Below are 47,467 nucleotides of genomic sequence, written 5' to 3'. Positions count from 1 at the left end.
TACGGCCCCGAAGACCTCGAACACGTCGCCCAGGAACTCAACGCCCGCCCCCGCAAAACCCTCGCCTGGGACACCCCGGCCGAGCGACTTCGTGATTTACTAATAGCCAGCTGACCACGGGTGTTGCGTCGACCCCCAGAATTCGCCTGATGGCGTCCCTCTGACGCTAGGGGTGCGGGCTGTGGCCTGACCGCCGCAGGGGCCTATGAAAGTGTGTGGGTGGCGGGTTCAGGGTCCTGGCTGGTGGGCCCTCTGCCTGCTCTGGGGTGGGGTTATGCGGTTCCTCGTTCCGGTTGGCTTTGGTTGGTCGTGGATGGCCAACACCAGTTCATGGTTCGGGGTACCGGGTACAACATGATGAAACCGACTTTGGGGCGGAAGTTTCTTGGGGAGCTACTTCGAGGCGTAAGGGGGGCTGTGCCTGTCGGTTTGTCCTGCCAAAGGGGGTGTGGACAGTGTCCACACTTAAGTCTGATTTATGGAGGTGCCGATGGCGGTCCGCCCCTGAGCCTTCGGCGTAAGTGCCTCCAACGCGGGTGCGGGCTCGGAGCTACGGAGCGACATAAGAGACTGCCTGGGGTTTTGTTGACTTCTTTGACTAGCGAGCGGAGGCTCCGGGGAGGATTCTGAGAGGCCCATGGCTTGCTCGAGCATTAACTCCGACGACGACGACAGGCTGCGCGGCGGCGCGTCCGACGGGCTGCCGGGCGTTGGCGGGATCGGCGAAAAGACGGCGTCGTTGTTGATGTGGTGGCTTGGCGGAGGTGCTTTTGGATGGGCAGTGGGCTTGTGTCGAGGAGTTGATACCCGTTGCCTCGCGGGTGGATTGTGTGGCAGCCTCGAAGTGATCCTGTCGGCGGGGCGACGACGGGCGGCAGTGAAGGAGCATGGCATGGGACTCATCCATATCGATCTGTTCACCACGCTTGATGGCGTCGCGCAGGCGCCCGGCGGCCCGGACGAGGACGCCGGTGATGGTTTCGCGTTTGGTGGCTGGCAGGCGCCTCTCTGGGACGAGGTCGTCGACGAACAGGTCAACTCCGGGATGGCAGGGATGGATGCGATGCTGCTGGGGCGCCGGACCTACGACATTTTCGCCGCATACTGGCCGCACGCGGACGGGGACATCGCCCGGCTGTTCACACCGCCTCCCGAAATACGTGGTCTCGCGCCAGACGCCGACGCTCGAGTGGGCCGACTCCACACTGCTCGGTCCTGATATCGTCGCCGCCGTGCGCGAACTACGTGACCGTCACGCGAACATCCACGTCATCGGCAGCCTCGACTTCGTGCAGACCCTGTTCGCCGAGCGGCTCTTCGACCGGCTCGCGCTCTGGGTGTATCCGATCCTCCTCGGCGGTGGAAAGAAGGTCTTCGCCGACGGGGTGGTTCCGACGAACCTCAGACTTATCGAGCCGGTTGTGGCCTCACCGAAGGGAGCGGTGCTCCAACGCTATGCTCTCGCCGATGGCACGCCTGGCGTCGGCGATATGTCGGCCAACGACCAAGAGGGCTAACGGCGTACGAGGTGACCGGTGGCCGCCGATGCATGAGGGTGTTGAAGCTGCGATCAACGACGTTGCGCCGATTGCAGGATTCCGTGTCGTGGCTGACGGGCCGCACGCCGGCGGAGCAGCCTGTCCCGGTGCGCGGAACCGCTCCACGGAAACGAAAGGTCCCGCCTGATGGGGGACCACACGGGACACTTCGTATCCTGACCCGTGCAGATTCGGTGAGCATGTTGGCCCCGCCCTGACTCCAGCGTCTGCGCGTTTATCGCACTTCGTGTTCCGATCTGCGCCGCGTTCAGTTACCAGGCCGGGCAGACCGTGCCATTCATACCGCGCCGGCGGCAATGTGCCGACAGGCCTAGCGCGCTTGGGGCCCGGAAAGGGATTGCCGCCCGACCTGCCGAACCGGTTTGTTCGGTGGGCCGACCGCTTTAGGCTCGGGTGTGCCGACCGGCCCGTGATGGACTTGTCAACTGCCGGCGGCAGGTTCCGGCCTTTGTTGGCCGCGGCACCTGCGTGGTGTTCGGCTGGTTAGAGAAGTCCGGGGCCGGGTTCGGGGGTTGCCGGCCAGATCGGGTTGGCCGCGTCTACATGGGTTGTAGCGGTGTTTTGTATTGTTTGGGCGAAGTCCAGGAGGGTGGTGCTGAGGGTGGGGAGTTCGCGGGGTTCCAGGCCGTATTTGGTGAATTCGGTGGTGGGGAGTGTCCGGTGTCTGGCGATGGCGGCGGCGAAGGTTGGCAGGTCCAGGGTCGGGTCCCGGCGTTGGCAGAGGGTGATCAGTTGCTGGTGGGTGAAGCGGCGGCTGGTGATGATGGAGTAGGCGTCGAGGTAGTCGCGGGCGTATCCGCGTGAGTAGACGGCGAGCAGTTTGGATGCGACGGAGTCTTTCAGAGACAGGATCGGTCCGATGTCGATGATGGCGGGGGAGTTCTCCCACCAGTCCAGTCCGAGATCGATGACGACGGCTTCTTGGTCGTGTCCTACGGTGACGCTGGCGAACTCCTCGTATTGTCGGGTGATCTCGACGGCGTATCCGGCGGCTTCGAGGGCGGCCGTCATTTTCTGCACCGATGCGGCGAAGGTTGCCGGGGTGTGACTGCGGTGGAGAGCGAAGAGGTCGATGTCGTCCGAGAGGCGTTCGGTGATGCCGTGCTCAATCAGGGCCTGGCCGCCCGCGAGGAGGAAGCCGTCGGCGGCCAGGACGCCGAGGCCGATCTTGGCTGCTACGCGCTGAGCGTCGTCCATGACGGGTGTTCCTTCGCTTCGCGGGTGGCGGGGAGCTGGGGGAAGGTGTTTTCCCAGAGCTGCCTGCACCGTGCGGGAAGGATCATGGTAGGCCACAGGGCCGTCAGCCGTGCCGGGTGGACGATGCGGCAGATTTCCTCGATGGATCCCGAATTCTGCAGGGTGAGTTGGTACAGCACCGAACAGCTGCCGTCGTCGTCCACGGTGTAGCTTCTCTCCGGTCCCCAGTCCAGATGCAGGGGGAGTTCCACGGTTCCGGCGGCAGGGCCGTGCAGGTCGTTGAACGCGTTCGGGACCAGGTACACGAGGGAGTCGGCGATGGTGTGCCGGTGCTCGACCGGGGCCGCGACGTACTCGCGGAGCCGGATGCGGATGAGTTCAGACACGGAGGTGCCTTCCCGCAGGGCTTTGCGGTGGGCTTCGTTCCACAGGTCATCACTCACGCGGATCGTGTGCCGTGGCGTGCCTGCCGACATAGTGCGCTCCTGGCTTTGAGAGGGTGTTCGCTCCACCAACAAGTCTACGCGGTGTCATGACACCCTGAAAAGAGGGCGTCATGACCAGGCAAGAGACGCGTGTTGGGCGTTGCCAGGAGGGCTCTGTACCCGTCCCGGCGACGCTCCTCGAGTCTCCGCCGTGGCACTTGATCGCCGCTGGCTAACACTGCCTGACTGGCTCGTACTGGCTACGTTTTCGGGAGTCCCGGGACTGAGCCTCAATCAATGAAAACACCCCGGCTACCCACACATGCGGCAGCCGGGGTGTTTTTGCTGTGGAGGACGGGCGCTAGGACGCGAGCTGGTCCGCAAGGCGCGCCTTGATCCGCTCGCTGGCATCAAGGAGGGAGGCTTCGTTCACGGCCGCTGCCGCCGGGGGATTGTTGTTGCGGGCCGCTGTGATCAGGTCCTGCTGGTAACGCCACAACGAATCGTCGTCGCTCGCATCCAGCGAACCTTGTGCGCCGACAATCTTGTACGCCCGGCACTTTTGCCAGAGCGCCCGGATCATCTGCGCCAGCACGGGGTTGCCGGCAGCGTTGTACAGGATGGAGAGCAGGGCCTCGTCATGGTCCAGCAGGGCGATGACCCTGCGTTCGGCGATGGCTTCGCGCATCAGGTCGTACTCGGTCTGCATCTTGTCGCAGTCTTCGGCACTTACCCGCTCGCTGCCCAGGCGTGCGGCCTCGGTCTCCAACAGCCGGCGCACGTCATAGACGTGGATCAGTTCCTCCAGCGTCAGGTTTTTGACCACGGCACCTTTGTGGGGTTCGCGCTCGGCCAGGCCCGCTTCCTCCAGCCGCCGGATGGCTTCCCGGACCGGCATGACACTGGTGCCCACCTGCTCGGCAAGGTCCCTGACCCTGAGCCGCGAGCCCGCGGGCAGGTCTCCGCTGAGGATAGCCGCATGGATCATGTCAAAGACCTGATCGGTCAGCAGGGTGGGTTCGACGCGCTTGGATATGACCACAGATCAAATATAGCCCCGGGTCTCGAAAGTGCACGTTCCTTCGCCTCTTCGAGGCGCGGAAAAATCTTTACTCGACCACTTGTGTGATTTGTGATCACATCATAAGGTGGTTTATGTCACACCGGCTCCATGGCCCGCGAACCTGAAGCGGGAGGGGCCCTAGAAGCTCAACAGGAACCGGCTACGCTGCCAACGCCGACTGCCTCTCAGGCCGGACCAATAGAACAGATTCTCCATCGGGCGCCGTTATCCGCGGACGCTGCTGTGAAAGGAAAACCATGTCCCACGTTGTAGATGACGCGCCGCTGTCGTCCTTCCACAAAAGGCTGGCACTGTTTTCGTCCGGCGGCCCGTTCCTTGACGGGTACATCCTGAGCATCATCGGCGTCGCGATGGTTCAAATCACCCCGCAGTTCAACCTGTCCGCCTCCACGCAGGGCATGGTGGGCGCCGCAGCGCTGGCCGGCATCTTCTTCGGCGCGTTCCTGGGCGGGTGGCTGACGGACAAGTTCGGGCGACACCTCCTTTTCACCGTCGACCTTATCGCCCTGGTGGTCTGCTCCGTGCTTCAGGCCTTTGTGAACGACGCCGTGTGGCTGATCATCCTGCGCTTGATGATCGGTTTCGCCGTCGGGGCCGACTACCCGATCGCGACCTCACTTCTGGCAGAGTTCACCCCGAGCCGCTGGCGGGGGCCCCTCTTGGGCGCCTTCGTCACGATGTGGTTCGTCGGCGCGGCGGTGGCCTATGTCGTGGGCCAGTTCCTGCTGGGGCTCGACGGCGGATGGCGTTGGATGCTTGCCAGCGCGGCTATTCCGGGGCTGATCATCGTCCTTTTGCGGATTGGCACGCCCGAATCGCCCCGCTGGCTTGTGAAGAAGGGCCGCTACGAAGAAGCCAACGAGGTGCTCGCCAAGGTCTATGGCCCCCACGTAACCCTGGCTGACCTGCCTGAGGAAAGCGGCTCAAACGTCAGTGTGGGTGAGCTGATCAGATCCGGCTACGGCAAGCGGATGGCCTTCATCACCATCTTCTGGACTTGCTCGATCGTCCCGCTGTTCGCGGTCTATGCTTTCGGCCCCGCCATCCTTGGAGCCCTCAACCTCGGCGGGGAACTGGCCAACATCGGCTCCGCTGCCATCACCATCATGTTCCTGGTCGGCTGCCTCATCGCCGTGGCCCTGGTCAACAGGATGGGACGGCGTCCGCTGATCATCCACAGCTTCCTCTGGGGCGGGCTGGCCCTCCTGGCCCTGGGAATCTTCCCCACCGCGGACAGTTGGGTCATCCTGGCCCTGTTCGCTGCCTACGCGGTCCTCATCGGTGGCACCCAGATCATGCAATGGGTTTACCCCAACGAGCTGTTCCCCACGGAAGTCCGCGGCTCCGCGGTAGGCCTGGCTTCATCACTGAGCCGTATCGGTGCCGCAGTTGGCACTTACCTCGTGCCTCTCGCGCTCAGCACCCTGGGTATCGGAACCACCATGATCATAGCCGGCGTCATAACCCTCCTGGGCCTGGTGGTGTCCGTCGCCTGGGCGCCGGAAACCCGCGGCAAGACCCTTGGCGAAGCAGCAAGGCTCGACGGCGGCCCTGCCAAGGCAGCGCGCCCATCCAGGAATCACGCGCTCAGCTAAGCCAACGAACTTCCGGGGAGGCGCTGCCGCTGGCGGCTTTTCCGGCACTAATACAAGGAACAACAGCAAGGAATGGGAAAGATGAAAGACGTAGTAATCGTCGGAGGCGGACTTGCTGGGCTCTCTGCAGCCTGGCGGCTGAGGCACTGGGACACGGTGGTTCTGGAGTCCGCGAACCGGGTTGGCGGGCGTATCCGGTCCGAACGCCGGGGGGACTACTGGTTGAACTGGGGCGGGCATGTCTTTGCCGGCGCCGGGTCCTCCACGGATGCCCTGCTCACTGAGGTGGGCGTGATGGCGGTCCAGATCCCTGGTTCTCTCCAGGCGCTGTCCATGAACGGCAAGTTCATCAAGAAGGGACACATCGCCACCTATCCGTTCCGTATTCCGATGTCCCTGGCTTCCAGGGTCGATACTCTGCGGGCCGGCTTGAAGGTGGTCAGCGGGGTGGCCAAGTACACCGGTGTTGTCCGGAAGCGTGCCGGTGAGTCGGGCGCGATGCGGCAGCAGCGGATCTATGATTTCGAGAATGACGTTTCGTTCCTGGATTTCATCGGGAACTTGTCCGAAGACGCAGCCGCACTATTCAAGACCACTGTTACGCGCTCGGCGGGTGACATGGGCCAGATTTCCGCGGGTGCCGGCATCGGCTATTTCAGCCTGGTGCTGGGGATCGGCCAGGGGCTCAGTCAGGGAATCGTGGGCGGCCCGTCCACGCTGACTGAGTCCATTGCGGCTGCGCTGGGCGACCGCATCGAGCTCGGCGCTGTAGTCAGCGAGGTGGTCCACAAAAAGGACTCGGTCGTCGTCCGATACCGCCAGGGCGGCATCGACCAGGAAGTGGAGGCCCGCACTGTGGTCCTGGCCACGACCGCAGATGTTTCGCACAAGATCGGCGTGGACCTGCCGGAGGACCTGCGCGGCGCACTGGACCAGATCAAATACGGGCCGCACGTCAGCACTGCTTTCCTGACGAATGAGACCTCAGCCCGCCCGTGGGATGACATCTATGCCATTGCCGCACCGAAGCGTTCGTTTGCCATTGCCCTGAACCAGGCGAGCATCGTCCGCGGGACCGAGTCCGTGCGCAAGCCCGGCGGCAGTTTCATGACCTTCTCGCCGGCCAGCCTTGGCCGCGCCCTGCTGGAGAAGAGCGATGAGGAAGTCATCAACACCCACCTGAGCGACCTTGACCAGGTGCTGGGCCACGGTTTCGCGGGCAGCGTGGTTGAAGCCAAGACCGACCGCTGGAAGGTTGCTTCCCCCTACTGCTTCCCTGGCCGGGCCAAGATCCAGTCCACGCTCATGCGTGGAACGAACCGGGTCTTCCTGGCCGGCGATTACCTGGGCACGCTCTACACCGAAAGTTCCATTACCACTGGGTTCTCCGCAGCGCAGGAGGCCGCGAGTGTGCTGGCCACCCACCGTCAGGCACCGCCGCACACTGGCCTGTCTGTCGTCGCGTGACCTCTACTGCGGGAACATCAGCCCCCTGACCAGCAGCACTACCCACGAACTCAAGAAGGAATCACTCATGTCCCACAACCTCCGCGGTGTCCTCACCGCCCTGTCCACTCCGTTCAACCAGGATGAGACCATCGACGTCGACACCCTGCGGCGCATTGTCGACCGCTCCATCGACGCCGGTGTTGACGGCGTCGTGGCAGCGGGCTCAACCGGCGAGGTGGGTGCACTGTCCTCGGAAGAACGGCTGTTTCTCATCGAGACCGTCATCAAGCAGGCAATCGGCCGCGTGCCGGTCATCGCGAACACCGGCGCCACCTCCACCGCCGAGGCTATTCGCCTTTCCCAGGCAGCCGAGAAGCTCGGTGCGGACGTGCTCATGCTGATCACTCCGTACTATGAGCCGCTGTCCCTGGAAGAGACTGTCACCTACATCAAGGACGTCGCCAACTCCGTCAAGATTCCGGTCATGCTTTACAACATCCCGGCAGTCACCGGAGTGAACCTGGACCCTACCACCGTCCGGGCCCTGGCCGAGGAAGTGGACAACATCCGCTACATCAAGGACTCCAGCGCCAACTGGGAACAGGCGCTGCAGCTGATCCACCACCACTCGGATGTCATCGGCACCTTCATCGGCTGGGACGTCTACCTCTACAGCGCCTTGGTAGAAGGCGCCGCCGGGGTCATGGCCGGCACGGCCAACGTGGTCCCGAATGAGATCGTGGCCGTCAGCCGCGCCATAGCAGAAGGCGACCTCGCCGGCGCCCTGGAACAGTGGAAGCGCGTCTACCCGGTGATTGACGCGCTCCTGTCGGTGCCGTTCATTCCCGCAATCAAGACCGGTCTGACCCTGCAGGGCCTTCGGGCAGGATCGCCGCGGCGCCCCACCGCAAACCTCAGCGCCGAGGACCAGGCCCGGGTCCAGCAGGCCCTGTCCGCCCTCTACCAGACGGTGGCATAGCGATGACCACGACAAAAGCAGCACCATTTACCGTTCGCCGGGCGGACAGCACGCCCGCCCCGTCCCTCCCGCCCTTCGGACAGTTCATCGGCGGCGATTTCATTCCTTCCACCTCGGACGCCACGGTCGACGTCGTCAACCCGGCCACGGAAGAGGTCCTCACCCAAGTGGCTGCCGGGACCGTTGAGGATGTCGACGCCGCGGTGGCAGCGGCCGTCGCGGCCAAAGCGGAATGGGCAGCGAAGACGCCAAAGGACCGTGCCGCTGTCCTGCTGCGGGTCGCGGACATCATCGAGTCGAACCGGGAACTGCTCGAAACTCTGGAAGCTGCCAACACCGGCAAGCCGGATGCAGTCGCCGAAGACGACATTTCCAGTGCGATCGACACCTTCCGGTTCTCGGCCGGTGCAGCCCGGGCCTTCAGCACCGTCGGTGCTGACGACTACGCGGAAAACCACACGTCCGTGATTTTCCGCGAGCCGGTGGGCGTTGTCGGCGTCATCACGCCCTGGAACTACCCGCTGCTGATGGCCGCATGGAAGATCGCCCCGGTCCTGGGCGCAGGCAATACCCTGGTACTCAAGCCGTCCGAGCAGACACCGCTGACCACACTCAAGCTCGCGGAACTCATCGCCGACGAGGTTCCCACCGGCGTCGTGAACATCGTCACCGGCCCCGGACGGGTGGTGGGAAACAGGTTGTCCGAACACCCGGACGTGGACCTCGTGGCAATCACCGGGAGCGTGGGAAGTGGCCAGAAGGTGGCCGCGAGCGCGGCGTCCTCGGTTAAGCGCGTGCACCTGGAACTCGGCGGTAAGGCACCCGTAGTGGTCTTCGCCGACGCCGACCTGGAAGCGGCTGCCAAAGGTGTCCGTTCCGCGGGGTTCTGGAACGGTGGCCAGGAATGCGGCGCGGCGTGCCGCGTCCTAGTGCACGAATCGGTGGCCGAAAAGTTCATCGAACTCCTGGTCCGGGAAGTCAGTGACATCTCCGTCGGCACCCCAGGTGCCGGGGCCGACGTCGAAATCGGGTCGATGATCTCGGGTGCCCACTATGAGAGGGTCCTGGCCGCACTCGAGGACGTCCGCAAGGACGGCCTGACCATAGCGGTTGGCGGCAACGCGATTGAGGGGCCCGGGTACTTCATCGAGCCAACCGTGGTCACCAACGTGCCCGCAGGTGCAGTGATCGCCAGCACGGAGATCTTCGGTCCGGTGGTGTCCGTGGAGACCTTCAGCACGGACGAGGAAGCCGTCGCCCGCGCCAACGAAACCATCTACGGGTTGGCGGCGTCGGTGTGGACCAAGGACAGCGCACGCTCGCTCACGGTGCCCCGGCAGCTCGACTTCGGCACCGTCTGGGTCAATTCGCACTTGGTGATTGCTACTGAGATGCCCTGGGGCGGCTTCAAGGGATCCGGCTATGGCCGCGATCTTTCCAGCTACGCCCTGGAGGACTTCTCCCGCACCAAGCACGTCATGTTCAACCGCAGCCAGGGTTAGTCACATCCCTGGACGGGTCCGCTCAACACACCGGACCTGACCGTCCGCACCGGTGGTTCCGGGACGCCCTTGCACCTGGGGTGTCCCGGAACCACTTCCTTAACACTTCGCGTTACACCGGTAGTCCTGGGCAGGATCGGCCGGTGAGCAGGCGCCGGCCATCGTCGTGCTGATCCGGTTCCTGGTCTTCTCGTTTTTCAAAGCCGGATACAACACCCTGACGAACGTCTATCGGGGCGAAGTCCTTCCCCGGGCAAAACCCTCACCCAGGCGGCAGCGGGTTACTCGCACTGATGAATTGACCGCAGGTGAAGGGCTTACCCTGCTGTGCACAAAAGTTGGCCCGGGACAGTCGTCCGACGCTGACTGCGCAAGTTCAGAGTTTTATCCAGCAACGAAATAGTTCCGCCGATTACAGCGACAACACGTGAAAGGGCCTGATGGGACCGCTTTGGGAATTTACCGGGTGGGTAGGTGCCGCTGCCATACTTAGTGCATACCTTGCTGTCTCCATGAACTGGTTAAAAACGGGCAGCGTCTTCCAGATCGCAAATCTTGTTGGTGCGTGTGCCTTTATCGTCAATGGGGCATTCCACCAAGCCTGGCCATCGGTTGCCACCAATGTTGCCTGGTTCCTCATTTCCGCCATAGCGCTTCTTCGCATGCGTTTCGCCGGACCATCATCACTCCCAATAGTTGATCCTCCCCACATTCAGTTCCCCGGCGTCCCTGACTCAGCCGGTGAGCTCCGGGTTATTGAGGTCTCTAACGTTCCCGAAGAACGGGACTAAGACGGTATTCAGCCATCGCCTTCACCAGATAACATCGAACACCTCCGAAGGGAACCCGTGATGCCGTCTACGTACTCCGCGAGCTTCGAACCAGCAAAAGAGGTACCTTCCGTCATTGAACTTCCCGGTGTTGCTGTTTTAGGTGCGGGAGCGATCGGCAAATCATTGTTGAAAGGATTGACGAAGCCGGGAGTTGCTGTCAACGGATCCATCTATGCCACCTGTTCTTCAGCCAGCCGTGCAGCTGAACTAGCATCCCTTTCGCAAGTCACTGTGACGGCGGTCGAAGATGATCCTTCCGCTAACAAGAATGCTGTTTTCGAGTCGGATCTGGTGGTCCTCGCCGTTAATCCGGAGGGAGTTCCGGCGCTTATCGCCGATGTATCCACGTCCTTCAGGCCGGGGGCGCTGGTGGTAAGCGTCGCTGCCGGCGTCACGCTGGCACGGTTGAAGAAGATGCTGCCGGACTCCGTCACCGTGGTTCGAGCGCTTCCCAATATGGGCGGGGAAGTTGGCTGCGGCGTCACGGGAGTGGCGACAAACGATTCATGCACGCAGGATCACCTTGAGATTGCTTCAGATCTCTTCGGTACTGTTGGCACAGTCGTGGTTGTAGGGGATGACCAGCTTGATGAGGTGAGCAGTATCTCGGGATCCGGCCCGGGGTATTTCTATTTCTTCGTTGAACAGCTCACGGCCACAGGCATCGAACTTGGCTTCTCACCAGGACAGGCGCGGGTCCTCGCCGAACAGACGTTCCTGGGCTCGGCGGCGCTCATGCAATCATCCGGACAGAAACCAGAGGAACTGCTCCGATACTTCACCAGCCCGCAGGGGACCAGTATCAAGGCCATCGAGCAGCTGTCCGCCGCGGACTTCAAAAAGGTCCTCCTCAAAGCAACGGCTGCATCCATTGCACGGGCACGGGAAATTGCCGCGGAAACGGGGGAGTAGATTTTGCTCCCCACGCCGTCGTCGCATCCCATGGCGTCGACAGTGGTTTCCGAGTTTTACGTGTACCGGTAACGGCTAGTCGGAGTCGTAAGTGTTGGCGATGTAGACGTCGCAGGGCGCGTTGTGGGCCACGTTGTTGGCTACGCTGCCCAGGACACGCCCAATGCCCTGCATCCTGCGGTTGCCCACCACGATAATGCGAGCTTCCTTGCGGTTTGCTTCCCGGATAAGGGCATCCGCCGGCCTGCCGGATACTGCGGAGTAGGTGATCTTGATGTCCCCGCCCACGGTGTCTGCAACGGTCCTGGCAACGTGTTCGGCCTTGTCGGCGTCCGACACAAGCCATTTGTTACTGCCGATGCCGAACACCTCTGAACGGTCACTGTCGAAGGCTGATACCACGTGGAGGGTCGCGCCAATTGCTGTGGCAAGGTCCCTCGCAGCCTCTGCTGCTTTTCTGGCTGTCGCGCTGCCGTCAACTCCTACAACGATGATTCCACTCATGCATAAGCTCCCTTGCTTGCTTGCTTGGCTTGCGACGCAGGCCGTGACCTGCATCCTCGGTCCCGATTGGCCCCGGCGGGTGGAGAAGTTGCCTCCGGCGCGAATTAAAGTGTCATTTTGATCTTCATCGCTGGAGTTTCATGCGTACACGCTAGAAACTGGTGATCTTCTGATACGAATTAGGGTGCCTGCCGCCCCGTCGACCGCCATCAGGGTGACGCTGGATAGGACATCCGGCGCCACCCTGATGCAGAACTGGGCTTCGGTCAGAGCTCGCTGGGTGCGCCCGGCTCGCCGACGCTGGGGTCGATCCCGTACTTCTGGAGGATCGTCTTGATGGTGCCGTTTTGGCGGAGCTTGGTGATGTCCTCGTCCAGTGCCTTGCCGAGCGTTGCGTTGTCGAGGCTGGAAGGCAGCATGACCTGGCCTACCCCAGCGAACTGGGGGACATGGGGATTCGGCGTGACGTTGATCACCTTGACGCCCTCGATGGGGGCGCTTTTGAATCGGTAGTTGGCGGACGCGGAGGATGCCACGAGGGCATCGATGCGGCCCGCTTTGAGGTCTGCGTAGATGGACTCGTCGTCCTGGTAGATCTTGAACTTGTCTCCAAGCCACTTCTGCAAACTGTCGTTCCAGAGGTTGCCCGCGACCGAGCCGACCACTTTGCCTTCAAGGTCGTTGCTGGTAAGGCCCTTTGTCGAGACGATCGCCTGCGGATCGCTCCACAGGGGCGTGCTCAGATAGACGATTTTCGTCCGTTCCTTGGTGCGCAGCCAGTTTCCAGAGCCAATGTCGACGCGTTTTGACTGCACGGACGGGATGACCGCTCCGGCGCCGCCTGAAGTACTCACTGTGACTTTAAGGCATTCTAGCTTGGCGATTTCGGTGATCAGGTCCCCCTCCATTCCTGTGACGTTGTCGCCGTTCAGGATCGTGGCGGGCGCGTAGTCGTAGCTTGCGACCGTGAGCTCCCCGGGGGTTATAGTCGTGAGCTTATGCGCGGCGGTGCAGCCGGATGCGCTGCTTGCGGTGTCGCTGCCGCCGCAGGCGGTGAGGGAGATAGCGAGCAAGCCGACGGCGGTGCCGGCGGAAAGGGCGCGCGCGAGTGTACGGGGAGTCCGTGACATGGGTTTTCTCTCTTTGCTGGGGTTGGTGGGCGGATTGCCCGGATGATGGAGCGGTTTTAGTTGCGTTGCAGGTGGCGGCCGAGGCGCCGTTCCAGCAACTGGACGAGGCCGAGGAAGACGAGGGTGATGGATCCGTAGACCACTGCCGTGAGCAGGTAGACGCTGAGGTATTGGAAGGTGATGGATGCGATCTCGAAGCCTTTGGACATCAGTTCCGGCACGGCGATCACGAATGCGAGTGCACTGCCCTGGAATACAAGGACGGCGAGTCCGGCCAGTGGCGGGGTGGAGATCCGAAGGGCCTGCGGCAGGATGATGATCCGGAATCCTGTCCAGCCGCGGAGCCCGGAAGTGAGTGCCGCTTCTTTCTGTCCCAGTGGCACGGAGGCGATTCCGGCGCGGAAGTACTCCGACGCGTAGGCACCGGTGTTCCAACTCAACGCGATGATCGCTGTGGTCAGCGACGTCAGGGTGATCCCCGCATCAGGGAGGCTGAAGTACAGCAGGTACAACAGCACCAGAGCCGGAAGTCCCCGCCCAATCTCCACGAACAGGAACGAGATCCACTGCAGAGGTGCGAGTTTCGCCGCTGCCATCACGGCGAACAGCAGGCCGAGCGGGAAGCCAAAGAGCAACGCGAGTCCGGTCAGCTGGAGGCTGACGAGCAGTCCTGGAGCGAGGTTCGGCAGCCATTCAAGCCACTGGGTAAGCATGTCCATCACGCCACTCCGATCTTCTTGCGCAGCCTGAGGTCGACCCGCCGGGAGACGAGGGCCACGACGAGGCTGATCACGATGTAGAGCGCCCCGGCAATGATGAACGAAAGCAGACCCTGATGCGTCTGCTTAGCGCTCTGTTGGGCGTAGTAAGTGATCTCACGCACGCCGATCGTGGACGCGAGGGCGGAGTCCTTCAAAAGCCCGATGCCGTATGTGGCGATCGCGGGCAGCGCGACACGGAACGCCTGCGGGGTAATGATGTGTCCGACGGTGGTGACGGTGCTCAGCCCGAGTGCGTGGGCGGCTTCGCGTTGGCCCTCGGGGATGCTCAGCAGACCAGAGCGGTAGATTTCGGCCATGAACGCCGAGGCGATGATGGAAAACCCTATGATCGCAGCTTGGATCGTAGACAGCCGGAGCGCGTATTGGGGTAGGCCGAAGTAGATCAGGAACAGCCAGGTGATCGGCGGGATGACCCGGACCACGTTGATGTAAAACGTGGCGACACCCCGGACGATCGCGAACGGTGAGCGCGCAGCGGCGACGAGAAGCAAGCCGATGATGCCACCGAACAGGAGCGACGCGCCCGTTACGTAGAGTGTGAGGCCGACGCCCTGGGCAATCGCGGGCAAGAGTTGCGTAATCATCGCAGTCTCACCTGTCCAGCACGGCTTTGAGGAACTGCCGGGTGCGTTCGTTTTGCGGCTCCGACATCACCTGCTCGCTCGGGCCGATCTCCAGCACGCCGCCGTTGCCCATCACCATGATGCGATTCGAGACGTCTCGCGCGAAGTGCATCTCGTGGGTGACCACGAGCATGGTCATGCCCTCGTCAGCGAGGTCACGCATGACGGCGAGAACCTCGAGGCCGATCTCGGGATCGAGGGCCGATGTGGGCTCGTCGAAGAGCATGACTTTCGGCGACAGGGCCAGGGCCCGGGCAATGGCGATCCGCTGCTGCTGCCCTCCCGAGAGGCGGGCGGGGTACGCCTTGGCCTTTTCGGGGAGGCCGACCCGCTTGAGCAGCATTTCCGCGACCTCCTGCGCCTGCTCCTTGCTCGCACCCAACACCTTTCGCTGTGGCAGGGTGATGTTCTCCATGACGGTGAGGTGAGGGAACAGGTTGAAGCTTTGGAAGACCATTCCGGTGACGCGGCGAAGGTGGTCCAGGCTGGCCTTGTCCGGCAGCTTCCCACCGGCAACAACCTGGGCTCCACCGATCGCGATTGTGCCCTCGGTTGGCGTCTCCAAATAGTTCAAGCATCGCAGGAACGTGCTCTTGCCCGCCCCCGATGGCCCGATGATCGAGACCACTTCGCCTTCGTTCATCACCAGGTTCACATCCGACAACACACGGCTTGCGCCATAACTCTTGCCGAGCCCGGAGACCACGACCTCCCCGGAGAGCGCAACCGGGGGAGCTTTCGTACCAAAACTTAAGCCCATTTTTCGTTTCCTTCGGGTAGTGGGCGCCTGTAACCCTGAGATGGGTCCCGCGCGGTGCCGTGCTCTGCACGCCCGGACGGTTTGCTCAGTGCGTGGACAAGTTGTCGTATTCCCCACAACAACTTGTGCTCTACATCACTTTATCCAGCAGACCCCGGCTTGTCTAGATCTGTGATCACATCTTGGGTAGTGGTCTATGTCACACACGTAAGAGACCTCGTTTGGCTGACTTGAAGAGGCCTGAGGGGCATTGGTATGTGGTCAGGCCTATCTGGCCGGCCCCCGTGGTGTTCCGGTGGACTAATTCGCGGCGGCTACGGAGGTTCGGATGAGTGATGCAACTCGCGCTGCTTCCGTGTAGGCCCCGTGCGTGCCGGCCGTCTCGGAGGTGTAGTCGCCAGCAAAATGGAGCAAGCCCACAGATTCCTGCAGCTCGGGAAGCGCCGCAGCACGGTCCGGATCCAGCAGTGCGAAGCAGTGTTCCCAGGTTTGGGCATGTAGGCCGATAATCCTGCCCCTGAGTTCCGGGGCAACAGTAAGTACGGCCTCAACCCATTCGGCAATCCGCGCTTCATCCTGTTCAAAGCCGGGTTGGAAACCGGCCGAGTTCCCGTAACAGGTCAGTTGGAGGATCTTGGCCTTTGAAGTGAATTCGGTGCCGCCCGGGACCGGATTGATGATTGCATCAAACGGCATTCCAACCGTGGTGATGAACGACCAGTTTTGATATTGGGGAAGACCTTCGATATCGGCCGCGATGTTGAGCGTGGTGCTGCCGGGCGTCGCCACCTTGTCCAGTGCTTCCGTTTTCCATGCGGGCAAGCTCTTGGCCAGCCTGGGCACTGCTGGGGCCGGAACGGCAAGAACGACCTGCCGCGCCCAGAGTGTTTCCTCACCTGCAGGACCCAGGACGGACACTCTGTATGCGTCTTCTATGGGGATGAACGCTACGTCCGTGACATACGTGTTCAAGCGGACAATGTCCTGTGGAAGACGGTCCAGGATGGCTCGGGGGATGGCCTGCATCCCCTCCAAAGCAAACAGCCGGTTGTTCTTTTCCCGGGCAAGGTAACTCGCAAAGTAGCGTAAGGCATATTTGGCTGATAGCCGCATCGGGTCACCTACCGCGCCGCCGCGAATCGCGGTGGCCACGATGTCGCGGACGGCCGGCTGCAGACCGCGGACTCGGTCCGCCACCGTTTCATCGGCAAGGTGCTTCAGGTCGTTCCGGAGAGCGCCGTTGCTGGTACTTTTCGCGTACTCCTTGAGCGAGCCGTCAATGAACTCCTTGAGTTCGGCTTTCTCGGATTCGCTCAGGTTCAGCCTGGCAATCAGGTCCTCGTTGGTATCTGCGACGACAGTGCGTCCGTTGACGTGGATGCCGTACGTATCAGGGTGGAACGGCACCGTCTCCAGCCCTAATTCGGCGGCGATTTCTTCTGTTTTCGTATCCCTGTAGATGAACATGGCACCAGAGTTGGCGGAGGTTCCCGCCAGTGAAACGGTGCGCGACCGACCACCAACATCCGGGCCCGCTTCGAGCACGTGGACATCCAGCTTGAGGTCGCGGAGGTAGTAGGCCGTTCCCAGTCCTGCCGCGCCCGCGCCGACTATTAGTACATCGAGCATTGCTTAACCTTCCCTATTACTACTAAAACCGTTGGTTCGACGTACCGGAGCCGTTTCATCTTGGCCAAGTCCGCCCTGAGGTCCGCTTCCTTGAGCGCTTTCTGCGGCGTGGTCGTCCGGATGCGATTCACGTCACAAGATACCCATATGTGATCATGTCAACAGCGTGTCGTCAATAGATATATTAGATTCGTCCTAAACCCGCGCTTACGTATGCGCTCAGGCCGCAGCTCACACCGACAGGATCACCAAGGGCGAAAGGGGTATTGCTTGCGCGTCGCGACGGAGAGATCCAAGCGCACCGCGGTCGGTGCTTTGGCCTCGGTTTCGATTCGCCTGGGACGCTTCGGCCCAACCTGCCAACGCTTCACGCGGGAGCTCCTATAGACTGACGTCTCCGAACTGAATAGGCCCCTGACCCTATATCTTCTGAAGAAGGCTGCAAATGACTGGTGACCGCATGGGGACCATGACGCTCCAGAACGCGGGCACCTTGGGACAAATCGCCTACAGGGAACTCCGCGAAAAGTTAATCACTCTCGAGATCCCGCCTGGCCACCCGTTGAACGAGGTCCAGCTTGCCGCTTCGCTCGGCGTCGGCCGGACAGCCATTCGTGAAGCGCTGACCCGGCTTGAGTGCGATCATCTCGTCGCTTCCTATCCCCGCAAGGGGACCTTCGCCACCATGGTGGACCTCGCCGAACTGGCCGAAGTTTCAGAAGTCCGGATGCTCCTTGAGCCCCTCGTCGCCGGACGGGCGGCAAGAACGGCCACCCCGGACCTCCGGAACGAACTTTCGCAGCGTGCCGCATTCTTGGAACAGCTGGATCCGGCATTGGATCAACGTTCTCTGATGCAGCACGATATGGCCGTGCATCGTTTGATTTACCGAGCAGCGGGTAGTTCCGGACTAGAAGAAATACTCGTCCGCTACGACAATCTGGCTACGCGCATTTGGTGTTTCCTTCTCGACAAGCTCCCCCCTGTATATGAGGAAATCAAAGAAAACGCTATCCTGCTCCGGGCAATAGCGAGTGGCGATGATGAACGGGCTTCCTCGCTCGCCCTTGAAAGCATTGCTGCGTTTGATGCAACAGTCCGCAAGGTTATCTGAGCGGTTGGGGGCGTGGCACCTTTGACCTTCGAACAGGCGGGGAAGCTTCGTCGTTCGGCTATAGGTTCCTCGTTTAGCGGGCTTTGGCGGCACGTCCCTGGCTTACTGCGTTTCGCTCAAGTTGGAGAGCTCGCAAATCGCATCGCAGGACCAGAAGCTGGGTAGGGCACTCTCGGAGTCTTCGGTTGTAGAAGGCGACCGGTCGAGACCGAATTCGGCATAGCTATTTCGTTCACGGCGGGCGTATGAATATCCTCAGGGCCTGGGCTGTCTGGGATTGGATCAGGGTCGAAGGTACCGGGCTCACACGAAGAAACTCCCTCCATGGATGTTGCTGTCTCCGCGCAAAAAGAGGGTGTGTACAACATACGCACTTTGTCCATCGGACTGGGCCGTACCGGTGCTGGATCGGACCGTACTCGGTACGTTTTCGGGAGTTCCCTGTGTTTCCGCGGGCGGGAAGGCGGTTCGAGTCCCACCTCGGGCACAGTGTTTTCGCAGGTCAGAGCGGTTTTTGGGCCTCTGAGTGCGGAAATTTGGTGTTTTTGTCTACCCGCCGGGGTTGATTTCCTTGTCTTCGGTTTTCTGCTTACGCTGTGGTGGATCTGGCTTGATCGGCGCTTGCTTGTCTATGGCGCGTTGCAGACCGGGCATCATGACGTGTGTCTAGCGGGGTGCCGGCTTCTTTTCTACGGGTAGTGTCTTGCGCAGTGCGTGCTGGTTGCTCTGTTTGTGGGAATCTGCCAAAAAATAGGCTTCGAGGCTGGCGTGTTACTTGTGTGAATCTCTTCAGTCGCCTATAACGTATCCGTTGTCACCTATATTCAGGTGACCGTCGGGGGACACCTTTAGCTACGGATAGCAGTATCGCGTGATCAACTGCGGCACCCCGCTGTACTTGAGCGTTGTACGAATTGAGGGGTGCTAGTGACTGCAGAGGCCGTCGAACAAAAAACTTCTTATCCGTACATGTCGCCGTCAGTGTGGACGTCATTGCGAAGAGTCTTCTTCAAGCAAGTGCCCAGCAAGGTCACTCTGACCTATTTGTCTTCCATCCTCTCCATTACCGAGAAGACTGCAAAGAATATCCTTCCGCAGATGCGGAACGTCGGCCTCATTGACCAGAACGGCGTGCCCACCGACCTTGCCCAAGACTTCCGATTTGAAGAGACCTACCCCAAAGTGTGCGACACGATTCTTGAGTCGCTATATCCCTTGGAAGTCCGGGAGATCTTCTCCTCCGGGGATGCCGACCCTGCAGCCGTTGCCAACTGGTTCATGCGTCACTCAAAGTCAGGCCAGGCCAGTGCGAACGTGGTTGCAAAGTTCTACCTGCACCTAGTCGCCAAGGAGCCACTCCCTGAAGACGTGAAACCTCGGACTCCTCGCGCAACAGCCAAGCAGACAACCAAGCCAGCTGCACCCGCGAAGAGCGACCCAGAGAATCTTACAGAGAAAGCTGATATACCAACGGAGCCATTTGCGCCGGTGCGGCCCCAAGCTAACGGCCAATCCCACCCTGCCCCGCAACAGCAGTCGGGACCGAGCCTTCACGTGGACCTCCAAGTCCATATCGACTCCTCTGCTTCCGCAGATCAGATTGACGCAATCTTCGCGAGCATGGCTAAGCATCTCTATGGACGGTAAGGAAACTTTCAAGGCATTACTGGCCGCCACCCAGCAGATAGCCGACGCGAATCCCAAGAAGATAACGGGACCATCAACACCCTTGGTGACTCAGGATGTGAGCAAGAGTGATATCCCTTCAAAAGAGGCAGAGCTACCGGATGTACCGTTGAAGGTTCTCGTTAGCTGGGCTCACCGTGGCGAGGACTGGTCCTCTCAGCAGGAGAAGGACTGGGAGCAGTTGGTGATGGAGTTTACAACTGCTCTCAGAAGCATGGGGATAGATGCAGACATAGACCTGTTCCACAGCCACGAAGACGGAGCCGACTGGACTCGATTCGGACAAAATGCCGTTCGAGAAGCTGACTATGTCCTGGTGGCGATTACGGAGGAATGGGCGCAGCGTTGGTCTGGAACTAACTCGCCTCATGTTGGAGCAGGAGCGGCTGTAGAGGCCGACACGCTCAGGGGTCTGTTCATCAAGAATCAGTCCGAGCTCCAGAAGAAGCTGAAACTGGTAGTGCTTGGCGACCAGAGTCCTCGTTGCATTCCTGAGGACATGGCGCGGTTCACCTACTTCAAAATAGACGTGGATAACCTTGACAGTTTCGAAGACCTGCTACGAACACTGACAAGTCAGCCCTATTACGAGAAACCCGACCTTGGAGAGGTTCCCATACTCCCACCGGCGATTCGGCAGGGTTTCACGAAGAAGGCCGCCAGAATAGCCACACATGACGATCTTGCGGATTATGACGCCGTGCGTGAAGAGATAGCGACCCTAGAAACAATGCAACAACGCAGGAAAATACCCAGCGTCGAAGTTCAACAGCGTTTGGAAGTCCTGCGAGCAGTGTTGAACGCCATGAGTAATTGATTAATCTCACCGCATGCTCCTCTAGGAATTCACATGACAGGCTCATCAGAAGACACCCCGACTGAACAACGGTCGTATTGTGGCATCTTCGGCGGGTTCGAAGCATATCGGACTGCCACCCGAGACGGGGCGCGGTCCTGCGAAGGCCGGTCATGCAGCGCGGCGGCGGATGTGCAATGAACGGCGACAAAGGTCAGCGGCGAACGGGGAGATCGGTATGGTTGCCTGGTGGGTCGTACGAAGCCCAGATGCCGGCGAAGTTCGCACCGGCATTTCCTACCGCGATCGGCGCCGGCCGGGCTCGTGGTCCTCGGCCACCTTCCGGCGCCGCTGCACGGCACAAAAGAGGCAAGGTGTGCACAATGTGCACACCTTGCCCGTCGGACTGGGCCGTGTGATGTCTCGGGACATGGGTGACAGTTCTGTGTCAGGACATCGGTGACATTTCTTGTATCAGGACATTGGTGACGGTTGCGGGTTGTTTCACGGTGCGTCCGGGGGGCTTGCCGTTTCCGACTGTTTTGGTCCCGGCCGGCGGGTAGGGGTAGGAGGTGATGCCCTGGTCATCGAAGAACTGGATTGTCTCGGGGGTCCCAGAGCGCGTGGATGGCCTGCCGGGCGTAGGGTCTGCCGATCATGTAGACCACGCTGTTGATCGTGACTCTGCCGTTGGGGTAGGCGGTGCGGGTGGCCTGTCCGATGCCGCGGGTGCCGTCCCGGGTGGGGGCCGTAGCGGGTTTGGGGTGTGGTGGCTCGGCGGCCGGTGTGGCGTCCCATGCTTGCCGCGGGGTGATCCGCCCGGGCAGGCCCTGGTGCGGGCGTTCGGTGTTGTAGAGCTTATCGAACGCGTCGACCTGCTCTTGGAGCTGTTCAAGGGTCGCGGCGAGGGGTTGTTTGTCCAGGAACCGGAACAGGGTCTGATGGAAGCGTTCGTTCTATCCCTGCGTGGTCGGTTTGTACGGTTTCCCGGTGATCGCTTCGATCCCCAGGGAGGTGACTTAGGTGAGGAGCTGGCCCTGATGGCCTCGCCGTGAAGGGTTCAACGCGGCCCCGTTGTCCGTGAGCAGTTTCCGCGGCACACCGTGCGCGGTGATGCCCTTCTTCACCACCGCGATCGCAGCCTCGGATGTTTCCCCGGCGGCGACGTGGGAGGCGACCGCGAAACGGGAATGGTCATCGATGAGCTGGAAGATCACGCATTTACGGCCACCGGTGAGGACGTACTCGGTCCCGTCCAGCTGCCACAGACAGTTCGGGGCGGGGTAAACGAACCGGCGATACGCGGCCCGGGGCTTCTTCCGCGGCTCCAGCCTCGCGACACCGCTCTGACGGAAGATCCTGGCCAGCGACGCGACCGAGGGCACCGGCTCCAGGCCCATGGACTTCATCCTCTCGAACACGCTGATCGGTCCGTGGTCCAGTCCCGAGCGCTCCAACGCCGCCCGCACCCGCGGTGCCTGCTCCTTGGCCTCCTCACCGATCCTGGACGGGCTCGTGCGCGGCCGGCGGGACCGCGGTTCCAACGCCGCGGCAGGGCCCTCGGCCCGGGCCCGGCCCAACAACACGTAAAACGCCTTACGGGAGATGCCATGCTCGGCACAGAACGATGTCACGGCACCACGCCGCGGATCATCCGGCCACTGCGAGATCGCTAAACGGACACGAGGATCAACAGGCTCAACTCCACTCATCCACCCATCAGAACGGCAGAAGTGTCACCACCACGAACCCCGGAAGCGTCACCGATGTCCTGATGCGGAACTGTCACCAATGTCCAGAGACATAACACGTCGGACTGGGCCGTCTTCGGTTTCGGGTTTGGTATACCGGCGTCGGATGGGGCCCGATCGGGGAGTTTTTCGGGGGAGCTATGAAGCAGACTTTGCCAGGCACCGCAACCGCATCGGAGACCTGCTGCTCCTTCCGAAACAGTTCAACGCGAGCTACAACGACGACCCCTTCGAGAAGAAGCTGCCGCACTACTTTGGTCAAAACCTTCTGGCGGCCAGCTTCAGGCCGTTGAGCTACGAGAAAACCCCGGCTTTGTATCCTTCGTCAAGTCCAGTGGGCTCTCGTTCAAGGCTCATCCGCAGTTCAAAGCCGTTGATGTGATCGAGCGAGGCAACCTGTATCGCGACATCGCCAAGCAGGTCTGGAACCCCGACCACCTCTATGCTGTCGCAAAGGACGAAGGCTGACGGGCGCGGTTCTGGCGTAATCCGCTTGGACTCAGCACGTGGTGCCCGAGTTGAAGTCGCTGAAGGAGCACTACTACAGAGACGATCCCGCAGAATAGTTGCTTTTGCTGATATGCAACCTGGCTCGGTGAAGTAGGAGCGCGCGGATCAAGCGTCCCTCCACGGACAGTCCGACCGGTGCTGATCACCGCTCGGCGTGGCGAGGATTCCCGATGGGGTCCGTCGGCTGGACGGCTGAGGAGCGCTGACGTGATCCCAACATGAGACATGAAAACTCGCAACTTCGCCCGTTTAGATTTGTGGAGCTTGCTGTGTCGATCCGTAGACTTCTCATCAATACGGTCGCTTCTTTGGGGGTAAGTTTGGGAGTCATTGACGACTTCGTAAGTGAATACGAACGGCAGTTCGACTTTTGGGAGGCATCGGCCCGCACGGCTCGTGGCCTGCTGGAGACGGAACTTGCCAGCTCGGGCCTGCGCGCCATAGTGACGAGTCGGGCCAAGTCCGTTGATCGACTTATTGAAAAGTTGCATGCGCGTGACCGCGAGAGGCCGTATAAGTCCGTTGCGGAGATCGGCCCAGATATCGTTGACCGCGCTGGCGTGCGCGTGGCGCTCTACTTCCCTGGGCAAATGGATGAAGTGGAGCAGGTCATTCGAACGACGCTTGATGTGCAGAAGGACAAGCATTTCCCCTCTAAGAGAGACTCAGATGATAGGACGGCTCGCGCACCTGAGCCTGACATGGCTAGCGGTGGCGGCGCGCAGACAGTGCCGGCCGCTTCGGCCCACCGGCAGCGATTTTCCGGTTACGGTGCTCGACACTTCCGGGTCAACATCCCGGAGTCGCGTTTAAGCGCAGGCCAAGAGCGCTACGCGTCGGCCCTCGTTGAAGTCCAAGTGGCGTCTGTACTTATGCACGCGTGGTCTGAGGTCGAGCATGACTTGGTGTACAAGCCGCTGGAAGGCGAGCTTTCGTCTTCGGAGTACGCGCTTCTTGACCAGCTCAACGGTCTGGTGCTAGCTGGCGAGATTGCCCTCGAGCAACTTCAGCAGGCTGGAGATGCGAGACTAGCTGTCGCTGAGACACCGTTTCGAAACCACTACGAACTAGCTGAGTTTCTCCGGACGCGCCTATCGGCGCTGGGTACTGACCTTACCGATGCGACTTTGGGTCGGATAGACGTGCTCTTCGACTACCTAGCTGAGCAAAGTTCGGCGACCGCCTCCTCAGTGACAAAGTACCTCGATCTACTGGAGAGAGATTTCGAGGGACGGCCCGTCGCTGCTCAACTCGCGGATCTCATGCTCTCCGGTGATGAATCGCGCTACAAGGCGTACTTGAGCGCAATGGCGGCTTCCCGCCATCCGTCAAATCGGCGCCGTACTACTGCTGAAAATTTGAAAGCCGGCTCACCGGAGAAGCTGGCCCTCGGGGAGTTCGTCACTGCGTGGGTGCTCTTCGAAACTCTACTGAAGGATATTGCCGAGGTCGAAGATGAAAGGTTGGCAGCTTTGCCGACACTATTTCGGCGGCTTCGAGAGCGAGGACTGATTTCGCCGGAGGAATATAGGGAATTGGACTCGATGCGTCAACTGCGTAATCGAGTGTTCCACGGGAGGGTGGGGGCGTTCTCGCCGGAGCTCTTGCGGGATGCGGCGGAACTGTTGCACGGATTGACGAAATCAATTCAGCAAAAGGCACGCGAGAGCTGAGTCCCTCGCCCACGTGGATAAATGCGGTGATTGCTGCGTCATTGCGGGCGTTCTCCGGCTAAACCAAAGGACTCTGCTTCCCTTAGCCTCGGTTAACCGGTCTGTCGTTGCCAGTGACGCGATTCTTGATCTCGCGGCCGAGAGGAGTCACTGCTTCCCACTCGGGGGACTCGCCCCAAGGTACCTTTTTCCGTGAACCAATCGATATGCAAGTTAAGCCCGAACCTGCGGCCGTCCTTAAATCCCCCGCCCAGGCTGGCCTGGTCTGCCGCTGCCTCGACCCCGTCTCCTTCTGAACCTACGCGGCCTTGCCTGCGATTAGCTTGATCCAATTCGCGCATCTGTAGCACGGCGTAAAGTTGGCGAGTATGCGAGCAAACCCTGGTTGAAGGGTTCACTGGTCGCACGCTGGCCGACAGGCGTCGCCCAAGCCAGAACCCAGATGCTTCCCCGACATCATTAAAGAACGTTGCCTCTGCGGCGACGACGCGGAACTGGGCTGGTTTGCACTTTCGAGGCCGGAGGCCTTCCTGTCGGTAGTCTTTGCTCTATGGGGGAACTTGAAAACGAAGACGCGAAAATGTGGCGGTGTGGCGACCTGTGGTCGCGGCCGATCGGGGTCGACGCGAACGTCACCCGTCAGCTCATGGTCCCGGCTGGTGGGTTTTCGACTGTGTCAGGCATCGACGGTGGGATGCAAGTGTCCAACCGATACGGGATCTGGCCGGCGTCGCCCGCAGACCAATCGATCTCCATCGACGGTCCTTGGCTCAAACTGCCCGTAGGAACGAAGATCGGCGACCGCGTGCGAGGCGCCGTGTGGAGCAATTCCGGCTCGCTACAAAGTCGGGCTCCAAGCGAAGTCCTGGATAGTTACCGCGGAGCACTTCGACTCGAAGAGCCTGCTGAAAACGAGGTTGGGCTTCGGTCGCCTCAGCTGGGTGCAATTCACGCTGTACTGGGATACTGGACGACCAAGCGCGCTGAACCTGCGACCGTCGTCATGCCAACGGGGACTGGAAAGACCGAAACCATGCTTGGTCTGTTGGTCGCAGCAAGGCCCGGGCGTTTGCTTGTAATTGTGCCGTCCGATGCACTGAGAGAACAGATTGCGGGAAAGTTCGACCGCCTCGGGATCCTACAGGAGTTCGGCATCGTGGCTGCTACCGCGCTCCGTCCGGTTGTTGGCCGGGTCGGTCATGGATTCTCCTCCGAAGAGGGCGCGACGGCGTTTGCGCAGGCTTGCAACGTCGTTATCGGCACTCCGGCCGCTATCCAAGCGTCCACATCTGAAGCGAGGGCGGCATTCTTGTCCCAGTTCAGTCATCTGTTTGTCGATGAAGCCCACCACGTGGCGGCCTCAACCTGGGCTGATATTCGTGCAGCTTTCGCGAACAAGCCAGTGGTGCAATTTACGGCGACGCCGTTTCGTGAAGATGGCCTGCATCTGCAAGGCCGCGTCATCTACTCGTTTCCGCTCCGCGAAGCACAGACTCAGGGATACTTCTCACAGATTGACTTTAAGTCGGTCGTCGACTTCGAGATTCCTGATGCGGCTCTCGCACGGGAGGCCGTCGCGCGCTTGCGCGCTGATCTTGAAGCAGGAAAAGACCATGTACTCATGGCAAGAGTCAGAAGCATTCCTCGGGCCAAAGCGATCCTGATGATCTACAAAGAAGCAGCTCCTGAATTCAGTCCGGTGGTCATCCACAGCAAGCTGAGCGCAACGGCGCGGAAGGCCGCCGTTGGGGCGTTGATGGATCGATCCTCCCAAGTGGTGGTCTGCGTCGACATGCTCGGCGAGGGTTTTGACCTGCCAGCCTTGAAGATCGCAGCAGTCCATGATCCGCATAAGAGCCTGGGCGTGACGCTCCAGTTCATCGGACGGTTCGCCCGGACGTCGTCCGGGGACGAATTCGGTGACGCTGCGATGTTCGTAGCCCGAACAGAGCTCGAGCCAGATCCACGCCTCAGGAGCCTGTATGCCGAGGACGCAGACTGGAACTTCATCCTCCGGGACATCTCCGAGGCAGCCGTCGACGAGCAACAGCAAATCAGTGACTTTGAAGCCGGCTTCGGCAGCGTCCCAGAAGAGGTCGCGCTCCGATCTTTGCTGCCAAAAATGAGCGCCGTCGTCTACCGAGCGCCGTCACCTCAGTGGCACACAGATGCAATCTCGAAATACTTTGGCGAGCACTCACTGCTCACGAAACCAATCGGGCTTAACGCGCAGGCCGGCGTCGCTTGGTGCGTAGTCGAACGCCGAACCCCGGTTCGATGGGGCGACCTTAAGACACTCGACGAGGTCGGCTACGAGCTGTATGTGCTGTACTTTGACAGCGCGCGGAAGCTTCTCTACATCAACAACTCTGCTAACGACGGACTCTTTGAGGAATTGGCAGAGGCTGTGCTCGGTTCCGGCGCGGTGCGCTTCAACGGCACCCAAGTTTACCGTGTCATGGGAGATATTCAGCGCCTTGTACCAACGAACGTCGGCGTCCTGGATGCCCGCAGCCAATTCCGGCGATTCTCAATGCACGTCGGTTCCGATGTCACCGAGAGTTTTACCGCGGCTGAGGCCGGGACGAAGACCCAGACGAACATCTCCGGTTCGGGCTTCCGAGAAGGCGAGCGCGTCAACATCAGCGCCTCTCAAAAGGGCCGGATTTGGTCCCACTCCACTGCCACAAGTCTGAAACAGTGGTGCGATTGGTGCGATGCCATTGGCACGAAGCTCTTGGACGAGATGGTCACCATAGAGCACATCATTGGCAACTTCATCCTTCCTGAACAATTGAAAGGCCGTCCGGAAGGCGTGCTGCTAGGGGTCGAATGGCCATGGGAGCTACACGCTCAAAACGCCGAAACGATGCGACTCAGATATGCCGATAAGACCGTCGAGGCCGTCTACTGCGACCTTATCCCCGACACATCGAGCTCCGCAGGTCTTTTCAAGTTCACCATTTCAAACCGTGCTTGGAACGTTGCATACGTGGCCACCGTCAGCCCCGAGGGGGCCATATCGTACTCGTGCGCCGGAACCGAAGAGATCCAGGTGACTCGACAGCGTTCGGAGCTACCGCTCAGCACTTGGCTAAACCAGAATGGCTTGGTTTTTCTTCTGAATGACGACCGCATGATCGAAGGCGGGCTTCTATACCGGCCGAAGTGGAACCGCGCTCCGTACGACCCCGGAAACCTCACTGTTGTTGATTGGGCAGGAACGGACATCAGGGTTGAATCGCAAACTGACAAGAAGCTCGACAACTCAATTCAACACCGCGTAATTCGTGACCTCCTCGACGAGGCCGCAAGCTGGGATGTAGTCATTGATGACGATGGCCCGGGGGAGATGGCAGACGTTGTGGCGATGAGGCTGGACGACGAAGGACTTCTCGTGCGTCTGATTCATTGCAAGTATTCAAGCGGCCCTACGCCTGGTGCACGAGTAGCCGACCTCTACGAGGTCTGCGGCCAGGCTGAGAAGTCGGTAGCCTGGCGGCGCAGCGACCTTGGGCCATTTTTCAAGCAACTCGCACGGCGCGCCCAACTAAAGCATCAGCGGACCGGCACAAGCCCATTTGAAGTCGGTGACGCCGCCGGGCTGCTCCGCCTTCAGGCAAAAGCGCACGTCCACCGCCGTCGGATGGAAATCGTCATCGTCCAACCTGGACTGAGCGCTTCGCAGCTGAGCCAACAACAAGCCGACCTGCTCGCCTCGGTCGAAACTTACATCAAGACCACGATCAACGCTCCACTTACCATTTGGTGCTCAGCCTAACGATCAGAAGCCTGGTCTGCACGAAGGATCGCCCACGCTGCGGTACCGCTTTGGTACCATTGGTCCATGGCTATGAATCTGCGTGTTCCGGAAGACCTCGATCGCCGGCTGGAGAAGCTTGCCGCCGAGGAGCACACGTCCAAGTCCGCGCTTTTGCTGCAAGGGGCGGAACTGGTTCTGCAGCGCCATGCCCGCCGCCGCGAAATCAGCGAGGGGCTGGACTTTGTGATGAGCCACGATGCCGAATTGCTTACCCGCCTTGAGGACGCGTGACCGCCTACCTGGACATTGAAGACGCACTCCAGGTTGTCGACCGGTATGGCTTCCATATCCGTGACGTTGGCTTGCTGGCTTCGGCCTTGGCTCGGCCCGAGACAACTGTGATGGGGTCCGAGGCGTATCCGGACTTGGCGGTGAAGGCGGCCGCACTGTTGGAGTCGGTCGCTCGGTTCCATCCGCTGATTGACGGCAACAAGCGTACGGCGTGGGCGCTCATGGTGTTGTTGCTGTGGATTAACGGCTACCGTCATGACTTCAATACTGATGAGGGTTTCGACCTCGTTATGGGGGTCGCGGCAGGGAAAGTTGAATTGAGGGATTCCGCCGCCGTGATTTTGAAGCATTTGGTGCCTCGCTAGCCCGGTCCGAACCCCCTCAAGAACGGCCTGTGCACAATGTGCACACTCTGCCCGTCGGACCGGGCAGTACATCGGCCGGATCGGGCCGTACTCGGCATGTTTTCAGAACTTCCCAGTGTTTCCGGGGCCCGGAACCCGGTTCGAGTCCCACCTCGGGCACAGTGTTTTCGCAGGTCAGGAGGCTATTTGGCCCCTGAGTGTTGACAAAACTTGACTTTTTCAATTGTCTGGGTTAGCGGCGTGCTGCATTTCGGGCAGCTAGTCTCACATGGAACTCGACATACGCCCTCTTCGTTTGGCGTTACTGTCGACAAGGTGGCCAAAGTCTTTGCCGGCCATCATCCACTGCACTAGTCCGGCCATCGTGCGGACTCCGTTGAGCGAAAGTTTCCTCGACGGCCCCGTGCGGGGTTCTGTTCCCCGATGAGGCGTCAAGCCTATTGCGCCTCACGTTGAGCCGTCGACATACACGCCCCAGCCCACGGTTGGCTACTCGCCGTCAGTACGTTTCTCCAGTGCCTCTTCGAAGTCGTCTACCCTCGTCACATCGAGCCCAGATTGTCTGGCCCGGAACACCATCCCGTAGTCCGTTGTCACAACGTGAACGCTTTTGGCGTAGGGACTCGTGGTTAGGGCCCGGTCGATGATCTCTAGGTCGGCATCAGGCAGGGGAGAATGGCTTATCTCTTGAGGTATCAAACCGAGGTAAAGCGCTGATGACGGAGTAGTACTTGCGATGGAGCCGTCACTTAGTTTGGGTCGATGCCCTGACGCTCGGAATTGAAGTTCGAGAAACCTAAGAGCCTTACCAGCGCGGTTGCGGATCGATAGCTGTCCCTTGGCTACCTGCTGTCTGTTGCGTTTGTGGCCGTCGAGCTCGTCGATAACCTTCGTTGGAACCGTAATCACGAGAGGAACGTCGGGACGAATGTTCAAGACAGTATTCCAATCAACTTCAGCTATATTTTCGTGATGCCTCAACCAGACCCGGTATCGAGCACGACAGCAACAGCGGCCCCGCTGTCCCAACGCGCCAGATCTGCCGTAATCCCTTCCTGGACAGCTTTGAGGTACTCAATTCTCTGACTGATCTCGCCATCTACGAGAAGCCTCAGTGTGCGCTCGGTAACGGCACTCGGCTCAAGCGAAAGAAGCGTCCAGTATCGCCTGGTCGTTATCAACCGGTCGATTTCTTCGTCAGGTAGGAGACCAGACATGAGACGAACCTGATGGCTGGCCCACGCAAAGTACGCGTTGTATAAGCCGATGGCATACTCGGCTTGGGTGCTTCCTCGGACGTTTTCGATTTCGCGGGCAGCGTCGCGAAGAACGGCTCGGGGGCGGTCAGGTGAGGCGCCCAGCGCTAGTTTGATCATGGCTCAGTTTAGGTTGCAGGGTAAACATCAACGAGTTACTACCGCTATTATCGTGAAACCTTGTTACAGTCCGGCTATGACGAACGAGCTCGCCGCAGAAGCGACCAAACTGACTGACGTGTGCCGCACCATTTTTGGTGATGAAGCTAATTGGATAAAGGCAGATGGCTATCCCCACAGCCTGGCTCTTGCCATTATCGATTCAATATTCTCAACTGGATCGCATTACCGGAGCGTCATAAATGTCGTCAACGAGTACCGGGCTTACCGGCGCAGCCAGGGTGCAGACGCTGATCAAGACGGTACTGGTGAGCTGCTGCGTACCTTCGAGGAAGTCGGCGATAGCAGAGGTTGGGCAGTTCTGGTCAATAACCACAAGCCCGCACACACCGGGGCGAAGGCCTTGCTAAAGGCTGAAGTGGTTCGTCAGGCCGCTGAGGCGCTCAAGGCGCTTAATATCACCACCAGGGCCGATCTGCAAGCTGAGCACTCCACGGATGAGGGCTTGAGTCGAGTGAAAGAAGCTTGGCTGCGTCTGCCAAGCCAGTCCTCGGGTGTCACGTTCAACTACTTGCTCATCCTGGCCGGTTTCCAGTCCGTCAAGCCTGACCGCATGGTGATCCGTTTCGTAGAAGAACACGCCGGTCCTGTAGGGAAGAGACTCACGTCCATGAAGACGGCAGAGTTAATCAAAAAAGTCGCCGAGCTGTATCCGACCCAGCCGAGCAGACTCGACCACGTGATCTGGCGACACGTTTCAGGTCGAGAGATATTCCGGGCGGAAGAGTTGAGCTAACAACCACCAGGGGCTGTGGGAGTACCCGCGAAGCATGGGGCGCAGGTTCCCGTTCCTGCAGCGCCGGTGGCACCTGCCGCGGCGGCCCCGGCCTTGGTCCCGGTGGGGGAGCGACTGCACTGCTCAATGAAGGATGCCTACCAAGGCAGCGCGGCCGTCGGGTATAAATAGTCGCCCCTGTCCGTTAGCACTATGTGCCCAACGCCGGGCAAAACCCACAGGCGGCATAGGGTGCCGTAGACCTTGGCTGCGGAACCCGACGCTGGTACTCCCTTTGGCCAGGGTTTCAGAAATGGCGCAAAAGGTTGGACAGGATCAATAGGGCTGCGACCGTGATGGCGAGGAGCCAGCCTATCCGTCCGATGGGCGCGTGCCTTGTTTACCGCCGTGCGGAGTGCGGAGAATTCCCGGCGGATCAGGCCAGGATCCATCATCGCCGGTGGATTCCGGTCTAAGGGTCAGCCACACCACGATGACAACTGGGATGCCCCGTGATGAGGTGGATGCCCCATCGTTCCAGCAGGTCCATAAATCGCTTCATCGAGAGAGACTACCCGGAGTGCCAGAGCGGGAACTAAACGGACAGTTGACATCTGGCAGTCTGGCAGCAGATCATTCCATTCGCTGAAGATCCCTCCGCGCAGCCACTGCTTGTTGCATGATCACGGATCGTGGGCCGCAGCGCGGGTGAACTACACCGCCGCGCGACGTCCAATCCGGAGGCTACGGCATGACGACGTCCTTGGAGTTGCGGAGTCCGAACAGACGCAGCTAGTTACTCGACTGCTTAGGGACGCTCGGCGCGGGGTTGGTTGATAGGGCCGAGCGGTATCCGTGCGTTTGAAGAGGCCGCAGCCAGGGGTGGGGCACGTTCCGTTGCCATCCGGCGACCTGGAAGGTGTTGCTGCCTACAGCGCCGCGGTGACATCTGTAGGGTCGCGAGGGCATTGGCACAGGATAGGAGTCAGCAACCTGGTGTGCCACTCTGGCTGAGGTTTGTGATGTCGCGTTGCTGCCACTTGTGGTTGCAGCCGCTCGTGATGTAGATCCCGCCGCAGATCAACATTTTCGCTCTGTTGACTTGAGCCACCCGCGTGCCGTAATCGGGCTCTGGCTGTGGCTGGCCGGTAGTGTTGGTCAGCGGGCCAGCTGCAAGCGCGCGGGCTCGTTTAGTTCGGGCTAAGAGGAAGGCTAAATATGTGGATTTCACGCATCCGGGTGACCGGCGGCTTCCTTAATGGGCTGGACGTATCGCTGGATCAAGGTCTGAATGTTGTCATCGGACCCAGAGGGGCGGGCAAGACCACGTTCTTGGAACTACTTCGCCACGCCGTGGGCGCGCAGCACGCCGAGCAGAGCGTCGGGGCTGTCCGCAGCCGACAAGCGTTCCTTGATGCCGTGCTTGGTACGGGCGAGGTCATCGTTGACGTGGAGTCTGACGACGGTGGCCGTCATCTAGTGGTTGATGCGAAGGGTGGAGGTCAGCGACTCGACCTCTCTAAATCGGTTCTTGTGCTGGGGCAGAACGAGCTTGAGGAGATCGCATCCGACGCGCCCAGCCGGCTCAACCTCCTGGACCTGCGTACTGGCGCGGTCAATGAGCTTCCTGACTTCGGCGAGATCGAAGTTTTAACCGGCGAGGCTTTCGATGTGCGAGCAGAGTTGGACCAACGCCGGGAAGAGGCGAAGAAGCGTGATCGGCTCGCCGCAGACCGGAACCTGTTTCTGTCGCAGGAAACTGCTCTACTCGGGGGAAGCACTGCCCAGCTTTCCGAGCAACGCGATCTTCTCCGACAGGCGGAGGAGAGAGTTATCTCAAGTGGACAGGACCTAGAGCGCATCGAAGCGGTTCGCGGCGAGGTCAACGAGTTGCTGGTCTCCCACCAACGAGCGTTGGACCGGCTGGTTGTTACGTCAGAGCGTGCAGCGTCCTTGGCGCAAGTGCCAGCAGTACATGACGCGCTCGGCGAGGCCGTGGGCCTGTCGGAAAGTGTTATTGCGGCTCTCCTTGCGGCCCGAGCGAATCTCGACACCGCTGAGGCAGAAACCAGAGAGCGGAACATAAGTGCTCGCGAAGCCGCAGCGCCGATCAGAGAAGAACTCGAAGAAGCGGAGGCTGGGCTCGGTCAGATCACCGCGCAGCTAAGGAATGTTGACACCGCGCTCCGTGCACTCGATGAGAACGACGCCGCCATCCGCGATCTGGAGTCCCGGTATGTAGGTCTCTTGGAGCGCCGGGGGCGGATACTTGATGTCGTCGAGCAAGCGGAAGAGGCACTTTACAACACGAGGGCCGCTGTTGCGCGCTCGACAACCGCGCAGATCGCTAACAACGTTGTGGTGGTAGTAGACCACCTGGCAGATGCAAGCGACTTCCGAAAGTTCCTGCAAGACTCGCTCCGTGGGAGTAACACCCGCGTGACGATGATTGATGCTGTGGCGGACCGTGTTCTGCCTAGGCAGCTCTTGGAGATGGTCGAAGGCGGGGATGCTACGGGGCTCGCAGCCGTAACCGGCCTCGCTGAGGATCGAGCGCAGCGGCTGATTGAGAACCTGAATGAGCGGAAACTTCTTCAAGGCTTGGGCAGCATTCGCCTGACAGATAGTGTTGACTTCCGTCTGCGGGATGGTTCAGTTGACAAGAGCGTTGATGCGCTCTCAACTGGTCAGAAGTGCGCCGTCACCTTGCCAATCATTCTGTCCGAACAAAAACGCACTCTGATTCTTGACCAGCCTGAAGATCACTTGGACAACGCCTTCTTGGTCGCGAATGTCGTAAGCGGCCTTAACGCACGCCGACAAGTTGGCGCCCAAACGATTGTCGCCACGCACAACGCCAATATCCCGGTGCTCGGCTCCGCTAACAACGTGGTCGTTCTAGGCAGTGATGGCAAAGTAGGAAGGGTTGACGTCAGCGGGGCGATTGGTTCAGACGTCGTCGTCGATAAGATCACGCGGCTGATGGAGGGCGGGCGTGAGGCGTTCGCCCACCGTTCGGCCTTTTATACCGAGCATGGCGGTCTGGGATGACAGCCGAAACGCCGGACGAACTCCAGGGCCTTGGGTCGACGGCTCCAAGCAGTCGCGCAAGGGCCGCGGGCTGGCTCGTCCAGCATCCGGAGGCGATCACCACCCGAGCGCTCATGAATGCTCTCCAGACCGAGACAGTTCCGCAGGTTCGCCGTTTACTGCTTCAGGTCTTGGAATCACGGCAGAGACTGACCGAAACGTTGCGCGGAGGCTCTTCTGCAGTCTTGCAGGCAACTGATGCGCCAGCAAGTAGCAATGCAACCGAGCCGGAGCACTTCGACGTCGCCGCTCTGGTGAGGCACGAACTGTCGCCGGCAGTGGGATGGATAAGACTTGCAGCCGACAGCGAGATCGAGTCCTTTGGAACCAGCAAGACCAACGATGCCGTTCGTAAGCTTCAGCGTCGAATCGACGGGCTGGTCGCGATTATCAAATCCAAGGAGGAACTTAACCTCCACCGTCTGAGCCTCCCGCACATCTTGTTGGAGAACTGGCCAGACACCCGCACCACGCCCACAGTCAAACCCTCAGCAGACGTAGCCAGCATCGACATTGAAACAGACGAAGGACTGTTTTCAATGCTGCTTTCAAACGTCTTCCAGAATGCGATCGACGCCTCGATAGAGGCGACCGGAGAACCGGCCGCCCAGGTTACTTGGGGTTTCACGGACCAAAGCTATTGGGTTAGAGTTACCAATCCGTTTAAGGGCGACCGGTTCGCCCTCGCGGACGTCGTCGACGTGGGGAGTTCATCCAAGATGGCGCACCAAGGCCAAGGGCTGTTGTTGATCAAGACTGTGGCAGCCCGACTCAATCTTTCTATCACTCTCGACGGTGTCAGCGGAACGGCGTCCTTCTCCCTGAGCGGACCACGCCCTCATGGCTAGCCCGGTCGCAGTGCTCATCGAGGACGATCCTCAGCAGGCCGAAATTTCCGAAGACATACTTGAGTCGGCCGGCTTCAGTGTCCGGAGCTTCAACTCGATTGCTCCCGCGCGCGACTACCTCCGCACATCTACAGACTTGATAGACCTGTTCGTACTGGACCGCCGACTCCCGGTGAAGGCGGGTGAGCCTGCGACCGACGAGTTTGGCGATGAACTCCTCAAGGAGGTCCGCTCGAACCACCCGGATGCCAGGCTCATCGTTTTCACCGGCTTTGCGACCATCCGCCACATCCAGGAGTCGTTGCAAGGAGGTGGGCAGCTTCCAGCGCAGGACGGCCAACCCATCGACCGAGTCACGGTCCTCGAGAAGGACCAGTCCTTGGAGTTCAAGGAGCACGTCGTACGGTTCCGTCAGCTACTGCAATCACTTGACGACATCGAGATCATCACGCCACCGGGGAGCGACCCATTAGACGAACTAGACAAGAGAGTCCTCCGTCGACTCGCCTTTGACTACCGTGGAGTTTCTATCGCAGTTGCCTCCCTTGGTGGCGGCTTGACTGAGGCGAGCGTCTGGCGGTGTGAGATCAACCGTTCCGAAGGCCGTGTTGCCACAGTTGTAGCTAAGCGGGTTAAGTCTCCGGGTTCGTCTGGCGGCCTTCCCGAACTCCTACCGCGCGCAAACACTACTGCTACCGTGCGGACGCTGTCGGGGTTAATGGCCGGAGGCTACATCAACGTCCTGCAGGTCGCCGGGGAAGCACCGTACGCGCTGATGGATATCATCGCCGCGCGACCCGCCGAAGCTGTAGAACTTGTTAGGCCAGTTTGGGACGCCCTGCACGGAGTGGCAGCACTGCGAAGGACGCTCACCGTGGCGGATCTCTGCGCACCTTTGATCGACTGGGCGCGCCTATCAGAGCTTCTTGCCACCTACGGGATTCCTGTGCCTGCCGGAAGTCTCGCGGTCACCACTCAAGTGGGCCCTCGCCATGGAGATCTTCACCCAGGGAACGTCCTGATCGACAACGGACAGGCAGTACTCATTGATTTCGATAGCGAAGCCTTTGCGGCCGGCGCGCTAGATCCAATCACTATGCTCATCTCGACTCTGGTCCATCCAGCTTCGCCGATCCGTGGTGCAGCTTGGCCTGGCGTCTCTGAGATCGAATTGAGCTTCGCGACAGGAGACTTCGGGCGGGGTCACCCTTGCGAACTTTGGTTCCGTAGCGTTCTTGACTGGATCAGTGAGTGCCGGACTAGTGAACGCGAGTTCTGGGCTTTGGTACTGGCCTACGCCGGTCGGCAAGTTCGCTACCAAGACGTGCTCGACGATCGGGAGATTGTCGAGCGCGTCATCGCAATCGCGAAGCGTGCAGCGGAAGCTCTGGCGAACTCATGACCAGCGGACAGAAAGGGACAAGAACCATGAAATGCGTGCAAGTCACGACCTCCAATGCGGCAGTCTGGCCTGCGAATTCTTGTGGTAGACGAGACTGAGCTGCTTCCCTCGCGGTCGCCCTTTTGAATAACGGCGCACACCATCTTGGGATCGAGATACTGGCTGGGAGCTGCAGTTACCGCAGGGTAGGGTGCCACTACATAAATTCATTTGGGGGACAGAATTATGGCAAGGACAGTTACACAGGTCTGTTCCGCTGAAGGCTGTGGCAAGATTGCGGCATTTAGGACCACCAGCAGACCTTCCTGGTGTTTGGACTGCATCGACCAGCTTTTTCGTGTCGGCGGTCTGATCCCCCTCGAGCCTTTCGTTGACCGCAAGTCCTATCGCCGTACAGAGTGCATCGCCTGCAAATCCCGGCTGCCCTACAGATTCGAGTACGTGCTCGATCAGCGGCCGTACGGACCGGTGTGCAGAGTGTGCCACTGGCGCGATTGGGGAGAGCAAAACCGAGCCAGGGCAAAGACAGAACTGGACCAGGCCGTGATTGCGGCACTGAAGGCGCCGACTGGACTCAGCGAGGCAGACCGGGAACTGCTCGCCACAGACACGGCAGTGAGAGTATCGGCGAGGAGATGGTGGTGGCCGAGGGCGCGCATTCGGGCGACCCTCGGAGTGCTCCACCATGACCTATTGTTCGATACCGCAGAACACAACGACGGCATGGACCCCATTGCCATCAAGTGTCGTAATTGCGGCTATGAGCACGTGGAGCTGCCCGGCCGTTTGGCCGCAGAGCTAGCTGGTCACTGGTGCCTTTGCCCAATTTGTAACAACCGCAACAAGGGCATCTGCGCCTCGGATGTCGTCGTCGGGTTTTCGTCCCATGGCATGTCCGTCGCCGAACCCGAGGCAGGAACGGACACTGTCCAAGCTGCCCGGTGCGCGCGCTGTGATACACCTAGGCGGATTTCCATGCGTCGCCTCAACAGGGGTGCCGTTCCCTGCTATGTGTGTGATGGTGCCGCGGATCCATCGAGCCCTCACCGCGTGTATCTCTTCCATTTTTCGGGTTGGCACGCATTTAAGGTCGGCATTACTAATAGCGGCAATGATTCGCGCCTGGACAGGCACCGGCATGCCGGTGGACAGCTGGTTGAGCTCATCGAAGTACCGCACTGGGGTGCTGCCTTCTGGGTTGAACAAGAGGTCCTCAACGCAATGCTGCCGTGGCCCGCCACCGGCTTACCTACAGACCGGGCAATCAGCGGATGGACCGAGATGTGGGACGACAGCGCCCCCATAAACGTTCGCCTGGGGGACTACATCGAAGCGGCCAATGCCATCACCATTGACCGCGAACTCATCGAGGATTGGAAGCGGAACAGATGGACGCCGGTCCTGCCGCCTTCCGACTTCGTACTGAAGGGTGGCGACGCCGTTTGCTTCACCGGCTCGAGCCCCGAGAAGTCCCGTGCCGAGTGGAAAGCATTGGCCCAAGGAGTCGGACTCCGCGTAGCAGGTTCCGTCACCTCAACCACTTCGGCCCTTGTGGCTCCTCGCGGCGGCAACCCAAACACGAAAGCAGCTGCGCCATTGAGTATGGGTGTCCGGGTTATCAGCTATGAGGATTTTCTTGCGGCCATAGAAGCACTCGAATAAGCCCCGCACCTTTTTCCTCCAAGCGCGCGCCCGTCTGGTGTCTCCTTTGGGGCAGGGGGCGAATGCGCTGCGGTCCGTTCCGTGCCGCACCAACCCCGCACCAAGAACCGCAGGAAATCAACGATCCATGACCCTCGAAGAGCCGAATTGACCCAAGGCGGCACGAGTCGGGCGATCAAGGGCGCTCCGGACCCGACCAGGTGGACGGGCTCCAACTTGCGCTGAGTGCGCCACGACGCGAAGTACCCCGGGTGGGATTTTGCGGAGAAGTAAAACGGCGCAATGGAATTTAGCATTGTGCGGCGGATCCGGCATGGATCTGGTTGCCTTCCCCCAACAGTTCAGAGACAACCGACCTGACTCTCTGTTGGTTGGGGGCGGTTACGTATCCTCGAAGCGCTAAACTTCACGGCTGGACGAAAACCACCAGTGACTCTGTCCAGCGGGATTTCTCCTCGAGACCGACGACTATGGTATTGCAACCGAGCTCATTCAGCTCCATTAGAACTTCGTGGCGTGGGTGGCCATATGCCCCAGATGCTCCGAAGACGATCGTGGGAGCGTGATCATTGCCGGAGCAGAAGTCGTCAAGCAATTGCGCGCTCCAGTCAAGATGGGACCCGTGGTGCGAAGGCGCGAACGTGCCAACCGATGGTTTTCGCTCTCGAAATCCGTCATTTACAAACTTAATCCTTTTTGCAGCTCTGAGGTCAGCATCCCCAAGTCCCAGCCATCCCGGACGCGGTTTCCAGGCGCCGACCTCTGTGCGTTCAAATTTAGCCGCGCTTGATCTGTATGCGCGGAAAGTGGCAGCTAGTGGTGGTCCAGAATACAACATAAGCGAGGTCGCGTTGCGCGTAAACGACTTCTTTACTTTCTTGATGGCTATCTTGTAGACATCCGCGAGAAGGCTGGATTTCTTTAGAACAAGGTCCTTGATGACAGCAATATCGTCTAGGTTCTCAGTGCGGGAGATGGCACCAGAGCTTACGAGGGCCGCGACGAACTGGCCCACAGCCTGTTTCGCTTCACCTGAGATGAGGTGGCGCCATTCCCACACGACCTCTCCGCCGCAGTCGACAACAATTCCGTCACGTGTGGTTACGAGCGAAAGCGGTCCTGTGTTGGCATTCGGAAGTTCCCTGGGTGAGATCAGTTCCGGTGGTGCGGCTGGGCCGTTGCCGTTCAGTATTTCTATCGTCGGCTCCACGACGCGCACGGCAATGTTTTGACCAAGGTCAGCGAGCGTTTGTCGGGGATCGATTATGAAAGCCAAATAGAATTCTGACGCTGTCGGGTCATCGGAGTTGAAGGTGCCATTGCTGATTTGTCGAGCGAGACTTAGTAATCGGTATTTCGGGGGAATCATGGGAATTATGAATTCATCGATCTCGAGTTGACCAGCGAGAGTAGGTACGCCGGAGACATGGTCGAAGTCGAAGTGGGAAAGGAAAACCAAATGGACCCGATCAGTTCGGGAAGCATATTCGCCTATCTCGCGAGTCAGGGCCGCTTGGTTCACTTTGAAGTCAAGTGCTCCGCAGTCATAAACGTAGTTGATAGAACTGTCTGGAGTGGACACAGAACCGCTGTGAAAGAAGCCGTTTCCAACTGCCCATTGCGTTCGTTCGACCCAAAGTCTTCTCACTTACGTGGCTCCCCAATGATGGCCTTGCCGTCTATTCATGATCATTTCTACGGATCGGACAATGGTAGCTCGGATTGCATCCCGGGGCGGTGAACGTTGAGGTGGACTAGTGCCGTGAAACCGTACTGTCCGAGGACTTATCCGACGCCGCAGTACCTGGCTGCGACGCGGCGGGCCGCTCGGAGGTCCGTGCTCCTGCTCTTGTTGGTCGTGGTAGCTGTGGTGCTGGCCATGCCGGTGGTTTACTGGTCAGCGGTCCTTGTGAACGTGAGCTTGTACCGGATCGCGCCAGTGACGCTGTGCGTCCTGCTGGTGGGAGCGGCGCTGCTCATCGCGATCGGCGCGGCGTGGGCCGGCGCGGTGCGGGAGACCCGGGAGGAGGCGATCCAGGAGGCCAATCGTGGCCGCATCTTTGGTTCCCGGGGCCGTGTCCTGGCTGCGGCCGGAAAGTTTCGTCAGGGCAGAGTTGAGGCGGGAGCACGGGAAAGGACAGCACGGCGCTTCTGTTGGAACTTCTGCTGCGGATCCCCGGGACCGCTGTGTACGACGGGCTGCAGTTCCCCGGGCACCAGGACGCTGACGTGGACCACGCGGTTGCCATCGGGAACGTTGTCTACCTGCTGGATTCCAAGCTCTATCGCTGGGGCCAATACGAATGGAGAGCGTCGGGGGAGAAGGATCTGACCTGACTTGGCTCACGGGTCGCGGCATCGGGGTCGGCCGGGGCTGTGACCTGCGGTGATGTGTTCGGATTGGTGCTTTTTCACGCACTAACAGGATTTGTTCTAGTGTCTCCGGTGTGGTGTTCATCAGGCGGGTTCGGACAGCTTCCGGGGCGACGGCGGTGCAGATCGCCGAGTATGTGCGCGGTCGTCAGCGGATCGTGGAGCACGTCGGCTCGGCGCATACGGAAGCCGAGCTCGGCGTGCTGCTCCAGCGGGCCCGCGAGTTGCTGGAGAACCCTGCCCAGGGCGTCCTCGAGCTCGGCGTCGAGCCCAAGCCTCCGGTGAAGCCCCTGGTGGTGCCTGCCGGCGGACCGGAATTGTTCGACATTGCGGGCACGGTGGCACCTCTGGGGCGTGACGGTCCCGGACGCGTGGTGGGCACGGACTCACGGATCCTTTTCGGCGCGTTGGACGGGGTATTCACGGCGTAGGGATTCGATGGGCTCGGCGACGAGGTGTTCCGGGACCTAGTGATCGCCCGGGTCGTCGAACCCACATCGCTGCTTGATGCCGGCAGGGTCCTGCGTGACCTGGGCCGGTCCCCGGCCAGTTACGCGACGATGAAACGCACTCTCGGCCGGGCCGCTGCGGGCAAGTACCGTGACCGGATCGCGAGCTGGTGCTTCCAGCACGCCAGCACCAGCGGGGATGTCTCCTTGGTGCTCTATGACGTCACGACGCTGTACTTCGAGGCGGAGAAGGAAGACGAGCTGCGCAAGGTCGGGTATTCCAAGGAACGCCGCGTCGACCCGCAGATCGTCGTCGGCCTACTGGTCGACCGGGCCGGGTTCCCGTTGGAGATCGGCTGCTTCGAAGGAAACAAGGCCGAGTGCGACACGAGGTCGCATGTTGTAAGTGGATCACGGTGATGGAGGACCTGATGGTGACGTGATTCCCGGTTCGTGCTCGGTGGCCGGTCTCCTCCTTGGCGTGCGTCGTGGGTAACTGCGGGGTGCGGAGCCCAAGGTTCAAGCCGAAGGGTCCTCGTTCCTTCCGAGGGCCACGGGTGAGGAGAAGGACGGGCGGGCGAACACGCGTGAACCCTTGGTAGATGCCTCGTCATGTTGAAGGTCCGGGTGGAGGGATGCAGTACCGGGCCGAGGTCAGGGACGAGCCGTTGGAATGCGGCGGATGCCGGCCGCTGATTGGCAAGCGGCCGGGTGAGCACCATCGTCCCCGGGGTATAGAGGGCGCCCACTCCGTCCGTGTCTTACGCATGTGGAACGTGGAAACCCCGTCTGGGTCCAGCCACTGGCTGGTAGGCCGACCGTGAGGAAGGCGCAATTCCCAGCCGGGAACAGGATGACCCGAGAAGCGAATGCCGGTGCGCCGAAAGGCGACGGGAAGGACTCCACCAGCGACGGCCGCCTCCAGGCCGTGGTGGCGTCGAACCGGCCGGATACGAGCTGTGTGCTCGGCCCGAGAGGGAGCCCACGCGGGTCAGGTGAGTTCGTGAAGGAGACGATGATCGTGACGTCAGCATCCGCGGGGACGTTGGACGCCGCCACAATGGCGGCGAACGGACCGCGGGACTTTCCCGAGGACTGGGACCAGATCGACTGGACCCGCGCCGAGGCGGAGGTACGGCGACTGCGGCAGCGCATCTTCACGGCGTCAAGGGCAGGCGACCACCGCAAGGTGAGGAGTCTGCAACGGTTGATGCTGCGGTCCCGGGCGAACGCGCTGGTCGCGACGCGCCGGGTTGCGCAGGTCAATCAGGGGCGGAGGACCGCGGGGATCGACGGCCTGACCGCATTGTCGGGACCAGAACGGGCAGATCTTGCCCGATGGGTCCAACAGCGCGGCCACAGGCCACCGGCCCTGCCGGTCCGCCGGATCTACATCCCGAAGGCGAACGGCAAGCGGCGCCCGCTCGGCATCCCCGTGATCGCCGACCGTGCGTCCCAGGCCGTGGTGCTCAACGCACTGGAGCCCGAGTGGGAGGCCCGGTTCGAGCCGCGAAGCTACGGCTTCCGGCCCGGCCGGGGATGTCATGACGCGATCGAGGCGATCTTCACTGTCTGCAAGGGCAAGAGCCCGACTCGGGCGTGGGTCCTCGACGCGGACCTGACTGCGGCGTTCGACCGGATCGACCATGATCGGCTGCTCGACCACCTGCACGGGTTCCCTGCCGAGGAGCAGGTGGCCCGGTGGTTGAGGGCCGGAGTGATCGAGGACCGGCAGTACGCCCCGACCAGCGAGGGCACGCCGCAAGGCGGGGTCATCAGCCCGCTGCTGATGAACGTCGCCCTGCACGGGATGGAGACCGCTGCTGGAGTTCGATACAAGCCCTGGCGCTCGACGCGCGGTTGGTCGATGCCCGGGACACCGGTGGTGATCAGGTACGCCGACGACCTCGTGGCGCTCTGCCATTCACGGCAAGAGGCCGAGCAGGTCAAGGAACGCCTCGCCGCGTGGCTGGCGCCCCGGGGGCTGTCGTTCAACGAGGACAAGACGCGGATCGTGCACTTGTCCGAGGGGTTCGACTTCCTCGGGTTCAACGTCCGCCATTACCGCAGCCCGGGAAAACTGCTGATCAAGCCGTCGAAGGCCGCGGTCAAGCGGTTCCGCACCCGGCTGCGCGCGGAGGTGCGCGGCCTTCATGGCGCGAACGCCTTGACCGTGATCAGCAGGCTCAACCCGATCCTGCGGGGGTGGGCGGGCTACTACCGGACGGTTGTGTCCAAGAAGGTCTTCATGGACATCGATTCCACCCTGTGGTGGACGATGTTCAAGTGGGGCAGACGCCAACACAACACGAAGACCGGCCAGTGGATCGTGGACCGCTACTTCGGGCGGTTCAATCCGACCAGACAAGACCGCTGGATCTTCGGCGACCGGGAGACCGGCGCCTACCTGCGGAAACTGTCGTGGACGCCTATCCGCCGCCACCAGATGGTCAAGGCCGACGCGTCTCCGGACGACCCGGCCCTGACCCTCTACTGGGATCAGCGGCGAAGGCGCCACCTGCCACGCGACACACCAGAACCAGCGCCTCGCTACCCTCGACGCCCGCAGGGACTTGCTTGAGCCGGATGCGATGAAAGTCGCACGTCCGGTTCTGAGGGGGCCCCGGCCCGGTAACGGGCCGGGGCTACCCGACGACTGCGACCATCATCCCGATCATCAAGCAGTTCCAGGCCCGCCACGGCCTAACCGACATGGTCGTCGTCGCCGACGCGGGCATGCTCTCGGCGTCCAACCTGCGCGAGCTGGACGAGGCGGGCCTGCGGTTCATCGTCGGCTCCCGGATGACCAAGGCCCCGAACGACCTGGCCTCGCACTTCCGCTGGCACGGCGACGCGTTCACCGACGGGCAGCTGATCGACACCATCACTCCCAGGACCGGACACCGGAACGAGAACAACCCGGACCTGCGCGCAGAACCCGTCTGGGATCCCGCCACGCACCCGGGCTCATGGCGGGCCGTGTGGGCTTACTCCCGCAAGAGAGCCGTCCGCGACGCCATGACCCTCACGGCCCAGGAGAACCGGGCCCGGGAGGTCATCGAGGGACAGAAGGCGGCCCGGACCCCGCGCTTCGTCAAGACCACCGGCGGGAAACCCAGCCTCGATGAGGGGTCACTGACACGCGCAAGGCAGCTCGCAGGCCTCAAGGGCTACGTGACGAACATCCCCGCGACGGTCATGGCCGCAGGAGAGGTGATCGGCTCGTACCACGAGCTGTGGCACGTCGAGCAGTCCTTCCGGATGAGCAAGACAGACCTGCGCGCCAGACCCATGTTCCACCGCACCCGCGACGCGATCGAAGCACACCTGACCATCGTGTTCACCGCGCTGGCCCTCTCCCGAACCGTCTAGAACAGGACAGGGCTCGCGGTGGCCAACGTCATCAAACAACTCCGGCCCCTACGCTCAGCGACCATCGCGATCAACGGCACCACCCAGACCTTCGCCCCCGACATCCCCGCCGAACAGCAAACCATCCTCGAGGCCATCAACCACCAAAAATTCACGCACTAAGCAAATGAGCCAAGTCAGGTCAGATTGCGCGTCAGATCATCAGCGACGAGACGTGGCGGGACCTCCTCGCTGCCGATGAGACGGCCGCGGCGTCGAAGTTCCAGCGGAACTTCGTTCGCGCGGCCGTGGCACGCGCAACGGGCAAGCGCCCGAGCCTGATGCACCTGACCTTGGGACAGGCCGCACGGGTCCTGGAGTGCGTCGGTCAGAGCCCGGCCAAGCTGAACGCCGGTGGGCGCGGCGTTCCGGGGCTGGAGAAGGCCGGGACGTATGCGCAGTGGACTTTGTTCGGGTTGCTGGTGCTGATGGTGACGGTATCCTCGCCCGCAGGATTCCTGCTGGCCGCGGGGATCGTCGGGCTGATGTTCCTGTTGCGGAAGCGGCGCCGTGGCCGGCAGGCGTGGGAGGACGCGACCTGGGCGGGGAGTCCGGTCAGCGCCGTTCAAGGAAGCGCGGTTCCTGCTGTCCCGATCGAGGCACCGGCGAATCACGCCGCGCCAAAACAAGGCGCATTTGAGGGGCAGGCACCGATGTCGCCGGTCACCCGGCCCGTTTCCTCAAACCTGGGGCTGTACCGCGTGTCGCTCGGCCGTTCGGAATGGCCGAATATCGAAGTCGTGGGCGAGCACGCGTACAGTAAGGCGATCAAAGCCGCGCTCCGCGCCAGTAAGGCGCCGACCGCTCTACGGAGCGACAGTGAAGCTGAAGGCGTCCAGGTCGAACTCGTGGCAGAGCCGGATAACCCGTATGACATGAACGCCATCAGCGTCCGTTGGCGGAACCAGGTCCTGGGCTATCTCAGTCGTGAAGACGCGATCCGCTACGCGCAACCCATCAGGAGAATCATTGCCAGCGGGTTCACTGCGGTCACGACGGCCCGCATTTGGGCGTACGACGGCGGCGACCGGCTCCAAGCCCGGGTCACCATCGCCTTGCCTGAGCCGGAGCTGATAGCGCCACTCAACGAGGCCCCGTCGGGCGTGACCACTCTTGTCCCGTGGGGATCGGCGATTCAAGTCCTCAAAGAGGAGAACCATTTCGACATCCTTTTCACCCACGTGCCACCGGAAGGGGTCGGTCTCCTGCTTGTCAGCCTTCACAAGGCGATCCGCACGCTCAAGAACGGTGCCGAGCGTGCACTTGTCGAAGTCCGGCTCGAAGGCGATCGCGTCGGTGAGCTCAGCAACGTCACCTCCGCACATCTGCTGCCGCTGCTCGAGCACACCGAGACTATCGGCGAAACCGCTCTCGCTGCCCACCTCGTGCTGCACGCCGCCAAGGCCACCGAGATCAGCAACGACTGGCTATCCGACAGCCCGCACCCCGCACCAAAGCTCCTCCCATTGGCCACGGGATATGACGTCCCACCCGCTTACGCCACATAGGAATTGCGCGGGACAGAGATCCCATCAAACAGAGATGGCCGGACAAGAGATCGAAGGTCTTGTCGACGGCGTCGTCGGCGTTGGTGATGTTGAGCCTGCGGAGGAGGCGGGCGATGTCGAGGGTGTCCTTGTCGCGCTCGGCGGCAATTTTCATCGCCAGGAGCGTTTCGGTGTCCGCGGTCTGGATGGTCAGCCCGTCGAGTTGTTCCAGTTCGACCCAGGTGGCGTTGTCGGGGATGAAGGCTGCTGCGTTGGAGTTCAGCCAATCAGGCGCAAGATCGTAATCAGCTGCCATTTCCGTGACGATGGTGTTGACCGCGGCGGGGTCCGCGTAACTGGCGTCGATGTCGGCGGTGGGGCGGTTGCCGATTCCTTGAAGAATGAGCGCGGCGCCGCCGACGAGTTTGATGTCGCCATGGACACCTTGGGCCTGCAGGCGCCGGCCGAGTTCGTGGAGGAGGGCGCGGATTTGATCAGCGGTGAGTTCTCCGCCGCTCATGCGGTGGCCAGGCTGCGTTCGCGGATGAAGACGTTGAGGGCGGCGAGTTCGGCGGGTGTTTCCGACACGGTGAGTTTCTTCATCGGTTCCCTGACGCTCCGGTAGGACTCGGCCGGCATCCACGCCTCGTTGAGGGCTTTGACGCGTTTGGTCCAGGACGGGGCGGGTTGCCCGAGGCGGTGTGCGGTGTAATTGGTGATCCCTGCCAGGGCCGCGGACCAGTGCGGTTCCTTGAGTCGGGGGCTGCGCTGGAGCAGCGGCCGTCCGGCTTTGAGGGATGCGGTGGCGTAGTCGGCGAGCATCTTGATGGCGAACTCGAAGTCCCGTGAGCTGACCAGCTGGGCGAAGGTTTCGGCGTAGTCCCGCCGTGCCGGGTCGTAGTCGCTGCCGCGGGGCATAAGGTCGGAGGCGGTCAGTGACAGTCCAAGGGTGTGGAGGACGGCCATAGTCTTGCCGAGTTCGGCCCGTTCGTGACCGGCTTCGAGGTCAACGATGAACTTCCGTGAAACACTGCTCGCCTCCGCGAGCGACTGTTGTGAAAGACCGCGTTCCTGGCGCCGCGCGCGGATGATCGCACCGGCTGCCGCGGGCGTGTCCATGCTGGCCAAGTTCGTCAAATGTCCTCCTTCACCATTCCATTATGACACCGAATGGTGTCAGCAATGGCCTGTCGAACTTGTCCGACAACGAAGTACGTTGCATCATGCGTTGGTACTATCGGGCATGGATATGAACCGGCCTCTTTCAGAAGACAGCGTCCGTCGGGAGGATCAGGTGGCTGATGAGGCGCACACCTCAAAACCGGACGGTGTCAGTCGAGGGCCCGCGCTGGACCCTCATCGTCACGGCCTCGGTCCCGATGTCAGTGCTGGCCTGGACTTCGTGCTGCGCCACGATGCTGGGTTGCTGAAGCGCATTGAGGAGGCCTGAGCTCGCGGTTCGGGCTGGCTCCGAAACGGTATGTTGAAAGGAATGGTCGTGGTGGYGAAATCWTTRGAGGAGCTYTTGGCCAAGCGGCCTGTTGACCGGGTTGCTGTGGACGCCCACAAGAAGCACCTGCTCGATGAGGTCCGGGCTTACCGGCTTCAGGAGCTCAGTGGAACATCCGACTGATTCAGGTCGAACTGGCTGCACGTCTGCACGTCAGCCAGAACAGGGTGTC

At 61.0% G+C, this 47,467-nt stretch carries 40 protein-coding genes and 4 pseudogenes; 26 read left to right on the top strand and 18 right to left on the bottom strand.

Annotation, left to right across the window (positions count from 1 at the left end; genetic code table 11):
• Nucleotides 1-114: pseudogene (locus AB4Z38_RS21445) on the top strand (IS30 family transposase); the annotation flags it as partial.
• 778 nt (nt 115-892) lie between these two features.
• Nucleotides 893-1,517, top strand: a pseudogene (locus AB4Z38_RS21440) (dihydrofolate reductase family protein).
• A 525-nt stretch (nt 1,518-2,042) separates the two neighbouring features.
• Here the strand turns inward: AB4Z38_RS21440 and AB4Z38_RS21435 are convergent.
• The 3 genes from AB4Z38_RS21435 to AB4Z38_RS21425 all read right to left on the bottom strand — a co-directional run bounded on the left by AB4Z38_RS21435 (nt 2,043) and on the right by AB4Z38_RS21425 (nt 4,223).
• Nucleotides 2,043-2,756, bottom strand: a complete 714-nt coding sequence (locus AB4Z38_RS21435; RefSeq protein ID WP_441431570.1) for a nucleotidyl transferase AbiEii/AbiGii toxin family protein — start codon at nt 2,754-2,756, stop codon at nt 2,043-2,045.
• Entirely contained in the window at nt 2,735-3,232 is a 498-nt protein-coding gene (locus AB4Z38_RS21430) for a ribbon-helix-helix domain-containing protein (RefSeq protein ID WP_441431569.1), read from the bottom strand. Before AB4Z38_RS21430 ends, AB4Z38_RS21435 begins: the two co-directional genes overlap by 22 nt.
• 310 nt (nt 3,233-3,542) lie before the next feature.
• On the bottom strand, nt 3,543-4,223 hold the full coding sequence (locus AB4Z38_RS21425; protein ID WP_441431568.1) for a GntR family transcriptional regulator: 681 nt from the start codon (nt 4,221-4,223) through the stop codon (nt 3,543-3,545).
• A 278-nt stretch (nt 4,224-4,501) separates the two neighbouring features.
• Between AB4Z38_RS21425 and AB4Z38_RS21420 the strand changes: the two genes are divergently transcribed.
• The 5 genes from AB4Z38_RS21420 (at nt 4,502) to AB4Z38_RS21400 (ending at nt 10,581) form a co-directional block, all read left to right on the top strand.
• Nucleotides 4,502-5,860, top strand: coding sequence for an MFS transporter (locus AB4Z38_RS21420; RefSeq protein ID WP_441431567.1), 1,359 nt, complete (start codon nt 4,502-4,504; stop codon nt 5,858-5,860).
• An 81-nt stretch (nt 5,861-5,941) separates the two neighbouring features.
• Complete coding sequence (locus tag AB4Z38_RS21415) at nt 5,942-7,327, top strand: protoporphyrinogen/coproporphyrinogen oxidase (protein WP_441431566.1); 1,386 nt, start codon at nt 5,942-5,944, stop codon at nt 7,325-7,327.
• A 67-nt stretch (nt 7,328-7,394) separates the two neighbouring features.
• Nucleotides 7,395-8,288 (top strand): 4-hydroxy-tetrahydrodipicolinate synthase, encoded by an 894-nt coding sequence (gene dapA, locus AB4Z38_RS21410; protein WP_441431565.1) that lies wholly within the window; start codon nt 7,395-7,397, stop codon nt 8,286-8,288.
• Between the two features lie 2 nt (nt 8,289-8,290).
• Nucleotides 8,291-9,790 (top strand): aldehyde dehydrogenase family protein, encoded by a 1,500-nt coding sequence (locus tag AB4Z38_RS21405; RefSeq protein ID WP_441431564.1) that lies wholly within the window; start codon nt 8,291-8,293, stop codon nt 9,788-9,790.
• 440 nt (nt 9,791-10,230) lie between these two features.
• Nucleotides 10,231-10,581, top strand: a complete 351-nt coding sequence (locus AB4Z38_RS21400) for a CBU_0592 family membrane protein (RefSeq protein WP_441431563.1) — start codon at nt 10,231-10,233, stop codon at nt 10,579-10,581.
• Between the two features lie 8 nt (nt 10,582-10,589).
• Here AB4Z38_RS21400 and AB4Z38_RS21395 read toward each other — a convergent pair whose 3' ends face one another.
• The gene (locus AB4Z38_RS21395) at nt 10,590-10,793 is read right to left on the bottom strand and encodes a hypothetical protein (RefSeq protein WP_441431573.1); all 204 of its coding nucleotides are present in this window, start codon (nt 10,791-10,793) and stop codon (nt 10,590-10,592) included.
• Between AB4Z38_RS21395 and AB4Z38_RS21390 the strand changes: the two genes are divergently transcribed.
• The gene (locus tag AB4Z38_RS21390) at nt 10,747-11,535 is read left to right on the top strand and encodes a pyrroline-5-carboxylate reductase family protein (RefSeq protein ID WP_441431572.1); all 789 of its coding nucleotides are present in this window, start codon (nt 10,747-10,749) and stop codon (nt 11,533-11,535) included. The genes AB4Z38_RS21395 and AB4Z38_RS21390 overlap by 47 nt on opposite strands.
• Before the next feature lie 75 nt (nt 11,536-11,610).
• Here AB4Z38_RS21390 and AB4Z38_RS21385 read toward each other — a convergent pair whose 3' ends face one another.
• From AB4Z38_RS21385 to AB4Z38_RS21360, 6 genes are all read right to left on the bottom strand, one after another.
• Nucleotides 11,611-12,039, bottom strand: a complete 429-nt coding sequence (locus AB4Z38_RS21385) for a universal stress protein (protein WP_441431562.1) — start codon at nt 12,037-12,039, stop codon at nt 11,611-11,613.
• A gap of 266 nt (nt 12,040-12,305) precedes the next feature.
• The gene (locus AB4Z38_RS21380; protein ID WP_441431561.1) at nt 12,306-13,169 is read right to left on the bottom strand and encodes a substrate-binding periplasmic protein; all 864 of its coding nucleotides are present in this window, start codon (nt 13,167-13,169) and stop codon (nt 12,306-12,308) included.
• A 56-nt stretch (nt 13,170-13,225) separates the two neighbouring features.
• Entirely contained in the window at nt 13,226-13,888 is a 663-nt protein-coding gene (locus AB4Z38_RS21375; protein WP_441431560.1) for an amino acid ABC transporter permease, read from the bottom strand.
• Entirely contained in the window at nt 13,888-14,535 is a 648-nt protein-coding gene (locus AB4Z38_RS21370; protein ID WP_441431559.1) for an amino acid ABC transporter permease, read from the bottom strand. Before AB4Z38_RS21370 ends, AB4Z38_RS21375 begins: the two co-directional genes overlap by 1 nt.
• Nucleotides 14,536-14,542: 7 nt before the next feature.
• The gene (locus AB4Z38_RS21365; protein ID WP_441431558.1) at nt 14,543-15,334 is read right to left on the bottom strand and encodes an amino acid ABC transporter ATP-binding protein; all 792 of its coding nucleotides are present in this window, start codon (nt 15,332-15,334) and stop codon (nt 14,543-14,545) included.
• A 300-nt stretch (nt 15,335-15,634) separates the two neighbouring features.
• On the bottom strand, nt 15,635-16,963 hold the full coding sequence (locus tag AB4Z38_RS21360; protein WP_441431557.1) for a flavin monoamine oxidase family protein: 1,329 nt from the start codon (nt 16,961-16,963) through the stop codon (nt 15,635-15,637).
• 445 nt (nt 16,964-17,408) lie between these two features.
• Between AB4Z38_RS21360 and AB4Z38_RS21355 the strand changes: the two genes are divergently transcribed.
• The 3 genes from AB4Z38_RS21355 to AB4Z38_RS21345 all read left to right on the top strand — a co-directional run bounded on the left by AB4Z38_RS21355 (nt 17,409) and on the right by AB4Z38_RS21345 (nt 20,580).
• Nucleotides 17,409-18,077 carry a GntR family transcriptional regulator gene (locus tag AB4Z38_RS21355; RefSeq protein ID WP_441431556.1) on the top strand — a complete coding sequence of 223 codons (669 nt, stop codon included), beginning with the start codon at nt 17,409-17,411 and terminating at the stop codon, nt 18,075-18,077.
• Between the two features lie 927 nt (nt 18,078-19,004).
• Complete coding sequence (locus AB4Z38_RS21350) at nt 19,005-19,724, top strand: DUF5343 domain-containing protein (RefSeq protein ID WP_441431555.1); 720 nt, start codon at nt 19,005-19,007, stop codon at nt 19,722-19,724.
• A complete protein-coding gene (locus AB4Z38_RS21345; RefSeq protein ID WP_441431554.1) occupies nt 19,714-20,580 on the top strand; it encodes a hypothetical protein in 867 nt (288 codons plus the stop codon). Before AB4Z38_RS21350 ends, AB4Z38_RS21345 begins: the two co-directional genes overlap by 11 nt.
• Before the next feature lie 563 nt (nt 20,581-21,143).
• Here AB4Z38_RS21345 and AB4Z38_RS21340 read toward each other — a convergent pair.
• Nucleotides 21,144-21,482, bottom strand: a complete 339-nt coding sequence (locus AB4Z38_RS21340; protein ID WP_441431571.1) for an integrase core domain-containing protein — start codon at nt 21,480-21,482, stop codon at nt 21,144-21,146.
• A 96-nt stretch (nt 21,483-21,578) separates the two neighbouring features.
• Entirely contained in the window at nt 21,579-22,193 is a 615-nt protein-coding gene (locus tag AB4Z38_RS21335; RefSeq protein ID WP_441431553.1) for a DDE-type integrase/transposase/recombinase, read from the bottom strand.
• 896 nt (nt 22,194-23,089) lie between these two features.
• On the opposite strand from AB4Z38_RS21335, the gene AB4Z38_RS21330 reads away from it, so the two are divergent.
• From AB4Z38_RS21330 to AB4Z38_RS21315, 4 genes are all read left to right on the top strand, one after another.
• Nucleotides 23,090-24,493, top strand: coding sequence for a hypothetical protein (locus tag AB4Z38_RS21330; protein WP_441431552.1), 1,404 nt, complete (start codon nt 23,090-23,092; stop codon nt 24,491-24,493).
• Nucleotides 24,494-25,043: 550 nt separating this feature from the next.
• Complete coding sequence (locus tag AB4Z38_RS21325; protein ID WP_441431551.1) at nt 25,044-28,274, top strand: DEAD/DEAH box helicase; 3,231 nt, start codon at nt 25,044-25,046, stop codon at nt 28,272-28,274.
• A gap of 66 nt (nt 28,275-28,340) precedes the next feature.
• Entirely contained in the window at nt 28,341-28,547 is a 207-nt protein-coding gene (locus AB4Z38_RS21320; RefSeq protein ID WP_223941739.1) for a ribbon-helix-helix protein, CopG family, read from the top strand.
• Nucleotides 28,544-28,912 carry a type II toxin-antitoxin system death-on-curing family toxin gene (locus AB4Z38_RS21315; RefSeq protein ID WP_441431550.1) on the top strand — a complete coding sequence of 123 codons (369 nt, stop codon included), beginning with the start codon at nt 28,544-28,546 and terminating at the stop codon, nt 28,910-28,912. The genes AB4Z38_RS21320 and AB4Z38_RS21315 overlap by 4 nt, the downstream gene beginning before the upstream one ends.
• Nucleotides 28,913-29,401: 489 nt before the next feature.
• Here AB4Z38_RS21315 and AB4Z38_RS21310 read toward each other — a convergent pair whose 3' ends face one another.
• Together AB4Z38_RS21310 and AB4Z38_RS21305 are read right to left on the bottom strand one after the other, a co-directional pair.
• Nucleotides 29,402-29,848, bottom strand: coding sequence for a PIN domain-containing protein (locus AB4Z38_RS21310; protein WP_441431549.1), 447 nt, complete (start codon nt 29,846-29,848; stop codon nt 29,402-29,404).
• 41 nt (nt 29,849-29,889) lie between these two features.
• Nucleotides 29,890-30,288 (bottom strand): hypothetical protein, encoded by a 399-nt coding sequence (locus AB4Z38_RS21305; protein WP_441431548.1) that lies wholly within the window; start codon nt 30,286-30,288, stop codon nt 29,890-29,892.
• 76 nt (nt 30,289-30,364) lie between these two features.
• Between AB4Z38_RS21305 and AB4Z38_RS21300 the strand changes: the two genes are divergently transcribed.
• The 5 genes from AB4Z38_RS21300 (at nt 30,365) to AB4Z38_RS21280 (ending at nt 38,065) form a co-directional block, all read left to right on the top strand.
• Nucleotides 30,365-31,084, top strand: a complete 720-nt coding sequence (locus AB4Z38_RS21300; RefSeq protein WP_441431547.1) for a hypothetical protein — start codon at nt 30,365-30,367, stop codon at nt 31,082-31,084.
• Nucleotides 31,085-32,281: 1,197 nt separating this feature from the next.
• Complete coding sequence (locus AB4Z38_RS21295) at nt 32,282-34,114, top strand: AAA family ATPase (protein ID WP_441431546.1); 1,833 nt, start codon at nt 32,282-32,284, stop codon at nt 34,112-34,114.
• Nucleotides 34,111-35,001, top strand: a complete 891-nt coding sequence (locus AB4Z38_RS21290; protein ID WP_441431545.1) for a hypothetical protein — start codon at nt 34,111-34,113, stop codon at nt 34,999-35,001. Before AB4Z38_RS21295 ends, AB4Z38_RS21290 begins: the two co-directional genes overlap by 4 nt.
• A gap of 10 nt (nt 35,002-35,011) precedes the next feature.
• Nucleotides 35,012-36,403: a response regulator gene (locus AB4Z38_RS21285; RefSeq protein ID WP_441431544.1), complete on the top strand. Its 1,392-nt coding sequence runs from the start codon at nt 35,012-35,014 to the stop codon at nt 36,401-36,403.
• A 975-nt stretch (nt 36,404-37,378) separates the two neighbouring features.
• Nucleotides 37,379-38,065, top strand: a complete 687-nt coding sequence (locus AB4Z38_RS21280; protein ID WP_441431543.1) for a BRCT domain-containing protein — start codon at nt 37,379-37,381, stop codon at nt 38,063-38,065.
• Between the two features lie 406 nt (nt 38,066-38,471).
• Here AB4Z38_RS21280 and AB4Z38_RS21275 read toward each other — a convergent pair whose 3' ends face one another.
• Nucleotides 38,472-39,647 (bottom strand): hypothetical protein, encoded by a 1,176-nt coding sequence (locus AB4Z38_RS21275; RefSeq protein WP_441431542.1) that lies wholly within the window; start codon nt 39,645-39,647, stop codon nt 38,472-38,474.
• Nucleotides 39,648-39,955: 308 nt separating this feature from the next.
• A complete protein-coding gene (locus AB4Z38_RS21270) occupies nt 39,956-40,123 on the bottom strand; it encodes a hypothetical protein (RefSeq protein ID WP_441431541.1) in 168 nt (55 codons plus the stop codon).
• A 96-nt stretch (nt 40,124-40,219) separates the two neighbouring features.
• Between AB4Z38_RS21270 and AB4Z38_RS21265 the strand changes: the two genes are divergently transcribed.
• The 5 genes and pseudogenes from AB4Z38_RS21265 to AB4Z38_RS21245 all read left to right on the top strand — a co-directional run bounded on the left by AB4Z38_RS21265 (nt 40,220) and on the right by AB4Z38_RS21245 (nt 45,806).
• The gene (locus AB4Z38_RS21265) at nt 40,220-40,402 is read left to right on the top strand and encodes a hypothetical protein (protein ID WP_441431540.1); all 183 of its coding nucleotides are present in this window, start codon (nt 40,220-40,222) and stop codon (nt 40,400-40,402) included.
• A 110-nt stretch (nt 40,403-40,512) separates the two neighbouring features.
• Nucleotides 40,513-41,277: pseudogene (locus AB4Z38_RS21260) on the top strand (IS1634 family transposase); the annotation flags it as partial.
• A 631-nt stretch (nt 41,278-41,908) separates the two neighbouring features.
• Nucleotides 41,909-43,468, top strand: coding sequence for a group II intron reverse transcriptase/maturase (ltrA, locus tag AB4Z38_RS21255; protein WP_441431539.1), 1,560 nt, complete (start codon nt 41,909-41,911; stop codon nt 43,466-43,468).
• Nucleotides 43,469-43,542: 74 nt separating this feature from the next.
• Nucleotides 43,543-44,421: pseudogene (locus AB4Z38_RS21250) on the top strand (IS1634 family transposase); the annotation flags it as partial.
• 125 nt (nt 44,422-44,546) lie between these two features.
• Complete coding sequence (locus AB4Z38_RS21245; protein WP_441431538.1) at nt 44,547-45,806, top strand: HIRAN domain-containing protein; 1,260 nt, start codon at nt 44,547-44,549, stop codon at nt 45,804-45,806.
• Here the strand turns inward: AB4Z38_RS21245 and AB4Z38_RS21240 are convergent.
• Nucleotides 45,712-46,305: a DUF6036 family nucleotidyltransferase gene (locus tag AB4Z38_RS21240; RefSeq protein WP_441431537.1), complete on the bottom strand. Its 594-nt coding sequence runs from the start codon at nt 46,303-46,305 to the stop codon at nt 45,712-45,714. The genes AB4Z38_RS21245 and AB4Z38_RS21240 overlap by 95 nt on opposite strands.
• Nucleotides 46,302-46,922 carry a helix-turn-helix domain-containing protein gene (locus AB4Z38_RS21235; RefSeq protein ID WP_441431536.1) on the bottom strand — a complete coding sequence of 207 codons (621 nt, stop codon included), beginning with the start codon at nt 46,920-46,922 and terminating at the stop codon, nt 46,302-46,304. Before AB4Z38_RS21235 ends, AB4Z38_RS21240 begins: the two co-directional genes overlap by 4 nt.
• Here AB4Z38_RS21235 and AB4Z38_RS21230 point away from each other — a divergent pair.
• Complete coding sequence (locus AB4Z38_RS21230; protein WP_441431535.1) at nt 46,903-47,235, top strand: hypothetical protein; 333 nt, start codon at nt 46,903-46,905, stop codon at nt 47,233-47,235. The genes AB4Z38_RS21235 and AB4Z38_RS21230 overlap by 20 nt on opposite strands.
• Nucleotides 47,236-47,467: the final 232 nt, after the last annotated feature.

The organism is Arthrobacter sp. 2RAF6 (genome assembly GCF_052115205.1).
In the GTDB taxonomy this organism is placed as follows: domain Bacteria; phylum Actinomycetota; class Actinomycetes; order Actinomycetales; family Micrococcaceae; genus Arthrobacter.
The sequence above is the reverse complement of the archived record's forward strand: the minus strand, read 5'-3'. Positions and strand labels throughout refer to the sequence as shown.

Coding starts and splice junctions, on each gene's coding strand:
- AB4Z38_RS21365 (WP_441431558.1), bottom strand. CDS start 15,334: ATGGGCTTAAGTTTTGGTACGAAAGCTCCCCCGGTTGCGCTCTCCGGG.
- AB4Z38_RS21240 (WP_441431537.1), bottom strand. CDS start 46,305: ATGAGCGGCGGAGAACTCACCGCTGATCAAATCCGCGCCCTCCTCCAC.
- AB4Z38_RS21300 (WP_441431547.1), top strand. CDS start 30,365: ATGACGAACGAGCTCGCCGCAGAAGCGACCAAACTGACTGACGTGTGC.
- AB4Z38_RS21270 (WP_441431541.1), bottom strand. CDS start 40,123: ATGCGGCCACGATTGGCCTCCTGGATCGCCTCCTCCCGGGTCTCCCGC.
- AB4Z38_RS21320 (WP_223941739.1), top strand. CDS start 28,341: ATGGCTATGAATCTGCGTGTTCCGGAAGACCTCGATCGCCGGCTGGAG.
- AB4Z38_RS21325 (WP_441431551.1), top strand. CDS start 25,044: ATGGGGGAACTTGAAAACGAAGACGCGAAAATGTGGCGGTGTGGCGAC.
- AB4Z38_RS21230 (WP_441431535.1), top strand. CDS start 46,903: ATGCTGGCCAAGTTCGTCAAATGTCCTCCTTCACCATTCCATTATGAC.
- AB4Z38_RS21415 (WP_441431566.1), top strand. CDS start 5,942: ATGAAAGACGTAGTAATCGTCGGAGGCGGACTTGCTGGGCTCTCTGCA.
- AB4Z38_RS21355 (WP_441431556.1), top strand. CDS start 17,409: ATGACTGGTGACCGCATGGGGACCATGACGCTCCAGAACGCGGGCACC.
- AB4Z38_RS21305 (WP_441431548.1), bottom strand. CDS start 30,288: ATGATCAAACTAGCGCTGGGCGCCTCACCTGACCGCCCCCGAGCCGTT.
- AB4Z38_RS21400 (WP_441431563.1), top strand. CDS start 10,231: ATGGGACCGCTTTGGGAATTTACCGGGTGGGTAGGTGCCGCTGCCATA.
- AB4Z38_RS21280 (WP_441431543.1), top strand. CDS start 37,379: ATGCGTCGCCTCAACAGGGGTGCCGTTCCCTGCTATGTGTGTGATGGT.
- AB4Z38_RS21405 (WP_441431564.1), top strand. CDS start 8,291: ATGACCACGACAAAAGCAGCACCATTTACCGTTCGCCGGGCGGACAGC.
- AB4Z38_RS21395 (WP_441431573.1), bottom strand. CDS start 10,793: ATGGATCCGTTGACAGCAACTCCCGGCTTCGTCAATCCTTTCAACAAT.
- dapA (WP_441431565.1), top strand. CDS start 7,395: ATGTCCCACAACCTCCGCGGTGTCCTCACCGCCCTGTCCACTCCGTTC.
- AB4Z38_RS21430 (WP_441431569.1), bottom strand. CDS start 3,232: ATGTCGGCAGGCACGCCACGGCACACGATCCGCGTGAGTGATGACCTG.
- AB4Z38_RS21385 (WP_441431562.1), bottom strand. CDS start 12,039: ATGAGTGGAATCATCGTTGTAGGAGTTGACGGCAGCGCGACAGCCAGA.
- AB4Z38_RS21290 (WP_441431545.1), top strand. CDS start 34,111: ATGACAGCCGAAACGCCGGACGAACTCCAGGGCCTTGGGTCGACGGCT.
- AB4Z38_RS21380 (WP_441431561.1), bottom strand. CDS start 13,169: ATGTCACGGACTCCCCGTACACTCGCGCGCGCCCTTTCCGCCGGCACC.
- AB4Z38_RS21360 (WP_441431557.1), bottom strand. CDS start 16,963: ATGCTCGATGTACTAATAGTCGGCGCGGGCGCGGCAGGACTGGGAACG.
- AB4Z38_RS21295 (WP_441431546.1), top strand. CDS start 32,282: ATGTGGATTTCACGCATCCGGGTGACCGGCGGCTTCCTTAATGGGCTG.
- AB4Z38_RS21345 (WP_441431554.1), top strand. CDS start 19,714: ATGGACGGTAAGGAAACTTTCAAGGCATTACTGGCCGCCACCCAGCAG.
- AB4Z38_RS21370 (WP_441431559.1), bottom strand. CDS start 14,535: ATGATTACGCAACTCTTGCCCGCGATTGCCCAGGGCGTCGGCCTCACA.
- AB4Z38_RS21420 (WP_441431567.1), top strand. CDS start 4,502: ATGTCCCACGTTGTAGATGACGCGCCGCTGTCGTCCTTCCACAAAAGG.
- AB4Z38_RS21435 (WP_441431570.1), bottom strand. CDS start 2,756: ATGGACGACGCTCAGCGCGTAGCAGCCAAGATCGGCCTCGGCGTCCTG.
- AB4Z38_RS21375 (WP_441431560.1), bottom strand. CDS start 13,888: ATGGACATGCTTACCCAGTGGCTTGAATGGCTGCCGAACCTCGCTCCA.